Raw genomic sequence first — 55574 nt, forward strand, 5'->3', positions numbered from 1 at the left:
GCCGGGAGTGGTCTCCGCCGCCTGATCGAGGCGGAAGGCTTCGTTCCCCAGGCCGATACGGGCGTGCACCTCGGGGCGCTCGCGGCGCAGCACCACTCCGTAGAGCAGCCCGATCACGACGGCGGCGCCGATGATGCCGGGCAGGACCCAGCTGAGCGCGGAGCCCTTCTCGGCGCCGACCAGGACGTCGAAGTCCTTGACGGTGTAGGCGGCGATGCCGAGGAGGGCCAGGCCCGCGGCGCCGGCGGCGACGAGCCGCCAGACCTGGGCCGCGGCGGTGCCGCGGCGGACGAAGAAGGCGATGACCGCGAAGGAGGCGGCGGCCATGAGGAGGGTCACACCGAGCGCCCCGACGTTGCCCATCCAGGTGAACAGGTGCAGGACGGGGGTGGTCGGGTCGGGCAGCTGCACCGGCAGGCTGGGGTCGGCGGGCGCCTCGTCGCCGGTGACGGCGAAGGCGATCACGACGAGGGCGGCGATGACGGTCTGGAGGAGGGAGCCCGTGGCGGGGGCGCCGGTGCCGGGGTTGGTGCGGCCGAAGGCGGCCGGGAGCAGGCCCTCGCGGCCCATGGCGAAGGCGTACCGGGCGACCACGTTGTGGAAGCTGAGCATGGCCGCGAACATGCCGGTCACGAAGAGGACGTGCAGGACGTCGGTGAAGGTGGCGCCGAGGCGGGTCTCGGTGAGCTGGAAGAGCAGGCCGGGGCCGGCCTCCCCGGCGGTCTTGACGACCTCGGCGGGGCCGGTGGCGACGGTGAGGGCCCAGGCGCTGAAGGCGAAGAAGAGGGCGACGAAGCCGACGCCGAGGAACATCACGCGGGAGACGACGATGTGCGGCTTGCTGGTCTCCTCGGCGTACACCGGGGACTGCTCGAAGCCGACGAAGGCGGCGATGCAGAAGCACAGGGCGGTGCCGAGGCCCGCTCCGCTGAGCGTTTCGGGGTTGAAGGCGTGGAGCGAGAGACCTTCGGGGCCGGGCTCGGTGAGGGCGGCGACGTCGAAGACCACGACGAGGGCGCACTCGATGAGGAGGAGGACGCCGAGCACCTTGGCGTTGAGGTCGATCTTGAGCCAGCCGAGCCCTCCGGTGACTGCGACCGCGAGCAGGGCCGGTATCCACCAGGCGAGCTCGACCTCCAGATAGGTGGCGAAGAGGCTGGAGATCTCGAAGCCGAGGATGCCGTACACGCCGACCTGCATGGCGCTGTACGCGATGAGGGCGACGAGGGAGGCGGCCGCGCCGGCGGTGGGTCCGAGGCCGCGCGCGATGTACGCGTAGAAGGCGCCGGCGTTGTGGACGTGCCGGCTCATCTCGGCGTAGCCGATGCTGAACAGCGCGAGGACGACGCCGAGGATGACGAACAGCAGCGGCTGGCCGACGATGCCCATGACCCCGAAGGTCGTGGGCATGACACCGGCGACCACCATCAGCGGCGCACTGGCGGCGAGCACGGAGAGCAGCAGGCCCGCGGTGCCGAGCCGGTCGGCGCGCAGGGCCCGGTCCTGGCCCTTGTAGGTACGGATCTCGGCCGGGTCTTGGAGCGTGGTGGATCTGCCCGTCGGCATGGCGCCGTCCTTTCGGGGGTGGGGTCCTTCGGGGGCTCCGGGGAGCCTGGGGGTCGTCCGGTGCCGCGGAGGAGGGGGTCAGGCGGTGCCGAGCGCGACCCTCCGCGCGGCGAGGAAGGCCTTGTGCGGGTCCCGGTCCGGATAGGACCAGGGGGCCCGGGTGGCGTGGCTGCCGATGCGGTGGAAGAGGGCGGCGGCCTCGGCGGGGCGGCCCTCGCAGAGTTTGGCGTGGGCCAGGAAGTTGAGGTCGACCCGGTTGCGGGGGTGGTCCTCGCGCTCCCACTCCAGCCACCAGTCGAAGGCGGAGCGCAGGACCTGGCGGGCGCGGCGGCCCGCCCAGTGGGCGGCGGCCGCCTCGGGGTCGTGGCCGTACGTGGCGGCGAGCACCCGGTAGCGCTCGGCGTGGGCGACGACGGGGAGCACGGCGAGCGGGGAGTCGGCGGGGGACTCCTCGGCGGCCCAGGACGCGAAGTCGTAGACCTCGTGGAGCGGGTCGTGGCCGGAGGTGAGGGCCCGCTCGGCGAGCCGGGCGACCATCAGGTGGTGGGCGTGGTGGTGCTCGCGGTGGCGGGCCCGGACCTGGTCGAAGTGGCGGCTGAACTCCTCCTCGGTCCCGAAGGTCCGGGAGAGGAGGAGCAGTCCGAGCCAGGGCGTGGGGTCGGCGGGCAGCAGGGCGGCGGCCCGGCGGCAGGCTTCCTCGGCGTCGGCCGGCGCGCCCTGCTGGCGCAGGGCGTCGAAGACGGCGGCGCAGGCGAGCAGGGCGGCGGCGTCGGCGCTCTCCGGTTCGGCGAGCAGCCATTCCCGGGCCCAGGCGGTGGCCGCCCGGGTCTGGGCGAGCACGACGACGCGGTGGCCCCGGCGGTCCCAGTCGTCGCCGGTGCCGACGAGGAGGGAGCGGGCACTGGCCCAGCGTCCCTGGTTGAACTGGCTCCGCACGTCGACGAGTTCGGCGTCGCACAGGGCAGGGTCGAACAGCTGGGCGTCCCGCTTGCGGGCGCGGCCGAGGGGCGGAGGCGGGGACATCCGCGGGTATCCCTCCAGGACGCGGGCGGCCGGTGATCACGCACAGCAAAGCGGTACGCACAGCTCCACGTCAAGGTCCAGTCCACTGCCTGGCGGGTTTCAACTGGTCTGGAGGTCGTGTGAGTTGTGTCGGTTGCGCCGCTTCGGGGCCTTCGCCCGCGCGCCGTAGAGTGGGCCGCATGACGGCACCCGACGCCCTCCCCCCGTACCTGCTGGGGTTCCCCGGCCCGTTGCGCGACCGGTTGGTCGCGGCCGCGCTGAGCGGGGCGAAGACCAGTACCACCGGCCTCCTCGCGGAGTACGAGGCCGAGGGCGAGGCCCTGCCGGAGCCCGGCGCCCGCAGCCTGCTGGTGGACTCCGGGGAGCGCGGGGTGGCGGTGGTGGAGGTGACGGCCGTGGAGGTGCTGCGGCTCGGGGACGTCGGGCTGCGGCACGCGCTCGACGAGGGCGAGGGGTACGCGTCGGTGGCCGAATGGCGTAGGGCGCACGAGGAGTTCTGGCACAGCGAGCCGATGCGCGCGGCGCTCGGTGACCCGCGGTTCACGGTCGACGACGACACGCTGGTCGTCGCGGAGCGGTTCCGGGTCACCGAGCGGCTGTCCGCCTGACGGTCGGGCGGCGGCACGGGCGGTCAGGCGGCGGCACGGGCGACGGTCAGGCGACCGCGTCGGCGGCGGCGCGGCCCGCCGCCCGGCCCGAGAAGATGCACCCGCCGAGGAAGGTGCCCTCCAGGGCCCGGTAGCCGTGGACCCCGCCGCCGCCGAATCCCGCCGCCTCGCCCGCCGCGTAGACGCCGGGCAGCGGTTCGCCGTCGGTGGTCAGGACGCGCGAGGAGAGGTCGGTTTCCAGGCCGCCCAGGGACTTGCGGGTCAGGATCGAGAGCCGTACCGCGATCAGCGGGCCGGCCGCGGGGTCCAGGATCCTGTGCGGGGCGGCCGTGCGGATCAGTTTGTCGCCGAGGTACCTGCGGGCGCCGTGGATGGCCGTCACCTGGAGGTCCTTGGTGAAGGGGTTGGCGATCTCCCGGTCGCGGGCGACGATCTCGCGCCGGACGGCGGCCTCGTCGAGGAGGTCCTCCTTGGTCACCGCGTTCATGCCGCGCACCAGGGCGGACAGGTCCCGTTCGACGACGAAGTCGGCGCCGTTGTCCATGAAGGCCTTGACCGGGGCGGGCACGGCCTGACGGGCGCGGGAGATGACATCGCGGATAGACCTGCCGGTGAGGTCGGGGTTCTGCTCGGAGCCGGAGAGGGCGAACTCCTTGCCGATGATGCGCTGGTTGAGCACGAACCACGTGTGGTCGTGGCCGGTCTTCATGATGTGGTCGAGCGTGCCGAGGGTGTCGAAGCCCGGGAAGAGCGGCACGGGCAGCCGCTTGCCGGTCGCGTCCAGCCACAGCGGGGACGGGCCGGGCAGGATGCGGATGCCGTGCCTTGCCCAGATCGGGTTCCAGTTCTCGATGCCCTCCGTGTAGTGCCACATCCGGTCCTTGTTGATGTGGCTGGCGCCCGCGGCCTCCGCGACGCCGAGCATCAGGCCGTCCACGTGGGCCGGGACCCCGGAGAGCATCCGCTGGGGCGGGGTGCCGAGCCGGGCGGGCCACTGCGCGCGCACCAGATCGTGGTTGCCGCCGATGCCGCCGCTGGTCACGATGACGGCCTGGGCCCGCAGGGAGAAGGCCCCGGTGCTCTCCCGGCTGCTCGCGGTGCCCCGTACGGCGGCGGAGGGCTCCAGTATCTCGCCCGTCACGGTGTCCACGGCGCCGGCCGTCGCGCCGAGGCCGGTGACCCGGTGGCGGAACCTCAGCTGGACCAGGCCGCGGGCCACCCCGGCCCGCACGCGCCGCTCGAAGGGTTCCACCAGGCCGGGGCCGGTGCCCCAGGTGATGTGGAAGCGGGGGACGGAGTTCCCGTGGCCGTTGGCGTCGTAGCCCCCGCGCTCCGCCCAGCCGACGACGGGGAAGAAGCGGACGCCCTGCGCGTGCAGCCAGGGGCGCTTCTCCCCGGCCGCGAAGTCGACGTAGGCCTCGGCCCAGCGGCGCGGCCAGGCGTCCTCGGCGCGGTCGAATCCGGCCGTGCCCAGCCAGTCCTGGAGGGCGAGGTCGTGACTGTCCTTGATCCGCATCCGGCGCTGTTCGGGCGAGTTCACGAAGAACAGGCCGCCGAAGGACCAGTGCGCCTGCCCGCCGATCGACTGCTCCGGCTCCTGGTCGAGCAGGATGACCTTGCGGCCCGCGTCGACGAGCTCGGCGGTGGCCACGAGGCCCGCGAGCCCGGCTCCGATCACGATCACGTCTGCGTCGTACGTCATGCGGTTACCCGTCCTCCGTCGATGGTGGGGCAGATCCTTGGCTACGGAGCGGTAACCAGTCAACAGCGGTGATTGGATGACCTGTGTGAGTGCCGCTGATGAAGTACTGGACGTGGTGGACCGGGACGACCGGGTGGTCGGGCAGGCCCCGCGCGGCGAGGTGTACGCCCGTGGGCTGATCCACCGCTGTGTGTTCGTGCAGGCGACGGACGCGCGGGGCCGGGTCTTCGTGCACCGGCGGACCGCCTCGAAGCTCGTCTTCCCCTCGCACTACGACATGTTCGTGGGCGGGGTGGTGGGCGCCGGCGAGAGCTACGCGCGGGCCGCGCTGCGGGAGGCCGAGGAGGAGCTGGGCGTCTCGGGGCTGCCGCAGCCCGTCCCGCTGTTCAAGTTCCTGTACGAGGGCCCGGGCGGGGCCTGGTGGTCCTACGTGCACGAGGTGCGGTGCGAGCCGGCGGTGGCTCCGCAGGCCTCGGAGGTCGCCTGGCACGCGTACCTCTCGCGGGAGGAGCTGGACCGGCGGGTCGGGGACGGGCAGTGGCCCTGGGTGCCGGACGGGCTGGAGGCGTACCGGCGGCTGCGGGAGTTCCGGGGGCTCCACCAGTAGATTGGGCGGGTGATCGACTTCGTCAAGGACGCGCGCCTCTGGTTCGCACCGTCGCGGCTGAAGGACGAGGGCGAGACCCCCGACTACCGCTTCTCGCTGGCCAACGAGCGGACCTTCCTGGCCTGGATCCGGACCGCGCTGGCCCTGGTGGGCGGCGGTTTCGCCGTCGACCAGTTCCTGCCCGACCTGCGGTGGGGGGTGCGGGTCGGGATGGCCTTCGCGCTGCTCGGGGTGGGCGCGGGCTGTGCGCTGCGCGCCGTGAACCACTGGGTGCGGTGCGAGCGGGCGATGCGGCGGGGTGAGGACCTGCCGGTGTCGCGGTTCCCCGTGGTGCTGAGTCTGGGCGTGGGGCTGGTCGCGGTGACGATGGTGGTGGTCGTGCTGCTGGGCTGGACGAGGGGCCGGTGAGGCCTCCCGGCGGGGGCGGCGGGGGCCCGGCCGGTGAGCTGCGCGATGCCGGGTTGCAGCCGGAGCGGACCCGGCTCGCCTGGCGGCGGACGACGCTGGCCTCGTCGGTGGTGTTGGTGCTGGCGCTGCGGCAGACGTTGCGCGGGTCAGGCGCTGCGCCGGAGCTGGTGGGGGCAGCGGTGATCGCGCTGTCCTGGCTGGCGTTCCTGGGGGTGGCGCACCGGCGGATCCGGGCCCTGGCGGCGGGCCGGCCGACGGCTCTGGCGCCGCGGGCGGCCCTGGCGGCGGCGGCGTGCACGGTGGCCCTGGCGGTGTGCGCGATGGCGGTGATCGTCTGACCCGTAGGTCCGATGATCAGGGTTCTTCACGCCACCAGGAGAGCCACTCGGAGTGCCATTCGGAGCACACTCGGAGCGCCACTCGGACACAACGGGCGATATCCGGCGATCGGCACTAACGTCGGCGCCATGACGACCATGCACCACGAACATCCCACGCACCAGCACACGCACGGCGCGGACTGCGGGCACCGGGCGGTGCCGCACGGCGATCACACCGACTACGCGCACGACGGGCATCTGCACCGGGAGCACTCCGGGCACTGGGACGAGTGCGAGCCCTCGGGGCACACCGCGCACGAGGGCCACGCGCACGCGCACGGCGCGGACTGCGGGCACGACACGGTCCAGCACGGTGATCACGTCGACTATCTGCACGACGGGCACCGGCACGCGGCCCACGACGGGCACTACGACGACCACTGACTGAAGGATCAGTCTGTACAGGGGATCAGTCGGCACAGGGGATCAGTCAGTACAGGGCACCCCCTCTCCCCCGGCGCCGCGACGGCTGGCAGGATGCTGACCGCCCGTCAAGCGATGTGGGGAGAGCCCGGATGCCCGTCGATGAGCCGTATCTCGTCCAGCCCGCGCCGGGCGTGTACGCCTATGTCCAGCCGGACGGCGGCTGGTGCCTGAACAACGCCGGTTTCGTGAGCGACGGCGGGCGCACCCTGCTCGTCGACACCGCCGCCACCGAACGCCGGGCCCGGGCGCTGCGCGACGCGGTCGTGGCGGCCGGGGTGCCGCTCCCCCGCACCGTGGTGAACACCCACCACCACGGCGACCACACCTACGGCAACGGCGTGTTCGCCCCCGAGGCGCTGATCCTCGGGCACGACAACGCACGGTCCGAGCAGCTCGCCGCGGGGCACCAGCTGGAGATGATCTGGCCCGCCACCGACTTCGGCGCGATAGAGATCACCCCGCCCGATCTCACCTACAGCGACCGGGCGACCCTGCACGTCGGCGCGACGGAGGTGCAGGTCGTGCACCCGGGCGTGGCCCACACCACCGGCGACTCGGTCGTGTGGCTCCCCCGGCAGCGGGTGGTCTTCACCGGGGACCTGGTCTTCGCCGGCGGGACGCCGTTCCTGGCGATGGGCTCCCTCGCCGGCTCCCTGCGGGCACTGGAGCTGCTGCGCTCGCTGGACGCGGAGACGGTCGTACCCGGGCACGGGCCGCTGACCGATCCGTCAGCCTACGAGGCCACCGAGCGCTATCTGCGGTACGTGGCCGAGCTCGCCCGGGAGGGACGGGCGAAGGGGCTGACCCCGCTGGAGGTGGCGCGCCAGGCCGATCTCGGCGAGTTCTCCGCCTGGCGGGACAGCGAGCGGCTGGTGGCGAACGTGCACCGGGCGTACGCGGAACTGGCCGGGGAGCCGGAGGGCGCGCCCCTGGACATCCTGGCGGTCCTGAAGGACATGACGGTGATGAACGGCGGAACGCCGATCCTCTGCCACGCCTGATCCCCGAGGATCCCGTACCCGCGCGGCCGGAGGTGTTCCTCCGGCCCGCGCTCTGGACGGCATACCGACTGGTCGGCATGATGTCTCACGAACACCCGTCGTCCACCCCGCACGGAGGTGCACCCCATGAGCCCAGCCTCAGCCTCGGCAGCGGCCGGCCCGCCGGGCCTCGACCTGGAGCGGCTGCGCGGCCATCTCGACCGGGCCCGGCCGGGACTCGTGGCCGGGTCCCTTCGCGGCCGGCTGATCGAGGGCGGCCGGTCGAACCTCACCTACGAGATCACCGACGGGACCGCCCGCTGGGTGGTGCGCCGGCCGCCGCTGGGCCACGTCCTGGCCACCGCCCACGACATGCGCCGCGAGCACCGGGTCATCGCCGCGCTGCACGGCACGGCCGTGCCGGTGCCCGAGCCGGTCCTGCTGTGCGAGGACGAGGCCGTGCTCGGGGCGCCGTTCTACGTCATGCAGTACGTGGACGGGGTGCCGTACCGCACGGCCGGCGAGCTCGCCGCGCTCGGCCCGGAGCGCACCCGCCGGGCGGTGCTGGGACTGGTGGACACCCTGGTCGAGCTGCACGCGGTGGACCCGCAGGCGGTGGGTCTGGGCGACTTCGGCCGGCCCGAGGGCTTCCTGGACCGGCAGTTGCGCCGCTGGGGCAAGCAGCTCGCGGCCTCGCGGGGGCGGGAGCTCGCCGGGATCGACGCACTGCACGCCGCGCTGGGCCGGGCGGTGCCCGCGTCCCCCGCCCCGACCGTGGTCCACGGGGACTTCCGGCTCGACAACGTTCTGATCGGCGGCCCGGAGGACACGATCCGGGCGGTGCTGGACTGGGAGATGTCCACGCTGGGCGATCCACTGACCGACCTCGGGCTGCTGGTCATGTACAGCTCGGACCTGGGCCTGACCGAATCTCCCGTCAGCACGACGAGCGGGGCGCCGGGCCACCCGGCCCCCGCCGAGCTCGTCGAACGGTACGCCGCCCGCTCCGGCCGGGACACGGACGCCATCGCCTGGTACACGGCCTTCGCCTGGTTCAAGCTCGCCGTGATCCTCGAAGGCATCCACCACCGCTACACCCTCGGGCAGACCGTGGGTGCGGGCTTCGACCGGATCGGCGAGCTGGTCCCGGTCTTCATCGAGCACGGACTGACCACCCTCCAGGAAGGCTGAGGCACGCACCCATGGACTTCGCATTCGACGCCCGGACCGAGGAACTCCGCGAACGGCTCCTCGCGTTCATGGAGGAGTACGTCTACCCGGCGGAGCCCGTCGCCGCCGAGCAGCGCGCACGGCTGGCCTCGCCCTGGGACACCCCGGCCGTCTTCGGTGAACTGAAGGCCGAAGCACGCCGCCAGGGATTGTGGAACCTCTTCTACGTCAACCGGCACGGCCACACCGAGGACGGGCACGGAGCCGGTCTGACCAACCTGCAGTACGCCCCGCTCGCCGAGATCACCGGCCGCAGCCCGCACCTGGCGCCCATGGCGACGAACTGCGCTGCCCCGGACACCGGCAACATGGAGCTGCTCGCGCACTTCGGCAGCGAGGAGCACAAGAAGCAGTGGCTCGAACCCCTGCTGGCCGGGGAGATCCGCTCCGCCTTCGCGATGACCGAGCCCGAGGTGGCCTCCTCGGACGCGACGAACGTCGAGACCCGCATCGAGCGCGACGGGGACGAGTACGTGGTCACCGGGCGCAAGTGGTACATCTCCGGGGCCATGAACCCGGACTGCAAGATCTTCATCGTGATGGGCAAGACCGACCCGCAGGGCGCCGATCCGCGCCGCCAGCAGTCGATGATCCTGGTCCCGCGCGACACCCCGGGGGTGGAGGTGCGCCGGGCGATGACGGTGTATGGCTACGCGGACCACGACCACGGCGGCCACGCCGAGGTGGTCTTCCACGGGGCGCGGGTCCCGGCGGCGAACCTGATCGGTGAGGAGGGCGGCGGCTTCGCCATCGCCCAGGCCCGGCTCGGCCCGGGCCGCATCCACCACTGCATGCGGCTGATCGGCATGGCGGAGCGGGCCATCGAGCTGATGTGCCGGCGCGCGGTGGACCGTACCGCCTTCGGCAAGCCGCTGGCGGCGCAGGGCGTCGTACAGAACTGGATCGCCGACGCCCGGGTCACGGTGGAGCAGTTGCGGCTGCTCGTGCTGAAGACGGCGTGGCTGATGGACACGGTCGGGAACCGGGGCGCGCACACCGAGATCCAGGCCATCAAGATCGCGACCCCGCGGGCGGTGGTGGGGATCCTGGACCAGGCGGTGCAGCTGCACGGCGCGGGCGGGGTGAGCCAGGACTTCCCGCTGGCCGAGCTGTGGGCGGCGGCGCGGACCCTGCGGCTGGCCGACGGCCCGGACGAGGTGCACCAGCGGTCGCTGGCGCGACGGGAGCTGAAGCGCCACCAGTAGCCGGTCTCCCGGCCGGCGGCGCCCGCTGCGGACGCCGCCGGACGCCGCCCGCGGTCGCCCGTTACGGACGCAGCGCGCGCAGCAGCAGGTCGGCGAGGTGGTCGGCCACCTGCTGCGGCGTGAGCGGACCGTCCGCCCGGTACCAGGTGGACAGGTGGTGGACGGACCCGAAGTGGTAGTCCACCACCAGGTCCGCGGGGGTGGCGGTGGAGAACACACCCGTGCGCTGGCCCTCCTCGACCAGGGCCCGGAAGCGCTCGTGGTAGCGCCGGCGCTCCGCCCGCACCTGCTTGAACTTCTCGGGGCTGAGCTGGTGCATCGAGCGGAAGAAGATCATCGCGTCGTCGAGGTTCTCGATCGTGGTGACGACCACGTCGGCGGCGGCCGCCCGCAGCCGTTCCTCGACGGGGGCGTCGGATCCGGCCACCGCGTCGAGCCGCTGCTGCTGGAGGCGCAGCATCCGCGCGTACACCTCGTGCAGCAGATCGTCCTTGGACCCGAAGTAGTGGTAGAGCGCGCCCTTGGTGACGCCGGCCGCCTCGACGATCTCCTGGACCGAGGTGCGGTCGTAGCCGCGCTCGGCGAACAGCCTGGTGGCGACGGCCAGCAGCCGCTGCGGTACCGGGGCTTCGTGGGTGCCTTCGGGCTCCGTGCTCTTGGCCGCCATGGTGCTGGCCTTCCCTTCCTCGTTCCTGCCTGGCCGTCGCGACCAGCTGTACGACCATCCGACTGTATTCAGCCGCGCTCGCGCAGTTCCCGTCGCAGGATCTTGCCACTGGTCGTCTTCGGAAGGACAGGCAGGATCTCCACCTGGCGCGGGTATTTGTACGCGGCGATGCGCTCGGCGCAGTGGGCGGAGAGCTCCTGCGGTGCGGCCGAGGTGCCGGGGCGCAGGCTCACGTACGCCTTGACGCTCTCTCCCCGGTACGGGTCGGGGACTCCGACCACGGCGGCCTCGCGCACGGCGGGGTGGGTGTAGAGGACGTCCTCGACCTCGCGCGGCCAGACCTTGAAGCCGGAGGCGTTGATCATGTCCTTCTTGCGGTCGACGACGTAGAGCCAGCCGTCCGGGTCCATGAAGCCGACGTCGCCGGTGCGCAGTTCGCCGTCCGGGAAGGCCTCGGCGGTCTCGGCGGGCAGCCCCCAGTAGCCGGGCACGACCTGGGGTCCGCGGACGGCTATCTCGCCGGTCTCGCCGAAGGGGACCTCGGCGCCCTGCTCGTCGAGGATGCGCACGACGGTGTCGGCGCCCGGCAGACCCACGGAGAGGGTGCCGGTGGCGGGGTCGACGGGGGCTTCGAGGTGCACGGGCACGGAGGCGCAGGCAGCGGTGGTCTCGGTGAGGCCGTAGCCGTTGCGCAGCGAAAAGCCGAAGGCGGTGCGCAGGCGCGCGACGAGCGCGGGCGGGAGGGGGGCTCCGCCGCAGGAAACGACCTTGAAGGAGGCGAAGTGGTCCGGGGTGACGCCGGGATGGGCGGCGAGGGCGATGAAGGCGGTGGCCGGTCCGACGGTGTAGGCCGGGCGGTGTTCGAGGAAGGCGTCGAGGACGACTCCGGCGTCGAAGCGGTGCGCGAGGGCGAGGGTCCCGGCGTTGACGAAGCAGGCGGCGAGCTCGCACACCATGCCGGTGATGTGGAAGAGGGGCGCCAGGGCGAAGTAGGTGGCGCCCTCGGACAGGGGGTGGCCGGCGACCTGCCGGCCGGCGTTGTGGGTGAGCGCGCCGTGCGGGTTCATCGCACCCTTGGGGGCGCCGCTGGTGCCGGAGGTGTAGCTGATCAGGGCGGTGTCGGCGGCGGTGAGGGCGGGGGCGTCCGGCGCGGGGTGGCCGAGGCGGGCCACGGTGGCGAAGTCGTCGACGGCGGGGGCCGACGGGCCGGCCTCGGGCGCCTCGGGCGCCGGAGTCTGGGCCGCGGGGGCCTCGGGCGCCGGAGTCTGGGGCGCCGGAGCCTCCGGCGCCGGGCTGAAGAGCCGCGGGTCGTGGCGCGTCTGGAAGTCCGCGTCGGAGGCGGTCAGGACCGTCCGTACGGCGCTGCCGTCCACGGCCCCGCGAAGGTACGCGCTCCACGCGCGGCCCTCGCAGACCAGTGCGGCCGCCCCGGCGTCGCGGAGGATGTGCCCGACCTCGCCCGCTTTGTACATGGGATTGAGCGGGACGACCACGGCCCCGGCCTTCCAGGCGGCCAGTACGGCGAGCACGAAGTGCGGGGTGTTCTGGAGCATGACCGCGACCCGGTCCCCGCGGCGGACGCCCCGCGCGGCGAGGTGGCCGGCGACGGAGTCGGAGAGCGCGTCGGCCTCGGCGTATCCGATCCGGCCGTCGAAATAGGCCAGCGCGGTGCGCCCGGGGGCGCGGGCGGCGGCCGCACGGAAGGCGTGCAGCACGGTGGCCGGCGGCGTGTGGGGCGCCCGCTGGGCCGGGCTGAGGAGGGCGAGCCAGGGTTTGGCGGCGTACGAGGAGATCACCTGGTCTCCCATTTCTGCTGGAGGTGGCTCATGTTGCTCAGCCAGCGGTCCGGCTCGGTGGCGCGGGCGGCGTAGTAACCGGCGACCTCGGGGTGCGGCAGGATCAAGAAGCGTCCCTTCTCCATGCCGTCGAACAGCGCATCCGCGACCGCTTCCGGCTCGATCGCGGTCGGCGCGAGGACGAGTTCGCCCGCCGAGCCCGCGGCGGTCAGCATGTCGGTGCGCACCCCCTGCGGGCAGATCGCGTGGACCTGGACGCCGCGGTGGCGGTAGGTCAGCGAAAGCCATTCGGCGAAGGCGAGCGCACCATGCTTGGTGACACTGTACGGGGCCGCTCCGATCATGGTCAGCAGCCCGGCGGCGGAGACGGTGGACACGAACCGGCCGCCGCCCCGCTCCAGCCAGTCCGGCAGCAGCAGGCGGGCGGCGCGCACGTGCGCCATGACGTTGGTGTCCCAGGCCGCCTCCCAGACGGCCTCGTCGGCGAACGCGTCTCCGCCCGAGGCGAGCCCGGCGTTGGCGCAGTAGGTGTCGACCGTGCCGCCGAGCGCCTTGCGGGCCTCGGCCACGATCTCCGACGCGTCCCCGGCGAGCGGGATCGCCCGCGGCCCGATCGCTGCCGCCACGGCGGCGGCCCTGGCCGGGTCGAGGTCGTTGACCACCACCGTGGCGCCCTCGGCCGCGAAGCGGTGGGCGAGGGCGGCGCCGATGCCACCTCCCGCTCCGGTGACGACGACTCGCTGGTCCTGGTACGCGCTCACGGGGATCACCTCTCGTACGGCCGGATGCGGATGCCCGGTGGGGGCGTGCTGGGTCCGGACGTCGAGCAGACTAACCAGTCGGTATGTTCGGGCGGAAGGGGTGTGCCTCGTAGCGTGGCCGGATGACGGTGTCACGACGCGGGGTGCTGGGACTGGCGGGGGCCATGGGCGCGCTGGGGACGGTGGGAGCCGCCGAGCCGGGCGGGACCGCCGGGGCGAGCGGGCCGCGGGGCGGCCGGGTCAGGACCGGTTTCGAGCGTCTGGCCGCGGACGGTTACGGCGTGCTGGCCGGTCAGAAGGTCGGGGTGGTCACCAACCCCACCGGGATCACGGCCGACGCCCGGCACCTGGTCGACGTCCTGCACGCGGACGCCCGGGTGGAGCTGGTCGCGGTGTTCGGGCCCGAGCACGGGTTCCGCGGCACGGCGCAGGCGGGCGACGCCGAGGGGGCGGGGCGCGATCCGGCGACCGGGCTGCCGGTGTACGACACGTACGGCCTGAGCGGGCAGCGGCTCGCGGACGTGTTCACGGCGGCCGGGATCGACACCGTCGTCTTCGACATCCAGGACGTCGGGGCGCGCTTCTACACCTACATCTGGACCCTCTACGACTGCATGCGCGCCGCCGCGCTCGCCGGCAAGGCGGTGGTGGTGCTGGACCGGCCCAATCCGGTGGGCGGCCGACGGGCCGCGGGACCCGTGCTGCGACGGCCGTACGCGAGCTTCGTCGGCCGGGAGCCGATCGCCCTGGCGCACGGGATGACGGCGGCCGAGCTGGCCCTGCTCTTCAACGGCGAGTTCCTGAACGGCGGGTCCTTTCCCCGAGGGCCGGTCAGGCTCCGGACGGTGTCGATGTCCGGGTGGCGGCGGGGGTCGTTCTTCGGGGAGACCGGGCTGCCCTGGGTGCCGCCGAGCCCGAACATGCCGACCGCGGACACGGCTCTGGCGTATGCGGGCACCTGCCTGTTCGAGGGGACGAACCTCTCCGAGGGGCGCGGGACGACCACCCCGTTCGAGGTGCTGGGCGCGCCGGGCGTCGACCGCCGGTGGGCCGAGGCGGCGAACGCACTGGAGCTGCCCGGCGTGTGGTTCCGGGAGGCCTACTTCACACCGACCTTCTCCCAGCACGTGGGGAAGGTGTGCGGCGGTGTGCGGCTGATCGTCCATGACCGGGAGTCCTTCGACCCCGTGCGGGCCGGGATCGGACTGCTGGTCACCGCCCGCCGGGCGTGGAGCGGCTTCGGCTGGCGCGCGGACCACTGGATCGACCGGCTGACCGGCTCGGACCGGGTGCGGACGATGGTGGACGCGGGGGCCGGGGTGGAGGAGATCGTGGGCGACTGGGCGGCGGAGCTGGCGCGGTTCGAGGCGGTGCGCCGGCAGTACCTGCTCTACGCGTGAGCCGACCGTGCCGGGGGGCTGGCCGGACGGGCACGACAGCAGGATGCTGGCCAGTGCTGCGGCTGGAGGCAGGGCGTTGAGGGGGTCGTCATGGCGGGGATCGGTGGCGGGGCCGGGATCGGGGCCGGGATCGGGGCCGGGATCGGGGCCGGGATCGGGGCCGGGATCGGGGCCGGGATCGGGGTCGGGCCGTACGCGGAGCTGACCTTCGACTCCGAAGGGGACGTCGACCGGGCGACGCAGGGGATGGTGGCCCGGATGGAGGCCACGGACGTCCTGGTCTTCGCGCACGGCTGGAACAGCGACCGCTCCACGGCGACCCGGCTCTACGACCGCTTCTTCGCCCCCTTCCCGGGGCTCGTCGGGCCGGGGGTGCGCCTGGGCTACGTGGGCGTCGTATGGCCCGCGATGCGTTTCTCCGACGAGCCGATACCCGACTTCGACGCGCCCGGCGCCGTCGCCGTACCCGCCGTACCCGCCGACGCCGGTACGGCGCTGGACCCCGCCACCCGGGAAGCACTCGACGCGTTCTGGCCGGGGCGGCGGGCGGAGCTGGACAGGGTGGCGCAGCTGCTGGAGGAGCGGCCCGACTCGGCGGTCGCCTTCATCGAGTTCGGCGCCCTCGTCCGGGAGCTGGCGGGGGTGGACGCGGTGGCCACGGCGGCCGCCCCGTCGGTTCCCGCGATCTTCGTGGACGACGTACTGGAGGTCTGCCGGACCCTCACCCTCGCCCTGGTCGAGGCGGGCGCGCCGGCCAGGGGCGCCGACGAGCCGGGCCTCGCGCTCGGCGGCGGGCTGCGCGGCCTGTGGGGAGGCGCCAAGGAACTGCTGCGGCAGGCGACGTACTACAAGATGAAGAAGCGGGCCGGAGTGGTCGGCGAACGCGGGCTCGGCCCGGTCCTGGCAGAGCTCGCGGCCAGCCGTCCGGCGCTGCGCTTCCATCTGATCGGGCACAGTTTCGGGGCGCGGGTGGTGTCGTTCTCGCTGCGCGCGGTGCCGGCCGGAGCCCGTTACGTGAAGTCCGTGACCCTGCTCCAAGGGGCCTTCTCCCATTACGCGTTCGCCGACCGGCTGCCGCACGACGAACGCAACGGCGGCGCCCTGCGCGGCCTCCACGGCAGGGTCGACGGACCGGTGGTGGCCTGCCACTCACCGCACGACTCGGCACTGAGGGTGTTCTACCCGCTCGCCGCCCGGATGGCAGGCGATTCGGCCGGTCTGCTCGGCTTCGACGAGCGCTGGGGCGCGGTCGGGCACGACGGGGTGCGGGCGGTGCCGGGCGCGCCGCGGCTGAGCCTCGACGCGGCCCTGCGCGAGGGGGTGCCCGCGACCGGTTGCGTCAGTGTGGACGCGGGCTCCGTGGTGCGGCGCGGCGGCGCCCCCTCGGGGGCGCACAGCGACATCTGCCACGAGGAACTGGCCCGGCTCGTGGTGGGAGCGGGGCGCATGGGGCGCTGACTTCCGGCCACGTGCCACCCGCACGCCTCGACCGCCCCCGCATGCGCCCACCCCCGGCCGGGCATGTTGGGCACATCGGCGGAGGTGATGGTGTGATGGCGGGATTCCGGAGTCTGGCCTATCAGGTGCGCGACGCGCGCAACGACCGCGCCCTGCGGCGCCATTCGCTGCGCCGCTGCCTGGAGCGGTTCGCGCCGTACGGGCACCGGGCCACCTGGTGGCACCTGTGCGACCGGCACGGGATCGCCCCCGAGGACCGCGGGGCGGATCCGCTGCGGCTGGTCGCCGCGCTGGAGGAGCTGGAGGAGGCGCGGGCGGTGTGGCTGGAGTACGAGCGCCAGTTCGCGGAGCGACGCAGACGGGAGAAGCACCACGGCCTGCGCCGGCCCGAGTGGGCGTGGGGCGGGAGCGGGGACGCGGTGGTGCGGTGCGCGGATCCGGGCGTGCGGCCGGAGGGGGCGCTGGGGGAGGTACTGCGCAGGCTGGTGCGGGCACTGGAGTCGGAGCCGGGCACCGGGTGCCCGGTCTGCGGGGAGCAGGAGCTGCGCTGGCCGCCGGTGACGGCGGCGCCGAGGCGCGTTCCGTCCGGGGCCGACGGGAGCTCCGGGCACGGCCCGTGGGAAGGGGCCTGGGCTTGGGACGGTCCGGTGTGCGCGGGCTGCGGGATCGTGGTGCCGAGGCCGGCGCTGGCGGACACCCCCACGGCGGGGGCGGCGTGAGCCCGGGGCACGGCACAAGTACGGGACATGACGCGAGCCCGGGGCACGGCGTGAGGCCGCGGCACCGCGCGAGCCCGGGAGCCGCGTGAGCCCGCGCCCCGGCGTGGGTCCTGCGCTGCCGGTGTCGCTGAACGGCTCCCGGAGTGCCGCCGACGGGCCGGCCGTGCCGATGTCGCCGGGGGACCTGGCGCAAGCGGCGTGGCGGGCGGTCGCCGCCGGGGCCGGGGAGGTACTGGTGCACCCGCGGACCCCGTGCGGGAGGGAGAGCCTCTCGCCCCGGGTGGTCGGGCCGGCGCTGGAGGCGCTGCGGGGCGCGGGGGTCGGTGTGCCGCTCTCGGTGTGCGCGAGCATCGGGGCAGAGCCCGATCCCGCGGGGCGCCTGGAGCGGGTGCGGTCGTGGTCGGTGCTGCCGGACCGGGCGGTCGTGGACTTCGCGGAGCCCGGGGCCACGGACTTGGCCGAGGTCCTGCTGGCGCGGGGCGTCGCGGTGGACGCGGAGGTCGCGCTGGGCGGAGCGGCCGGGCCGGAGCCGATGCGACGGTTCCTGTCCTGGCCGGTGCGCGAGCCCGCCCGGGTCCGGCTCCTGGCCGAGCTCGCGTCGGCCGATCCCGCCCTGGTGGCCGCGCTGCCCGGCCTGCCGCCGGTGGCGGTGCTGCTGTACGGGCGGGAGGCGGCCGCCTGGCCGGTGCTGCGGCTGGCCGTACGGTGCGGCGCGGGCGCGCGGACCGGCGTAGGAGACGTACTGCACCTGCCGGACGGGCGGCCGGCGCGGTCGAACGCCGAGCTGGTGACGGCGGCGCTGGAGGAGCGCCGGCCTACAGCCGCGAGCCGGTGAGCCGGTCGCCGAAGGCGTCGTCCGGGTTGGACAGGGCGCAGGTTTCCAGGGACAGGCAGCCGCAGCCGATGCAGTCGGTCAAGTGGTCGCGCAGGCGTCCGAGTTGGCTGATCCGCTGGTCGAGCTCGGCGCGCCACGCCTCGGAGAGGCGGGCCCAGTCCTCGCGGTTGGGGGTGCGCTCCTCGGGGAGGCGGGCGAGTGCCTCGCGGATGCTGGCCAGGGGGATGCCCACGCGCTGGGCGGCGCGCACGAAGGCCACCCTGCGCAGTGCGTCGCGGGTGTAGCGGCGCTGGTTGCCGGAGGTGCGGCGGCTGCTGATCAGGCCCTTGGCCTCGTAGAAGTGGAGCGCCGAGACGGCCGCGCCGCTGCGGGCGGACAGCTGGCCGACGGTGAGCTCGTGGATGTTCTCGGGAATCTGCGGCACCCGGCCGAGGGTAGTCGGAGGTCCGTTGACATACCCATACCGTCCCACCATGCTGAGCAAGCGCTTGTTCGCCCGGTCGCACACCAGCGGCAGTCGCCCGCACGTCAGTCGTAGTCGAGAAGACAGGAGCAGGGCATGGCCGAGCCGAGGATCTTCACGTCCGCCGAGGAGCTGCACGCCGGGATCGGCGCGCCGCTCGGCCCCAGCGAGTGGCTGAAGGTGGACCAGAAGCGGATCGACCTCTTCGCGGACGCCACCGGGGACCACCAGTGGATCCACGTGGACCCGGAGCGGGCGGCGTCCGGACCCTTCGGTTCCACCATTGCGCACGGCTACCTGACGCTGTCCCTGCTGCCCAGCCTGGTACCGCAGGTCATGCGGGTCGAGGGCATGCGGATGGGCCTCAACTACGGGGCGAACAAGGTGCGTTTCCCGGCTCCGGTGCCGGTCGGCTCCCGGCTGCGCGCCACGGCCGTGATCACGGAGGTCGCGGAGGCGGGCGGCGGCGTGCAGGTCACGGCCACCGTCACGGTCGAGCGCGAGGGCGGCGACAAGCCGGTGTGCGTGGCCGAAGCGGTGTCCCGCTACTACTTCTGAGGGCGCGGCCGCTACTTCTGAGGGCGCGGCCGCGCGGCCACCATGCGCAGCACGAGGTCGGCGTAGAGCGCGCCGACCTCGTCGGGCGTGCGCTGCCCGGCCACGTTGAACCAGCGGGCCACGTCGATGCACAGCGACAGCACGGCGAGGGTGGTGCCCGGCACGTCGGGCACGTCGAACTCCCCCGCCGCGACCCCCTCCACGAGGATGCGGCGCACGACGGCGTCGCTCTGCCGGCGCAGCGCCACGATCTCGGAGCGGTGCTCGGCAGCGAGGGCGTCGAGCTCGTACTGGACCACGCGCGCGGTGGTGTGGTGCGCCGCGTGCCACAGGACGAACGACCGCACGGCGGCGTCGAGCCGGTCGGCGGCGCAGCCGGGGCCCTCGGCCGCCGCGGTGAGGATCTCCAGCGCCTTGTCGTGGCCGATCCGGCTGATGCGGTGGAGCAGCTCTTCCTTGGTCTTGTAGTGGATGTAGAGCGCGGCCGGGCTCATGCCGGCGCGACTGGCGATGTCACGCGTGGTGGTGGCGTGGTACCCACGCTCGGCGAAGGCCTCGACGGCGGCGACGAGCAGCCGCCGCGCGGCGTCGGGGGTGACCTCCGACCACGGCTGGTAGCCGCCGGTCTCCACCGCGCTGTCCATCTCTCGCTCACCCTCTTCGCCTTGCAGGAATGAACACCTTACCGGAGGGTGAGCAAGCGCTTAGCGGAGATCGGCCCTCCGATGGAGGCGAAGGACGGCCGGGGGGGCTCAGAAGGCGGACACTCCCGTGCGGGCGCGGCCGATGAGCAGCTTCTGGATCTGGCTGGTGCCCTCGTACAGGGTCATCACGCGGGCGTCGCGCAGCAGCTTGCCCGCCGGGTACTCGTCGATGTAACCGTAACCGCCGTGCACCTGGAGGGCGTTGCTCGCGGCGCGCACGGCGGCCTCGGAGGCGAAGAGCTTGGCGGTGGAGGACTCGACGGCGAAGGGCTGGCCGCGGTCGATGAGGTCCGCGACCCGCCAGGTCAGCAGCCGGGCCGCGTCCACGTCGACGGAGATGTCGGCGATGAGCTCCTGGACCAGCTGGTGGTGGGCTATCGGCTTTCCGAACTGCTCGCGCTGGGCGGCGTACGAAACGGCCGCGTCCAGCGCCGCCTGGGCGATGCCCACGCAGCCGGCGGCGACCGACATCCGGCCCTTGGCCAGGGCGGACATGGCGACCGAGAAGCCCTTGCCCTCGGGGCCGAGCAGCGCGGAGGCGGGCACGCGCACGCCGTCGAGGGTGATCTCGGCGGTGGCCTGGCCGCGCAGGCCGAGTTTGCCGTGGATCTCGCGGCGGCTCAGACCCGGGGTGTCCGTGGGGACGAGGAAGGCGCTGACCCCGCGGTGGCCGGGCTCCTCGCCGGTGCGGGCGAAGAGGAGCACCACGTCGGCCCAGGTGCCGTTCGTGATGAACATCTTGCTGCCGTCGAGGACGTACGAGTCCCCCTCCCGCACGGCGCGGGTGGTGAGGGCGCCCGCGTCGGAGCCCGTGCCGGGTTCGGTCAGGCCGAAGCAGCCGAGCGCGTCGCCGGAGCACAGCCGGGGCAGCCAGGCGCGCTTCTGCTCCTCGGTCCCCCAGGCCGCGATGGTCTTGGCGACGAGGCCGAGGGAGACCGAGACGATCCCGCGCACGGCGGAGTCGCCGCGCCCGAGCTCCTCGGTGACCAGGACGTAGGCGAGGTGGTCGCCGCCGGAGCCGCCGTACTCCTCGGGGACGGTCATCCCGAGGAAGCCCAGGGCCCCGAGCTTCTTCACGACGGCCCGGTCCACGCTCTCGGCACGGTCCCAGGCGGCGGCGTACGGGGCCACCTCGCGCTCGGTGAACTCGCGGGCGAGCCGGCGTACGGCGGCCTGCTCCTCGCTCAGCTCCATGTTCACCGGGCACCTCCGGGCACCTCGTCCGGGCTTTTAACTAGCGCCGGTAGTTTATGGCGGGCAGGGCCTACTATGTGGCGCATGGCCAGACCGCGCAAGCCCCTCCTCAGCAGAGCCCGGATCGTCGAGGCGGCGGGTGCGCTGGTGGACGCGGAAGGGCTGGAGGCGGTGTCGACGCGTCGGCTGGCGGCCGCGCTCGGGGTCAGCGGACCCTCCCTGTACAACCACTTCCGGACCAAGGACGAGATCCTGGAGGCGGTGGCGGACGCGGTGAGCGCGCGGGTCGACTTGTCGATGTTCGAAGGGGCCTGCCAGGACTGGCGCGGGGCCCTGCACGCGTGGGCGCACTCCTACCGGGACGCCCTGTCGGACCATCCGCACATCGTCCCGGTGCTGGCGCGCGGGCCGGGCCGCCGCCCGGCCGGACTACGGGTGGCGGACGCGGTGTTCGGCGCGATGACGGCGGCGGGCTGGCCGCCGGCGCAGGCGACCCGGATCGGCGCGCTGATGCGCTACTTCATCCTGGGCTCGGCGGTCGCCTCGTTCGCCCGGGGGTTCGTGGACGACCGCACGGCATACGACCCGGCGGACTACCCCCACCTGGGCCAGGCCCACCTGCTGGCCGAGCGGCAGCGCGAGGTGGACGAGGGCGCCTTCGAGACGGGCCTGGCGGCGCTGCTGGACGGGCTGGCGCTCCAGTACGCGGCTCTGAAGGACGCCCGGCTGGACGCCCCACCGGAGCGTCCAGCCGGGTGAAGAGCTGAGAACGGGCTAGAAGACGACCAGCGAGCGGCCGCCCTTGCCCGCGAGCATCGCGTCGAAGGCCGCCGGGATGCCGTCGAGGGTGATGCGGTCGGTGACCAGCGCGCCGAGATCGAGGCGGCCCGCGCGGACGTGCTCGGCGATCACCGGGAGGTCCACGGCGGGGTCGCTGTTGCCGTAGACGCAGCCCGTGAGGGTGCGGGCGAAGTGGAAGATCTCCAGGGCGTGGAAGGTGATCTGCTGCTCCTTGCCCCCGATGCCGACGACCGTGGTGCGGCCGCCGCGACGGGTGGACTCCCAGGCCGCGCGGATGCTCTGCGCCCGGCCCGCGCACTCCACGGCGACGTCCGCGCCGTGCCCGCCGGTGAGCGCGCGGATCTGCTTGGCGGTGGTGTCGGAGGCGAGCACGAAGTCGGTGGCCCCGGCGGCGCGGGCAAGCTCCTCCTTCGCCGGGGACACGTCGACGGCGATGACGGGGCCCGCCTGGGCGACCCGGGCGGACTGGAGGGCGGACAGACCGACTCCGCCGACGCCGAAGACGGCCACCGATTCGCCGGGGCGGACCTGGGCGCTGTGATGGACGGCCCCGTAGCCGGTGAGGACGGCGCAGCCGAGCAGGGCGGCCTCGGCGAGCGGGATGCCGGCGGGCGCGGGCAGCACGCAGTTGGCCGCGACGACGGTCTCCTCGGCGAAGGCGGCCACGTTCAGTCCGGGGTGCAGCTCCACCCCCTCCGCGTCGTGGGCGTAGACGGCGCCGACGCCGGAGAGCGCCGAGGCGCACAGCCAGACCTCGCCGAGGACGCAGTGGTGGCACCGGCCGCAGGACGGGGCCCAGTTGAGCACCACGCCGTCGCCGGGGGCGACGTGGCTGACGCCCTCCCCGACGGCGAGGACCGTACCCGCGCCCTCGTGGCCGAGGACGGCGGGCACGGGGACCCGCATGGTGCCGGTGGTGAGGGAGAGGTCGGAGTGGCAGACCCCGGCTGCGGTGAGCCGCACCCGGACCTGCCCGGGGCCGGGATCGGGCAGCACGATCTCCCGTATCTCCAGCGGAGCTCCGACGGCGGGCAGGATGGCGGCGCGGACCATGGTCGTCGTCTCGTCTTTCCGGTGCGATGAGGGCGGAGGTGCGGTGTGGTGCGGTGTGGATGGGGCCGAGCGTGCGGGGAGACCGGGCGGCCCTCGGGATCAGAACTGCAGGGACTTGGTCTGGAGGTACTCCGCCAGGCCGTGCGGGCCCAGCTCGCGGCCGACACCCGACTGCTTGTAGCCGCCGAAGGGCGCGAGCACGTTGAAGCGACCGCCGTTGATGTCCACCTGCCCGGTGTCCATGCGGCGCGCGAAGGCCTCGGCCGTCGCCTCGTCCTCGGCCCATACGGCGCCGCCCAGGCCGTAGACGGTGCCGTTGGCGATGCGCAGGGCCTCCTCTTCGTCCTCGTACGGGAGGATCGACAGCACCGGGCCGAAGATCTCCTCCTGGGCGATGGTCATGTCGGGGGTGACATCGGCGAACACGGTCGGGGCGACGAAGTACCCCTGCTCGCGCGGTGCGTCCGGGCCGCCCGCGACGAGGCGTGCGCCCTCCTCCACGCCCTTCGCGATGTAGCCGCGGACACGCTCGTGCTGCTTGGCGTTGACGACCGGGCCGACGCGGGTGCCCGGCTCGCGCGGGTCGCCGGTGGGGAACTCGGCGACGGCGGCGGCCGCGAGCGAGACGGCCTCCTCGTACCGGTCGCGGTGGACGAGCATGCGGGTGAGCGCGTTGCAGCTCTGGCCGGTGTTGTTCATGACGTGGCCCACGCCTGCCGCGACGGCCTTGGCCAGGTCGGCGCCGGGCAGGATGACATTGGCCGATTTGCCGCCCAGTTCGAGGGCGACCCGCTTGACGGCGGCGCCGGCGGTGGCGCCGATCTGCTTGCCGACGGCGGTCGAGCCGGTGAAGGAGACGAGGTCGACTCCCTCGTGCGCGGCCAGGGCCTGCCCGGCGACCGGGCCGGTACCGGTCACCAGGTTGAAGACTCCCGCCGGGATGCCCGCCTCGTGCACGGCTTCGGCGAAGAGCTGTGCGGTCAGCGGGGTGTCCTCGGCGGGCTTGAGGACGATGGTGCAGCCGGCGGCGAGAGCGGGCGCCACCTTTGCAACGACCTGGTGCAGCGGATAGTTCCACGGTGTGATGGCTCCGACGACGCCGACCGGCTCCATCAGCACGGTGGAGTTCCCGATCCGCTCCTCGAAGGCGTACGAGGACGCGAGCTCCGCGTAGGAGGAGGCCACCGCGATCGGCGAGCCGACATGGACCGCCGTCGAGAAGCCGATCGGCGAGCCGAGTTCGGCGGTGATGGTGTCGGCGATCTCGGCCTTACGGGCCTGCAGCACGTCGCGGAGCGCGCGGATCAGGGCGCCCCGCTCGGCCGCAGGCGTGGCCGCCCAGCTGGGGAAGGCCGCGCGGGCCGCGCGTACGGCCGCGTCCACGTCCTCGCCGGTCCCGGCCGGGACCTCGGCGATGACCTGCTCGTCGGCAGGATTCACGACCTCGATCCGGTCGCGTCCGACGGCAGGCCGCCACTCGCCGTCTATGTACATCCCGTCGTGGGCCTTCATGGCATTCCTCCCGAGCACGCACGAGCGCGTAGGTCCGACCTCGCGAACACCTTACAAACTAGCGTCGGTAGTTTTTGGTGGCCAGGGCCGGCGCGGATCAGATGATGCCGAAAAGCATCCCTGCCGCGAGGACGACGAGAGAGGTCAGAGCAGCCCATTTCACGGTGAAACGGGTGTGGTCGCCGAACTCGACCTTGGCCATCCCGACGAGGACGTAGACGGCCGGAACCAGTGGGCTCGACATGTGCAGCGCCTGGCCGACCAGGGAGGCGCGCGCGATCTCGAGCGAGGAGACTCCGTGGGCGGCGCCGGCCTCCGCGAGGACGGGCAGCACACCGAAGTAGAAGCCGTCGTTGGACATGAAGTAGGTGAGCGGGAGGCTCAGCAGACCGGTGACGAGCGCCATGTGCGGGCCCATGCCCTCGGGGATGGCGCCGACGAGCCAGTCGGCCATGTGCTTGACCATGCCGGTGCCGGTGAGGACGCCCGTGAAGACGGCGGCGGCGAAGACCATGCCGGCGACGTTCAGGACGTTGTCGGCGTGGGCGGCGAGGCGGGCCTTCTGGTCCGGCATGTGGGGGAAGTTCACGGTGAGTGCGAGGGCGGCGCCGAGCAGGAAGAGCACCGGGATGGGCAGCAGCTCCATGATCATCGCGGTGAGGAGCGCGACGGTGAGGCCGGCGTTGAACCAGTAGAGGCGCGGTCGCAGGGTGGCGCGGTGGGGGTCGAGGCCCTGGAAACCGTCCTCGGGCGTCGACGCGGCGGCGCCCGCCCGCGGGACGGGATCCGAGCCGGTGGCTGCGGTGGTGGAGGAGGTGGCGGCGGTGGAGGAGGGCCCGGTGGCTTCGGCATCCGCCTCGGCGTCGGCCGCGGTCGAGCGGGGGGCGGCCGGGACGAGGGAGGTTTCCGCAGTCCCGGGTTCCGCCTGGCCGGGCAGGACCAGCATGCCGACGCGGCGCCGCTCCTTGACGCCGAGGACGTACGCCAGGACGAACACGAAGAGCAGGCCCACCGCGAGGGCCGGGATCATCGGGACGAAGATGTCGGCGGCGTCGAGCTTGAGTGCGGTGGCGGCGCGTGCCGTGGGACCGCCCCAGGGCAGGGTGTTCATGACGCCGTTGGCCGTGGCCGCGACCCCCGTCATGACCACGAGGCTCAGGCCGAGCCGCTTGTACAGCGGATACATGGCCGACACGGTGATCATGAAGGTGGTCGACCCGTCGCCGTCGAGCGAGACGATCGCGGCGAGGACGGCCGTGCCGACCACCACCCGCATCGGGTCCGCCTTGCAGAAGCGCAGGATGCCGCGCACGATCGGGTCGAAGAGGCCGACGTCGATCATCACCCCGAAGTAGACGATGGCGAACATCAGCATGGCGGCGGTCGGTGCGAGCTTGCCGACGCCTTCGATGACGTAGTCGCCGAGGTGCGCGCCCTTGCCTGCGAACACGCAGAAGAGTGCGGGGATGAGGACGAGCGCCGCGATGGGCGACATTTTCTTCATCATGATCAGGACCAGGAAGGTCGCGATCATGGCGAAGCCGAGGAAGGTCAGCATGTGGGGAAGGTAGGTGCCGCTTCCCCGGGCCAACAAGACGTCCACGTGTGAGCAATACGAGCAAAACCCCAGCTCAGGGCAGGGGTGTCAGTTCGACGGGGAACCCGTTGAGCACCGCGGTGCCGGACAGCCGGTCGAGCCGGGTGCCGTCGAGCAGCTGGTTGACGTTCACGCCGGGCACGGCGGAAGCCACCGAGAGCCGGGTCCCGGGACGGTCGTGGCCCCAGCCGTGCGGAAGGCTCACCACACCGGCGCGGACGGCTTCGGTGACCTCGACGGGCACCTCCAGGCTCCCGCCGTCCGCGGTGACCCGGGCCCGTCCCCCGTCGGTGAGACCCAGCCGGCCGGCGTCCCGCGGGTGGACTTGGAGGGTGCAGCGGTTGGAACCTCCGGTGAGGGCCGGGACGTTGTGAGACCAGCTGTTGTTGGACCGCAGATGGCGGCGGCCCACGAGCACCAGGGTGGCGGGGTGGTGGGCGAGGGACTCCCGCAGCCTGGGCAGCTCGGCCGCGATCGGTTCCGGGAGCAGCTCGATCCTGCCGCTGCGGGTCGTCAGCCCGCCCGGGAGCCGGGGCCGCAACGGACCCAGGTCGATGCCGTGCGGGTGCGCGAGGAGTCGCTCCAGGCTGAGCGAGCCTTCGGCATCCGCGCCGAACCGGTCTCCGTACGGCCCGAGTCGCAGCATCAGGTCGAGGCGGCGCTCGGGACCGCTGTCCCCGGTGAGCAGGCCGGCGAGGTCCGCCGGATCCCGCCCGTGCAGCGGGGAGCGGGGATCGGCGGTCTCCTTGGCCAGGGCACCCTGGACGGCCATCTCGTCGACGGCCTCCGGGCCCACCGCACCGGGCATGCCGGAGACGGCGAGGACGAGGCGCGCGTGGATGTCGCACTCGTCGAGACGGCCCGCCTCAAGGGGGACGGCTGAGCGGGTGTAGCGCACCTGGTTGCGGATGGCGAAGCCGTTGAAGGCGAAGTCGTGGTGGGCACTTTGCGAGGGCGGCGGCGGGGGCAGCACCACGTGGGCGTGGCGTGAGGTCTCGTTCAGGTACGGGTCGACCGAGACCATGAAGTCGAGCCCGGCCAGCGCCCGGTCGAGCCGGTCGCCGTCGGGTGCGGACAGGACCGGATTGGCGGCGATGCAGATGAGCGCGCGGAGCTGCCCCTCCCCCGGGGTCTCGATCTCCTCGGCCAGGGCGGCGGTGGGCAGTTCGCTCTTGGCTTCGGGGTGCCCGCTGACCCTGCTGTGCCAGCGACCGAGGCTGAAGCCCTTGCCGGGTCCGGCGGGCCGGGGCCGGGGGCCGGCGGCCGGCAGGGGGAAGAGGACTCCGCCCGGCCGGTCGAGATTGCCGGTGAGGATGTTGAGTACGTCGACCAGCCAGCTGGTCAGGGTGCCGTACTCGACGGTGCAGCTGCCGACCCGCCCGTAGACGGCGGCGGTGGGCGCGGCCGCGAGCTCGCGGGCGAGGGTGCGGATCTCGTCGGCCGGAAGGTCGCAGGCGGGGGCTACGGCCTCAGGAGTGAAACTCCCGAGCGCGTCGGCGAGTTCCCCGAGGCCCTCGGTGTGTTCCTCCAGTTCGCCGGGGGTGGCGAGCTTCTCGGCGAGCAGGGTGTGTGCGAGGGCGGCGAGCAGCAGGGCGTCGCTGCCGGGGCGCGGCGCGAGGTGGCGGTCGGCGAGCGCGGCGGTGCGCGTGCGGCGCGGGTCGACGACGACCAGGGTGCCGCCGCGGCTGCGCAGGGCCTTGAGCCGGCCCGGGAAGTCGGGGGCGGTGCACAGGGAGCCGTTCGACTCGAGCGGGTTGGCGCCCAGGAGCAGCAGGAAGTCGGTCCTGTCGAGATCGGGAACCGCGATGGCGAAGGGGTCGCCGAAGAGCAGCCCGCTGGAGACGTGCTTGGGCATCTGGTCGAGGGTGCTCGCGGTGAACACGTTGCGGGTGCCGAGGGCCTTGAGGAGCAGCGGGGGGTAGAGCGCGCCGGCCATGGTGTGGGAGTTCGGATTGCCGAGGACCACGCCGACCGACAGGGCACCGTGCTCCCGGACGAGCTCGGGGACGGCGGCCGCGATGGCGTCGTAGGCCTCCTCCCAGGTGGCCTCCTGGAGTCGGCCGTCGCGGCGGACCAGGGGGGCCCGCAGCCGGTCGGGGTCCGCGTCGAGCTGGCCGAAGGCGGCGCCCTTGGGGCAGATGAAGCCCTTGCTGAAGACGTCCTCGCGGTCACCTCGGGCCCCGGTGACCGCGGTGCCCTCGATGGTGAGGGTCAGGCCGCAGGTGGCTTCGCAGAGGGGACAGATGCGCAGGGCGGTGCGGGGCATGGGCCCTCCCAGGGCGGCAGGCTGCGGCGCGGATACGCGGGCCCTTCGAGCATACCGACCGGTAGGCACGGAGGGGAGGGTCGTGCGGGAGCAAGTACGGGGGGTGGGCGAGGCGGGCCGGAGAGGGGGGCCGGGGACGGGGGCGTCAGGGTCCGGGGAGGCCGCAGCGGCTCAGTCCAGTACGCGGGCCAGGTAGGCGTGCATCATCGCGCGGGTCTCGGCAACGATGTCCGGATCCCCGGCCGGGTCGGTCCGGAAGGCCAGTTGGATCAGGGCGTCGGTGGCCTCGACGGCGACCAGGACGGCGCGTTCCAGGACGGCGTCGGGCGTCAGGCCGAGGTGCGCGGAGAGCAGTTCGGTCAGACGGGCGGCGACCTGGCGGTTGGGGTCGACGTCCGGACCCTCGGCCGGCGGCGCGGGCACGCCGAAGTCGATGAGCGCGAAGCCGGGGACGCTGCGTTTCATCGCCAGGTACTCGTCCAGTACCGCGTCCACGACGGGCCGCCAGTGGGTGGCCGGGAGCTCGGCGAGCCGCTCCGCGATGCCGTCGGCGTAGCGGTCCAGATTGCGGTGGGCGAGGGCGACGGCCATGGCCCGCTTGTTGCCGAAGAAACGGTAGACGGAACCGATCGGCACGCCGGCGCGCTGCGCGACGGCACGGGTGCTGAGGTTTTCGTACCCGGTCTCGTCCAGCACTTCGGCGCAGGCGTCGAGGATCCGGGCGAGCCGGTCGGCGCTGCGCTGCTGGATCGGCGCGCGGCGCAGGGAGGGGGCGGGAGGCACGGGGTCCATCATGCCGTTCCTCGCTTTCGGGTTCGCCGGGGGCCTCGGTTCAGCCCTCAGTCAGCCCTCAGTTCAGCAGCAGGCTGAGCCCGCCGACGGTGTACGTGATCATCAGCGCGAGCAGCGGCAGTTGGCCGGCCACGGCTTTCGCGGGCGGGAAGAGGCGTACCGAGCGGTCGTGGGCCGCGACGACGCCGAGCACGTGACCGGTGACGACGGCGATGACCTGGAGGGCGGCGAGGGCCCCGGGACCCAGGGGTGGGGCGGCTTCGGAGGCGTTGTCAGTGCCGAGTGCCATGCTTACTGTGCGTGGTCCTTCGACTACAAGAAGGGAGAAGTAGTGGGCGATGAGATAGCCGAGTGCGATCGGCACGAGTGAGTGCGCGAAGGCGGTCAGCGGGCTGGGGTGCGGGCCGCTGACGAGGCGGGTGGCCGCCGCGCAGAGGCAGTACAGGGTGGCGACGAGGGCGATGGCACCGAGCAGTCCGAGGGTGGCCGCGGGGGTGCGGCCGAGGGGGGAGGTCTGTAGGGCGTTGATCCACGAGGGGTTGTCGGAGAAGCCGTCGTAGGCGGTGGAGCCGAGCAGGACGCAGACGGTGGCGACGAGTCCGGGCCGCTCGGGTGTCGCGTCGAGTCCGTGGAAGGGATTACGGAGGACGAGGCGGCCGTCGCTGCGACGGCCGAGGGGGGAAAGCCGGGCCAGGAGGGCGGAGTACGCCTCGAAGGCGTCTCCGTCGTCGAACCAGCGCTCGCCGAAGCGGGCGGCCAGCGCGAGTTGGACGGTGGCGTAGGAGGCGAGGGCGATCAGGAGGGTGGTGGTGGATGCGGGATCAGGAGCGACGAGTTCGAGCCATGTGAAGCCGAACAGCCCGGCGGCGGCCGGCCATTGCCCCAGTCGGGCGGGGAGGGGGCGGCCGGGGCCGCGGCGACGCAGGGCCCGGGAGAGCAGGCGGTACAGGGTGCGGAGCGGGTTGAGCAGGCGCCAAACGGGGCCGAGGAGGAGGGAGGCGGGGACGAGTCCGACCCAGAGGAGGACGTAGACGGCGCCGGGAGCGGGGTTGCGTGCGGGGTCGTCGGGACCGAGGAGGAGGTGGAGCAGAACGGCGAGTGCGGCAGCGAGTCCCAGTCCGCGCAGGGCGGTGCGGGTGGCCGACGCGTCGGCCACCCGCTGAAGGGCGGAGGGCAGGGCGAGCCCCGAGCGGTTTCCGCGGAAGCGGGAGGTGGACCAGAGCAGGCCGAGCGCGAGAAAGGAGACGAACAGAGCGGCGAAGGCACCGGCGAACGCGTAGAAGGGAGAGATGGGCAGATCGTGCTGGGAGCCGATCCCGTGCGCGAGCGCGGTGAGCGGATCGGCCGGGTGAAGGACCACGCCCTGGCCGTGACCGCCAGCGCCGCCGCCCGCGACCGGGCCCGCGCCACCGCCCGCGACCGGGAGGAGACCCGGCCCGACCGGGCTCACCACCGGCCCGCCAACGATGGTGTCCTGCGGTCGTCTTCACCCGGCGGCTCGGGCTCGGGCCCGCGTCCGAGCCGCCGACCCGACGCGGTCGCCGGGATCACGGCGCTGAGCGCGGGGCGGGGCAGGGGCGGGGGTGAAGGCGCGGGCGCGCCCGCTGCATGCGCGGCCGCGGGGGCAGGTGCGGGGCCAGCCTCGTGGCTGGCCGCGGGGGCAGGTGCCGGGGCAGCCGAGGGGCCGTCCGCGGGGACAGGCGCGGCCCCAGCCTCGCGGCCGGCCGCCGGGACGGGTACGGGGCCGGCCTCGCGGGCGGCTGCGGGGGCAGGTGCCGGGTCGGCCGTGGGGGCCGGTGCGGGTGCGGGAGGGGGCGGGGTCATCGGACGAGGAGTTGGGTCAGGACGAGATCGGACTCGTGGGTCTCGACCTCGAAGAGGCCCGTGTGGTCGGCCGTCAGGACCAGGGTGGCCTCCTGGCCTGCGGGCAGGGCGAGTTCCTTGTCGTAGCCGTGGACGTGCAAGGTGTCCGCTTGGTCACTGGTGACGCGCAGGGCGACCCTCTCCCCGCGCCGTAGCTCGGTGCGGGCGGGGGCGGGGCTGACCTTGCCTTCCCGGACGGTGATGGTGACGGTCCGGTCGGCTTCGGGCACCGCCGGGGGCTGTGCCGGGGGTGGCGGCGTGCCGCCGTGGCTGTGGCCGCCGGGTGCGGCCTGGGCGGTGGCGGTGAGCGGGGTCGTGCCCTCGACCGGTTTGCCGGATACCGCCCAGGCGGTGTGGTCGTCCGCGTAGAGGCGGACGGTCAGGGTGTGCGTTCCTTCGGGGACCTGGGCGGCGGGCAGGTGGAACCAGAGGCCGTACAGCCGGGCCAGCTTGCGGCCGTCGAGCTCCAGGTGCGCGTGGCCCGCGCCCGGGAGGGCCGCGCCGCCGGTGCTGTCGGGGGTGAAGCGGAAGTTCCTCACCGTCAGCTGGAGGTTCCAGCCGTCCTCGGAGTCGGGCCGGGCGGTGAGCTGGACCTCCGGCGCGCCCTCGGCCGGGACCTCGCGCAGCCGGTGGCCGGTGCCGTCGGCGGCGGTGAGCAAGGTGCCCACGCTTCCGGTGGCCTGCTCGTGGCTGGTGCCGGGCTTGTGGTGGGTGGTGGCCCGCCCGCCGCAGCCCGTCGCCGCACCGCCCGCGAGGAGCAGCACGAGCGTAAGCAGGGCCGTGGCGCGGGCCGCCCGGCGGGCTGGGCGCGGCCGGCTCGGTGGCCCTGCGCAGGCGTCGCACAGGGCCGGGTCGTCGGTACGGGCCCCGCCGGCACCGCTCATCGCGGGCCTCCCCCGGAGCGCCGGGGCCGCCGGGCGGCCGGCCGAGGCGGTACGGCAGCCGACGCGGGCGGTACGTCGGCCGACGCGAGCGGTACGGCAGCCGACGCGGGCGGTACGTCGGCCGGTCGACGTGCCAGGGTGCGGGTCATGCCGTGCCCTCCGGGGTGGTGGGGGTGGTCGAGGGCTGGGTGGTCGAGGGGTGCGTGGTCGGCGTGCCGAGGGCCGGGGCCGGGGCGGTGGCGGCCGGGGTGCGGTCGTCGCCCGGGGCGTCGGCGGGGTGGGCCGGGGTGGCGGGGCGGGCTGAGGCGATGACGGTCCAGAGGATCCAGATCACGGCGACCAGGGCCCGGAGCCAGGCGGGGCTCAGCGGGGTCCAGGGGATCATCAGGACGGCCTTGTCGAAGGCGTCCAGCAGCGTGAGCCCGCCCAGGAGCAGGGTCAGGCGGGCCAGCCAGGGGCGGGTGGGGCGCAGTGCCACACCCACGCCCGTCCACCACAGGCCGAGGAGGAGGAGAGCGAGCGCGGGGACGGAGGTGGCGGTCAGGGGCATGGTGGAGCCGGCCACGTCCAGGCCCAGGCCCGCCAGGCCCAGGAGCGAGGCCGCCGTGCCCAGGCGCGAACCGCGCAGTCGGCGCCACCACAGCGCCCCGCCGACCAGCAGCAGGACCGCTGCCACGGCCAGCGCGAGCTGGGTCTCCACCCGCTCCAGACCGCGCGCGCCGTACCAGTCGCAGCCCGCGGGGAGTTTGCGCGCCTGGACGTTGTAGTCCGCGCAGACGAAGAGCTGGACCAGCTTGACCGGTTCGCCGACCAGCCGGGCCGAGGCCCCGGAGACGGCGCCGCGGCGCTCACCGCACTGCGGGACCGTGCCCGGGGAGGAGCCGTCGGGGCCGTCCTGCCAGCAGTTGCCGCGCCCCTGGCCGTCCCACCACACGTCCATGCCGTTGGGGCGGGCGGCGCCGGACTTGTCCTTGCCCATGGTGTTCGCGGCGTACCGGTTGTGGTGGGAGGTGTCCGTCTGCTTCGACCACTTCTCCTCACCGCGCATGAAGGCCGGGACCGCGCTGAGGAAGAAGCCCGCGCGCCGGTTCCCGTACACCCAGTTGTTCTCGTAGAGGTTCCAGTTGCCGCCCGCGGTGATGATGCCGGTGCCCGGCGGCATGGAGATCTGCGGGCAGACGACACCGCGTTCGTAGCCGCGCTCGATCGGCGGCTTGGCGCAGGTGCCGTCGGCGACGTGGCGGTAGTAGTCCTGGTTGTTGTCGTGGATCAGGTTCCGCTCGAACTTGGCGTGGTTCTGCGGGAGTCCGGGATGGCCGGGGAAGGCGCTGTCCATCGAGGCGCCGCCCATGTTCTGGTCGAACTCGTTGTCGTGCACCCAGACCGAGTCGCCCGCGGTACCGGAGTAGCCGACCATGTTGTGGTGGCTGCGGCAGCCGGTGATCTCGATGGAGTAGCGGGGGACGTCGTAGCCGCGGCCGTCGTTGATGTCGGAGGCGCTGCCGGGGTAGATGCCGGAGTCGCCGTTCCCGTACGACTCGCAGTTCCTGTAGAGCCCGTGGTCGCTGGCGAAGGTCAGGAAGCCGTACTCGTCGTTCCAGCGGGTCAGGACGTCGTCGATGACGAAGCCGTCGCCCGCCAGCACGTACAGCGAGTTGAAGGTGGTGCGCTGGGCGGTGAAGTTGCGGAAGTAGACGCCGTTGGACCGGTCGGCACGGATGGCGTTCAGCTTCTGGTACTTGGCGTCGATGACGACGTCCGTGCGTGCGGCGCCGGTGCCTTCGATCTGCAGGTTCGTCTTGCCGAGGATCGCGACGAGGTTCTGGTTGTGGCGGCAGGCGACCTGCTGCTCGTAGCTGAGGATCTGGTAGCCGAGGGAGGAGTTCGGGGCCTTCAGTGCGGCGCACTCCTCCGCCGGGGCCCCGAGCGAGGGCTCCTCCTCGTACAGGCCGGGGAGGATCGCGATGCTCATCCCCGGCCGGTCGACGGCGTCGACGGCCTGCTGGAGGTGGCGGTAGCCGCTCTTCTCGCACCGGTCGTACAGGGCGAGGTTGCGCTGCCTGAGCTCCTCCGGGAAGGCGGATATCCGGCGTTCGAAGGCGGGCCGGTCGGTCTTGCAGACGATCAGGTCCGGCTCCGCCCTGCGGTACTCGGGCACGGATCCCGAGCCGTCGGGGAGGGTGACCGGGCGCTCCTCGTGCGCACGGGCGGCGGGCGCGGCGGCGAGGAGGGACACAAGGGCGAGGAGGGCGGCGAGGAGCGCCGCCGGCACGGCAGGAAACCTGCGGGTCCACGACATGCGCGTGAGAGTAGAGCATTGTTCATCTTTTCGGATCCCCCTGCGCACGGGCGAATCGGGAACCGCGTGAACCGGCCACCCGCGGCAGGACACCGTTGACGCGCGGGCCGCGGAATCCTACTGTCGACCATAGGATTCCTTTCGACGGAGCGGGAGCAGCACATGAGCGAGCAGGCCGGCGGCAGCGAGCAGGCCAGGAAGACGGCAGAGGCCCTGGAATACCTCACCGGCTTCGGGAACGAGCACAGCTCCGAGGCCGTCCCCGGCGCCTTGCCGCTCGGCCGGAACTCGCCGCAGCGCGCCCCCCTCGGCCTGTACGCCGAGCAGCTCAGCGGCAGCGCCTTCACCGAGCCCCGCAGCCACAACCGCCGCTCCTGGCTGTACCGGATCCGCCCGTCGGCCGCCCACCCGCCCTTCACCCGGATCGACAACGGGGCCCTGCGCACCGGCCCCTTCACCGAGGCCCCGGCGGACCCGAACCGGCTGCGCTGGAACCCGCTGCCCGACCCGGCCCCCGGCACCGACTTCCTGGCCGGCCTGTGGACCCTCGGCGGCAACGGTGACGCGACCCAGCGCACGGGCATGGCCATCCACCTCTACGCCGCGAACGCGCCCATGACCGACCGGGTGTTCAGCGACTCCGACGGCGAGCTGCTGATCGTCCCCGAGCGCGGCGGGCTGCTGCTGCGCACCGAGCTCGGTCTGCTGGCCGCCCGCCCGGGCGACGTGGCCCTCATCCCGCGCGGCGTCCGCTTCCGCGTGGAGCTGCTGGACTCCGACGCCCGCGGCTACGTCTGCGAGAACTACGGCCAGCCCTTCCAGCTGCCCGACCTCGGCCCGATCGGCGCCAACGGCCTCGCGGCCGCACGGGACTTCCAGGCCCCGGTGGCGGCGTACGAGGCGCCCGAACTGCTCGACCGCCCGACCGAGGTGGTCAACAAGTTCTGCGGCAACCTGTGGTCCGCGACCTACGACCACTCCCCGCTCGACGTGGTGGCCTGGCACGGCAGCCACGTCCCGTACGTCTACGACCTGCGACGTTTCAACGTCCTGGGCTCGATCAGCTACGACCACCCCGATCCGTCGATCTTCACGGTCCTGACCTCGCCCTCCGACACGCCGGGCCTGGCGGGCGTGGACTTCGTCGTCTTCGCCCCGCGCTGGCTGGTCGGTGAGGACACCTTCCGGCCGCCGTACTTCCACCGCAACGTGATGAGCGAGTACATGGGCCTGATCGAGGGCGCCTACGACGCCAAGGCCGAGGGCTTCGTCCCCGGTGGCGGCTCGCTGCACAACATGATGTCCGCGCACGGCCCCGACCACGAGACCTTCGAGCGGGCGAGCGCTGCCGAGCTGAAGCCGCAGAAGATCGACGACGGCCTGGCGTTCATGTTCGAGACCCGCTGGCCGATCACCGCCACCGCCCAGGCGGCCGGCGCGGATCACCTCCAGCGCGGCTATGACGACGTGTGGCAGGGTCTGCAGCGCCACTTCCGCGCCTGACCGGCACTGCATACGCTGCATGCGCCGCCGTCACCCCTGTCCAGCCGTTCGGAGATCCACCCGTGACCGCCTTCGCCCCCGACTCGCTGGTGCTGAACCGGAAGCTGCCCCTCTGGTATCAGGTGTCGCAGTCACTGCGCGCCTCGATACTCGGGCGCACTCCGGACGCCTCGCTGCGCCTGCCCACCGAGGAGCGGCTCGCCGAGCACTACGGGGTGAGCGTGCTGACCATGCGGCAGGCGCTCAAGGAGCTGGAGGGCGAGGGACTGATCAGCCGGCACCGGCGGCGCGGCACGTTCATCGAGCCCGGGGCGCTGCGCAGCACCCCGGTGCGGCTGCTGGGCTCGGTCGACGCGATCGTGGCCCAGCAGTCGGGTGACCGTACGAAGATTCTCGGCCACGGGCGCACGGCTGTGTCCGGGGAGCTGCTGGAGCACTTCCCGGACACGGCGGAGGTGGTCGCCTACCGCCGGCTGCGGTACGACCGCGAGAGCGGCGAGCCGACCAACTGGGTGGAGAACGCGGTGCTCCCGCAGCTCGCGGAGGCGGTGGACCTGGCCGATCTCGAACGCTGGCCGATGACCAAGGTGCTGCGGGACGTCGTGGGCGTGCGCATCAGCCGGATCACGGACACGGTGGAGGCGCGGCTCGCCGACCCGGAGACGGCCGAGCTGCTCCAGGTCCCGCTGCTCAGCCCGATCCTGCACTACACGGGCGTGACGTACGACGAGGACGGCCGGGTGGTGGACGTTGCGCGGATCCGCTACCGCGGCGACCGGTTCTCCTTCACCGTGACGGTCGACGCGCACTGACCGGAGAAGAAAACGGCGTCACTTCTTCTGCTCGTCCTCCTTGGTGCGCTCACCCTCCGCCTGGGACGGCGTGGTCCGCATCGTCTGGGGGTGGCGCTCCTTGCGCTGCTTGTCGTCCATGTCCTCGTCGAGGCGCTCGCCCTCGGCCTGCGACGGGGTCGAGTATTCGTCGTACTGGCTCATGACCCACTCCTCGGTCGGACCGCGTGGATGCGTACATGTGAGTACATGTGCGTACATAAGGAGCCTAGCGCTTCGGCCTGGACGCGGCCCGGCCGTCGGGTGCCGTCGCTACCATCGGCGGCGTGAGCGACGACGTACCGCTGCTGGACGATCTGATGCCCTGGTCCGTGGGCGGCCTGCGCCTGGGCCGGGACTGGGTGGCCGCGCCCGATCCGGCCGCCCTGCGCGCCCGCTGGGCCGCTCTGACCGGCTCCGAAGGAGCCGAGCGGGAACGCCTGTTCCGCCCCAGCCGTAGGCGCACGCCCGCCGCCGGGGCGGCCGCGCTGCCGGGCCAGCGCTCGGCGTCCACGGCCCGTTTCGCCGACGCGCCCGGGCCCTGCCCCGAGCCCGTGCGGGTGCTCCGCGAGCCCTTCGACGAGCAGTGGCTCCTGCCGGACCAGCGGCTCATCGACACGGCCCGCCCGGAGCTCTGGCGGGTCCGCGACGAGCACCAGCTGTTCACCGTCGAGACCCCGGAGCTGCTGGTCACCGCCCACCTCCCGGCCGGCCGGCTCGGCCGAATCAGGCCGCTGCACCGGCGCCCCGGCGGCGCGGAGCCGAATCTCGCCCCCGGTCTGCTGGACCTGCTGGGCGAGCGCTACGGCGGCTGGGCCACCCCCGAGGAGCTCCTGTGCTGGATCCTCGCGGCCGGCCGCCCGGGGCCGCGCGGGTACGAGGTCCCGCTCGCGGCCGACCCCGAGCGCTGGCGGGCCGGGCTGCGGCTCGGGCACCGGCTGCTCGCCGTCCAGCTGCGCGGGGCCCGCGGTGAGCCGCCGCGGCTGCCCGGCGGGCGCCGCCCGTACGTCCGCTCGACGGTCGGGGCCTGGCCGGACGGGCTCGCGTACGACGCGGACAGCGAGACCCTGCGCCTCGGGAGCGGGACGGTGTCGCCCGTGCCGCAGGGGGCCTGGGAGTACGAGGCGCAGGGCGTACGGGTGCTGGAGGCCTGGTTCGCCGCGCGCACCGCGCACCGCGGCCCTGACGCCGACGGGCTGGAGGCGCTGGGTCCCGCCGAGTGGCCGCAGAGCTGGACCTCGGAACTGCTCGCCCTGGTGACCACCCTGGCCCTGCTGGCCGATCTGGCCCCGGAGCGGGCCGCGTTCGAGCCCGGCCCGGGCCTGGCTGCCGGGGAGCTGCGCGCGGCCGGGGTGCTGCCGCCACCGGCCCGGGCCCGGCGCCCGGCCTCGGTGCTGGACCACCAGGAGGAGGGGCCGGGCGGGCAGTTCGCCCTGCTCTGAGCGGCGCTAGGCCCTGTCGTCAAAGTCCCGCCTGGCCCCACTTTGACGACAGGACCTAGGAGGTCGGGTCCGAAGCCGGTCCCGAAGCCGGATCCGACCCCGCGCCGGCGCCCGCCCCCGGATCCCACGCCCCCAGCAGCCGCGTCAGCGTGCGGTCGAACACCGCGGCCATGTCCAGCCCGGCGCCCGGGACCGGGCCGCCGCCCGTGAGGGCCGCCGCCAGCCGCGGGTACTGCCCGGTGGCCAGGCAGGAGCCGAGCCAGGCCGTCCGTACGGCCTGCTCCTGCTCCTCGCTCCAGGGCAGCGACCGGGCGCGCTCGGCCAGCGCGAGCTCGCCCGTCACATAGGTCGCGACGGTGCCGTTGACGGCGGCCACGAGTTCCAGCTTCTCGGCGTCCGGGACCTCCAGCGGCGTCAGGCAGTCCAGACTGTGCTCCAGGTAGCGCAGGGCGTTGGGGCTGAAGCCGTAGAGGGGGCTCAGCAGGCCCGGCAGCCAGGGGTGGCGGTGCATCAGCGCGCGCGTCTGGCGTGCCAGTGCCAGCATGTCGGCCCGCCAGTCGCCGCTCGGCCGGGCGAAGTCGTACTCCCCGCTGACGGCGTCGACCATCAGCTCGTACAGGTCCTCCTTGCGCGGCACGTAGTTGTAGAGGGACATCGTCCCGGCGCCGATCCCGGACGCCACCCGGCGCATGGAGACGGCCTCGATCCCCAGGGCGTCGGCGACCCGCACCGCCTCGGCGGCGATCGACTCGCGGCTGTGCGCGGGCCTGGGTCCGCGCCCGGTCCGCTGGGGGCGGGACCAGATCACTTCGGGTTCAGCGGGTCGACCGCCGGCTGTCATCGCTCAGATCACCTCGTCGTCTCGCCCCCATCTTAGTTACGTACACCGTACGTAATGCGGTAAGGTCCCACGCATGACCACTACGTACGCTGTACTTAGTGAGGGTCTGGAGAAGAACTACGGGGAGGTCCACGCCCTGCGCGGCCTCGACCTCGCCGTCCCCGAGGGCACGGTCTGCGGCCTCCTCGGCCCCAACGGCGCGGGCAAGACCACCGCCGTCCGGATCCTCACCACCCTCACCGCTCCCACCGGCGGCCGCGCCCTCGTCGCCGGCCACGACATCACCCGCGACCCCGGCGCCGTCCGCCGCGCCATCGGGGTCACCGGCCAGTACGCCTCCGTCGACGGGGAGCTGACGGGCCGCGAGAACCTCAGGCTGTTCGCCCGGCTCGCCGGACTGCGCGGCTCCGCGGGCCGGGCCCGCGCCGACGGGCTGCTGGAGCGCTTCGGCCTCGGCGAGGCCGCCGACCGGGTGGCCGGCACCTGGTCCGGCGGGATGAAGCGGCGCCTGGACCTGGCGGCGGGGCTGATCACCCGGCCCCGGGTGCTGTTCCTCGACGAGCCCACCACCGGCCTGGATCCCGCGGCGCGCGAGCAGATCTGGACGGCGGTACGGGCGCTGGCCGACGAGGGCACCACCGTCCTGCTCACCACCCAGTACCTGGAGGAGGCCGACCGGCTCGCCGGCGACATCGTGGTCGTCGACCGCGGCCGCGCCGCCGCCACCGGCACCCCGGCCGAGCTGAAGGCCCTGATCGGCGCCTACGCGGAGGTCGCCGTCACGGCCCGCGAGGCCCTCGCGGGCGCCGCCGGGGTCCTGGACCAGCTGACCGGCGGGCGCCCGGTGCTCGACGAGGAGCGGCTGACGGTCGGGGTCAGCGTCCTCGACTCCGGGCTCACGCTGCCCCGGATCATCCGGGAACTCGACACCGCCGGGGTCCCCGTCACGGACGCGAGCCTGCGCCCGCCCACCCTCGACGAGGTCTTCCTGCGCCTCACCCAGCCTGCCGGGCGGGCCGGGGACACCGGGCGGACCGGGGACACCGGGCAGGCCGGGCACCACGAGGAGTACGCCGCATGAGCACCCTGCTGTACGACGGCGGAGCCGTCCTCGTCCGCCAGCTGCACAAGGCCCGGCACGCCCCGGCCTTGCTGATCCTCACGCAGACCATGCCGATCACCATGCTGCTGTTCTTCGGCTACGTGTTCGGCAGCGCGCTGGCCATGCCGGGCGCCGAGTACCGCGAGTTCCTGGTTCCCGGGCTGCTCGCCGCCACGGCCGCCAACGGGCTGATGGCGGGCATGTTCACGGCTGCGCAGGACGCCCACCGCGGGGTGACGGACCGCTTCCGGACGCTGCCCATGAGCCGCACCGCCGTCCCGCTCGGGCAGACGGCGGCCGACCTGCTCACCACGGGTCTGTCGATGGTGCCGCTGATGCTGGTGGGGCTCGCGATGGGCTGGCGGTGCGAGAACGGACTCCCGGGCGCGGTCGGGGCGTGGGGCGTGCTGCTGCTGTTCCGCTTCGCCACCGCGTGGGCGGGCACCTACCTGGGCCTGCTGAGCAGGAGCGAGGAGGCGGCGGGCCAGCTCGGCGGCGCCACCTTCGTCCTGCCGATGCTGTCCAGCGCCTACCTGCCGACCGCCGGGCTGCCCGGGGGCCTGCGCGCGGTCGCCGAGTGGAACCCGATCAGCGCGGTCGCCACGGCGGTGCGCGCCCTGTGCGGCAACGCCGGCGGCGAGGCGGTGGCGGGCGGGGCGTGGCCCGTCGCCCACCCGGTGGCCGGGGCGCTGCTCTGGTCGCTCGCCCTGCTGGCGGTCTTCGTGCCGCTGGCCACGCGCCGGTTCGCACGCGGCCGGGACTGAGGGAACGCCCCCGCCGGGGGGTGCGGCCGGCGCCCGTCGTCACGGGCGGGGTGACAGGACCCCGCCCGACCGGGTAGGCAGGGGCCCATGGCTACCGAACCGCTCCCCCTGGACGGCATCACCGTCGTCGCCGTCGAACAGGCCGTCTCGGCCCCCTTCGCCACCCGCCAGCTCGCCGACCTCGGCGCCCGGGTGATCAAGGTCGAGCGCCCCGACGGCGGCGACTTCGCGCGCGCCTACGACACCGCCGCGCGCGGCCTCGCCTCCCACTTCGTCTGGGCCAACCGCGGCAAGGAGTCGATCGCGCTCGACCTGAAGGACCCGCGCGGCCGGGAGGTCCTGCACCAACTGCTGGCGGGCGCCGACGTCTTCGTGCAGAACCTCGCGCAGGGAGCCGCCGCCCGGCTCGGACTCGACTCGGCCGCGCTGTGCGCGCGTTACCCGCGGCTGGTCGCCGTGGACGTCTCGGGCTACGGCGCCGAGGGCCCGTACGCCCACAAGCGGGCCTACGACATGCTCGTGCAGTGCGAGGCGGGGCTGGTCTCGGTGACCGGCACTCCGGAGCAGCCGGTGAAGGCGGGCATTCCGGCGGCGGACATCGCGGCGGCCATGTACGCCTTCTCCGGGGTGCTCGCCGCCCTGCTGCGCCGCGGGGTGACCGGCCGCGGGGGCAGGGTGGAGGTGTCCATGCTGGACGCGCTCGCCGAGTGGATGGGGCATCCCCTGCACCACACGATGCACGGCGGGGAGCAGCCGGTGCGCACCGGCCTCGCGCACGCGGTGATCGCGCCCTACGACGCCTATCCGACGGCCGACGGGGACCGCGTGCTGCTGTCGGTGCAGAACGACCGCGAGTGGCGGCGGCTCGCCGGACAGGTGCTGGAACGGCCCGAGTTGGCCGAGGATCCGGACTACGCGACGAACACGGCGCGCACCCGCAACCGGGAGAAGACGGACGCGGTGGTGGCGCAGGCACTGGGCCGGCTGGGCGCCGACGAGGCGGTGGCGCGACTGGAGGCGGCGGGCATCGCCTGCGCGCGCCTGAACTCCGTCGCCCAACTGGCCGGGCATCCGCAGCTGGCGGCCCGGGACCGCTGGCGGGAGGTGGGATCACCGGCCGGTCCGCTGCGGGCCCTGCTGCCGCCGATCGGGCTGCCGGGCGGCGCGGCACCGCACATGGGTGCGGTGCCCGCGCTGGGTGAGCACACCGATTCCCTCCTGCGCGCCCTGGGGATGGCGGGCGCGCAGATCTCGGAACTGCGCCGGGACGGTGTGATCGCTTAGGGCCGGGAAGCCGCGGCCCGGGGGCCGACGGCTACGGTGCGGGGAAGGTTACGAACGGCGGCTGCCGAAGAGCGTGCGACGCAGGCGGCGCAGCGGCGCGAAGAGCGAGACGCGCGCGCTCCTGCTCCGCAGGCGGTGCGTGTGGTCGCGGGAGGTGAGCTCGCGCATCAGCAGCGTCGCCTCGGCGGTCTCCCGGTGCGGGACGGCGGGTCCGCCCAGCACGGCGAGATGGCGGTCGAGGCGCGAGCTGGTCGCACTGCTGCCGCAGGTGATGGCAGGCACGCGGGGCGGCCTGCTGCGCATTGCTATCTGTTCCATGTTCTCTCCCCACCCGTACGAGGGCACCCGGCCCGGGCAGGTTAACCCTATCGTCCCCGGATCGCCCTCGGGTATCCCGGTGGTGTGAATTACCCCTGCGGCTACGGGGAGTTGACGGTTACTCAGCGGAGTCGGCAGTCACTCTCCGCACGGATGTCACGCTGCGGAGGGCCCCGCCGCGCGTCCCGTCACGACAGGAGCCACACGCCGCACACTGCGCTAACTTGGAGTGACCGCGCGATGACGCATCGGCGCACAGCAGCACTCGGGGGGCTCGCGTGAGTGAGGAATCGAACTCCGGTCGTGTCATCGCGGGCCGGTACCGGCTGCTGGAAGCGATCGGCCGTGGCGGGATGGGCGTCGTGTGGCGGGCCCGGGACGAGGTGCTGGCCCGCGACGTCGCCGTCAAGGAGGTGCGGGCGCCCGCCGGACTGGACCCCGCGGAACTGCAGCGGATGTACCGGCGGCTGGAGCGGGAGGCGTGGGCGGCGGCCCGCATCGCGCATCGCGGGGTGGTCACGGTCTACGACGTGGCCTCCGAGGGCGGGCGGCCCTGGATCGTCATGGAGCTGGTGCACGGACTCTCCCTGGCCGACGTACTGGAGGCCGAGGGGCCGATGACCCCGCAGCGCGCCGCGCACATCGGGGAACAGGTACTGGCGGCGCTGCGCTCCGCTCACGACGCGGGGGTGCTGCACCGGGACGTGAAGCCGGGCAACGTGCTGCTCGCCAACGACGGCCGGGTGGTGCTCAGCGACTTCGGGATCGCGAGCCTGGAGGGCTCCTCGGCGATCACCATGCCCGGCGAGGTGGTCGGCTCCCCCGAATTCCTCGCTCCCGAGCGGGCGTTGGGGCGCGATCCGGGGCCCGAGTCGGACCTGTGGTCCCTGGGGGTGATGCTCTACGCCGCCGTCGAGGGCGTCTCGCCGTTCCGGCAGGCCACCGCGCTGGACACCCTGCGCGCCGTGGTGGACGAGGAGTTGCCCCGGCCGCGCCGGGCCGGGCCGCTGGTCCCCGTACTGGAGGGGCTGCTGCGGAAGGATCCGGCCGAGCGGCTGCCCGCTGCCGAGGCGGCCCGGATGCTACGGATCGTGGGCGCGGGCGGGGCCGTACGGGCGTCCGGCGGGCCGGTGTCGGCGCCGACTGTGGTGGCCGGGCCGGTGGCGGGGAGGGGGCCGGACGCGCCGACCGTCCTCGCGCACGGCCGCCCCCAGGAGCCGGAACCGGCGCGGTACGGGCAGCCCACACCGCCGGTGCCCGGGCCCGGGCCGGGGGCCCGCGAGAGCCGGGCGGGGACGGTGCTGACCGTGGGGATCGTGCTGATGCTGCTCGCGCTGGCCGCGCTGGGGTGGCTGCTGTTGAAGGACCGGGGGAACGGGGGCGGGGACGGCGGCACCCCGTCGGGCTCGGCGACCACCGCGCCCTCCGTCACCACCAGCCCTTCCGCGCCCGCGTCCGCCTCGGCGTCGGCCTCCGTGTCGGCTTCGGTCTCGGCCGGCGCGGGGCAGTACGTCTCGGTGTACGTCGACGCCGTGCGCACCTCCTACACCGGAAGCTGCCCGCCGCCCGCCGAACGGGCGCCCGCTTTCACCGCGATCGTCGAGGTGGAGCGCACTCCCGTGTCGCTGGAGTACCGCTGGGCCACGAGGAGCGGGCGGACCACCGGTCCCGGCTGGCAGTCCGTCACCTACGAGGAGGGCGGGCCGAGGAGCCGGCGGCTGGAGCACACGGAGCTCACGTACGTACCGGACGCGACCTTCGAGGACGCGGTCCGGCTGGAGGTGCGGGGACCGGCGGAGGTGGCCACCCAGTGGGTGCCCACCTCCGTGACGTGCGAGAGGGCGACCCCGACCGGCGGGGCCTCCCCCTCCGGCGCGAGCCCGTCGCCGGCGCCGAGCCCGTCTCCGAGCCCGGCGCCGACCAACGAGGATCAAGCGGTTGAGGCGGATCAGGCGGCGTTCGTGAGGACCGGCAGGTAACCGCCGGAGTGTCCGGCGGCGGTCGGGTGGTACGACTCCGGGACGTTCAGCCAGTTGAGGCTGTGCAGCCACGCGCTGCCGGAGCAGATCTCGTGGCCCGTGAAGGCGCCGACGACCGAGGCGTAGGTGAAGCCGTGGTCGGCGGCGCGCTTGGCGATGGCGGCGTTGAGGTGGTCGGCCGCGCCGTTGATGGCGGAGCGCTCGCCCTCGGTCAGCCCGGCCGTGCAGGTGCCGGCCAGCTTGTAGAAGCGGGGATAGCCGATGACGACGACGTGGGCGGCCGGCGCCCGGCTGTCGATGGCGTTGTAGACCTGGTCGAGCTGGCCGGGGAGGGTGGAGTCCACGTAGGCCTTGGCCTGGTTCACGCGGCTGATGCAGGAGGATTCGGACTGGAGCACACAGGTCGTCATCACGTCGGAGAACCCGGCGTCGTTGCCGCCCACGGTGATGCTGACCAGGTCGGTGCCGGAGTTGAGGGGGGCGAGCTGGTTGGCGAGGACGTCACCCGTACGGGCGCCCGAGCAGGCGGTGAAGGAGAAGGTCTGCGGGGAGTGGGCGGCGGCCCACAGGGCCGGGTAGGCGCGGGCGGTGCGCTTGCAGTCGCCGCTCGCGGTGTCGTAACCGCCGGCGCCGAGGCCGGAGGAGTACGAGTCGCCGAGGGCGACGTAGCCGAAGTCGGCCTGGGCGGCGGCGGACGCCTGGCCGGCGCCGAACAGGGCGGCGCCCGCGGCGAGTAACAGGGAGGACGTCAAGGCGGCGAAGCGCGGCATTCTCTTGCTCATGGGGGTGCGGCTCCTTGTGGGGGTTACTCGGGAGTTACTCCTGAGTCCGTGGTACAAGCAGCCGGGCTTGGCTGGAAGTGTTCATGCCAAGAATGTTCGGGGAAGAGTTGTGGCCCGAATCTTCACTCCCGCATGCGTTTGAAGAGGTGACCCGGGCACCCGATCCGGCGAAACACGGGTGCACGCGGGCACCGCGTGCCGGATCATGGGCGCCATGCCAGCCAACCCGCATGACGCGCTGCCGATCCGGCTCAATGTCGACGACAGCGATTCACCGTCGGATGTCGTGGACGCGCTGTTTCTCGGCCGTTTCGCCTCCGGTGAGCAGCCGTACTCGCACAGCGTGTCCATCGAGCGGGTCAAGGCGGAGGCGACCCTTCTGCCGCCCGGGGCCGCCGTGTTGCGCTCGGCGCGCGACAGCGACCGCAGCGCCACCCTCGCCGAGGGCGAGGGCTGGACCATGCTCGTCTCCCGCTGGAGCCGTGGCGCGGACGTCACGGTGACCGCGGTCAGCGACGAACTCGCGCAGTCGGTGCTCGCCACCGCCACGGAGGGGGCGCAGGACGAGCCCGAACCGCAGCCCGAGAACGTCACGATGGGCTTCTGGTACGTCTCCCCGCGCCGCGGGCCGTACCGGACGACCCGCCAGATCGCGGCCGGCACCTGGGCGGAGGTGCGGCCCAACTACACCGCTCCGGTGGCCGGGGCCATGGACCGGCTGATGAAGCTGACGCCGGACGACATCGCGGGCCGGCTGCTCCTGCTGCACGGTCCGCCGGGCACGGGCAAGACCTCGGCGCTGCGGACGCTGGCCCGGTCGTGGCGGGACTGGTGCCAGGTGGACTGCGTCCTGGACCCGGAGCGGCTGTTCAACGACGTGGGCTACCTGATGGACATCGCGATCGGCGAGGACGAGGGCACGTCGAGGGGTCGTTGGCGGCTCCTGCTGCTGGAGGACTGCGACGAGCTGATCCGCGGCGAGGCCCGCCACACCGCCGGGCAGGCGCTGTCCCGCCTGCTCAACCTGACGGACGGGCTGCTGGGGCAGGGCCGCAACGTCCTGGTCGGCGTGACGACGAACGAGGACCTGGAGCGGCTCCACCCGGCGGTGGTCCGGCCGGGGCGCTGCCTGGCCCGCATCGAGGTCGGCCGGCTGACCCACCCGGAGGCCGTGGAGTGGCTGGGCACGGACGAGGGCGTGTCCCGCGAGGGGGCGAGCCTGGCCGAGCTCTTCGCCCTGCGGCGCGGCACGGGCCCGGCGGCGATCCTCCCGCCGCAGCCGCACAGTTCGGAGGCGGGGCTGTACCTCTAGCCTCCGGCGGCGGACAGGGGGCTTCGGCGGCCCGGTGTCGGCGGCGGGTCCGGGCCTGGCCGCCCGGGCGCGCCCGGACCCCGCGCCTCATACGCCGGCGGTGCTGGAGTGTGGCGGGGTTACTGGGCGTACCGGGCCCGGACGGCGTCGCCGGCCGCGGCCATCGCCTCGGCCTGGGTCAGGCCGAGGCGGTGCACCCGCTCCGCGTAGGCCTGCGCGGCGGAGGCCGCCTCGCGCGACGCCGAGTCCCCCGCCGCGGCGACGAACGTCCCGTTCCGGCCCCGCGTCTCGATCACCCCGTCGGCCTCCAGGGCCCGGTACGCCTTCGCCACGGTGTTGGCGGCCAGCCCCAGCTCCTGCGCCAGGCCCCGTACCGTCGGCAGTTTGTAGCCCGCCGGCAGCCTTCCCGACCGGGCCCGGTCCGCGATCTGCGCGCGCAGCTGTTCGTACGGGGCGGCCGAGCCGGCCGCGGTGTCGAGGGTGATCTTCAGGTTCGTCGAGGTCACGGGGTGATTCTCCCCCATGGCCCCTTAATTGGGAGGCGCCGGGCGCCAGCGCGCCCGTAGCGTCTGCCGCATGACCGTATCGATCCGCGATCTCCGGCCGGACGACCCCTCGGACGCGGAGTCCGTCGTCCGGGTACGGCGCGCAGCCCTGCCCTTCATGATCACCACGGCCGAGGGCGTGGCCTTCGAGCTCGCCGGCGCCCACCCCGCGAAGCACTACCGCCTGCTCGTCGCCGAGACCGGCGCAGGTGCCGTCATCGGCACCGCCCAGGTCGGCATCGCCCACGACAGCCCGCAGCCCGGCCAGTCGTACGTCAACGTCTACGTCGATCCGGCCCACCGCGGCCTCGGCGCCGGCACCCTCCTGCTCCGCGCCGCCGAGGCGCACCTCGCCGCCCGGGGCGCGGTCGACACGTACGCCTGGGTCCTCGACGAGCCCGCCCACCGCGCCTTCGCCGAGCGCCGCGGCTACCGCCCCAGCCGGTCCGCGCACTTCCTGCGCCTGGACCTGGCGACGGCCGCCCTGCCCCCGCTCGCCGAAGTCCTCCCGGCCGGGGTCGAGCTGCGCCCCGCCTCCGCCTTCGCCGCCGACCCCCGTCCGCTCTTCGAAGCCGACGCGGAGACGACGTCCGACGAACCGGGGGACGTGGCCGTCGAGTTCGACGACTACGAGGACTGGCTCGCGCACACCTGGAACAGCCCGGTGCTCGACAAGGAGCTGACCACCGTCGTCCTCGTCGACGGCTCGGTGGCCGCCTTCACCGCCGCCCAGACCGACGGAGCGACCCGCTACGCCACGGCGATGACCGGCACCCTGCGCGCCTTCCGGGGGCGGGGTCTGGCCAAGCTCGCCAAGAACGCGTCGCTGCACCGGGCCCGCGCTGCCGGGTACACCGAGGCCTTCACCGGCAACGACGCCGGCAACGCTCCGATGCTCGCCGTCAACGAGTGGTTCGGATACGAGATCTGCGCGACCGAGACGCGTTACACGAGGAAGCTGGAGACCAGGTGACCGGCCGACCGACCGACCAACCGACCGCCCGGCTGACCGTCGTCCTGACCAAGGCCGGCCGGACCAAGATCCGCTATCCGGCCACGCAGGTCGCCGACGACGGCGACCGGATCTCGGTGCGCGCCCCCTGGGCGGCCGACGGCGTCCGGGACTTCGGTTTCGTGCGGTTCGAGCCGGGCGACGTGTTCGTCGAGCACTTCTGGCGGACGCGCTGGTACGCGGTCAAGGAGGTGTGGACGGGCGACGGCGTCCTCAAGGGCTGGTACTGCGACGTCACCCGCCCGGCGCTGGTGCGCAGCGGGGAGATCCACGTGGAGGACCTGGACCTCGACCTGTGGGTCTCGGCGGACGGGACTCTCGTACTGCGCCTGGACGAGGACGAGTTCGCCGCGAGCGGCCTCGCGACGAGCGACCCGGAGGCGGCCGCCCGGGCCGTACGGGCCCTCGACGCCCTGGACGACCAGGCCCGGACGCCGGCCGGTCTGGGCGCGCTCCTCGCGTAGCGGTGGCGCGTCAGAACACGGGCAGGGCGACCAGTGACGTGCCGTCGAGGAGGAACACGCGGTTCGCGTCGGCCGTGAGCCAGTAGCGGTCGGGGTTCTTGATGAGGGGGAACACCCACGGCGGCCGGTTCTCGGAGGAGAGGTCGATGACGTTGACGCCGCCCTGGGTCTTGTTGACGGCGACCGACCAGAAGCCGTTGCCCTGCACGACGAGGGGGCTGGGCGGGTCGCATTCGAGGAGCCCCGTGTAGGCCCAGTCCGTTCCCTTGCCGGTGCGCAGGTCGACGCGGAGGGGGAACTTCCCGGCCGTCGCGTACACGTGGTCGCCGTGGATGGTCGGCGGTCCCCAGAAGACCGTGGCGGCGCTCGGCTCTTCGCGGTTCTCGGCCGACCAGAGTTCCTTGCCGTCGAGGAGGTCGAAGGCGGCGAGGTTCTTCCCGGTCACGCACAGCGTGCGCGCCGACAGGGCGAGCTTGGCCCGTTCGCCGTCGGACAGCTTGCGGTGGTCCCACGCCGTGCGGCCGTCGGCCGTGTCGAGGGCGACGACGGTCCCGTCCGCCGCCGCGATGACGAGTCGGCCCTCGGCCGCCAGGCCGCGCGACGCGGCCTTCGTACCGAGGTCCGCGTCCACGGCGACGGTCCAGCGGACCTTGGCGTCGGACCGGCCGATGCCGCGCACCCGCCCGTCCTTGGTGATCACGTAGACGGCCTCGTCGTCCGCGGCCAGGAGCGAGGCGGCCTCGGCGGCAGCCGTCCACTTGGGCTCCCCGGTCGAGGCGACGAAGGTCACGAGGGTGCCCTCGCGGTCGGTGGCCGCCACGAGCCGGTCGGAGAGGGACAGGTAGCGGTGGGCGGCCACCGCCTGCGGCGCCGACCACCGCAGGCTGCCGTCGACGACGCTGTGCGCGGCGATGCCGCCCTTCGCCGCTCCGACGATGAGGACGTCCCGTACGGGGAGGGGCGCGGGCGTTTCGTCCGAGAGCGCCGAGGCGACGCTCCACAGCGGCTCGGGGGCCTTGCCGAGGACGTAGTCGCCCTTCTTCGCGTCCAGGACGCGCGCCTGCGGGACCGGTGCGGCCGCCGGGATGTCGAAGGGCCCGCGACGCTCGCCCTTGCCGATCCACCAGGCGGCGCCGCCGCCGGCCGCGAGCACGGCTCCGCCGACCGCGAGGCCGGTCAGCAGGCCGCGACGTGAGAGGGGGCGCCGGGCGTCCGTGACCCCGCCCGGCAGCGTGGTCAGCTGGTGGAGGCTCTGCTCACGGGTCGTGATGTCCTGCGCGATCGGCCCCCTGCGCCAGAGGCGTTCGGCGCCGCGGGGCGGGGCGAAGGCCCCGATGATCTGGTCCGGCAGCGGCCGCGCCGCCGGGTCCTTGGCCAGGCACGGTCCGATCAGCGGCTGGAGCACGGGCGGTACCCGGTCCAGGCGCGGCGTGCCGTGGACGACCTCGTACTGCACGGCGGCTACGTGTGCGCCCTCGTACGCGTGCTGCCCGCTCGCCGCGTACACCAGGACCGCGCCGAGGGAGAAGACGTCGGCCGGCGGACCGACGCGCTGCCCGAGGACCTGCTCGGGCGCGCCGTAGCCGGGGGTGACCGGGACCTGGCCGGTGGCGGTGAGGGTGAGGCCGTGTTCGGGGCGGGCGATGCCGAAGTCGATGACGCGCGGGCCGGTCGCGGTGAGCACGATGTTCGCGGGCTTCAGGTCCCGGTGGACGAGGCCGGCGGCGTGGATCTCGCGCAGCGCGCGGGCGAGCGCCGCCGCCAGGGCCCGTACCGTCGCCTCGTCGAACGGTCCGTGGGAGCGGACGGCGTCGGCGAGGGTCGGTCCGGTCAGGAACTCGGTGGCGATCCACGGGCGCCCGCCCTCCGTCCGGGCGTCCAGGACGCGGGCCACGGACCCGCCGGTGACCGCCCTGGCCATCTGGGCCTCGCGGACGAACCGCCCCGTGAGGTTCTGGTCGTGCGTCAGGTGGGGGTGCAGCACCTTCACGGCGGCGGCGTGCCCCTCGCCGTCCTGGCCGACGTAGACCTTGCCCATGCCTCCTTCGCCGAGCACGGCGAGGATGCGGTACGGACCCAGTCGGATCGGGTCTCCGGATTCCAGGGGCTTCATTGCGTGTGCGGCTTTCTGTGGGCTCAGTCGAGGGGTACGCGCTGTGGGCTCAGTCGAGGGGGTACGCGGCGACGGACTCCTCGCCGAGGGCGATGAGGCGCCGGGCGGAGGTGTGGGCGAAGTACCGTGCCCTGGCGGCCTTGAAGGGACGGGACACGGCGCCGGTCCGCAGGTCCGCGGCCAGCAGTCCGGACGAGGCCGCACTGTAGGCGTACACCTGCGCGATCCCGACCGCGGGCGGGGCGTCGAGGTCCTCGGACCCCGCCCCGCCGCTCTTCTGCGCCCACCGCAGTGCGCCGCCGGCGGCGTCGACCGCGATCAGGCCGCGGCCTTCCTCCACCGCGTACACCACGCCGTCCTTGACGGCCGGAGGGCTGAACCGCGCCTTCGGAGTCTGCCCTTCGAAGCGCCAGGCCGCCTTGCCGTCGGCCAGGCGGAGCGCGAGGAGTTCACCCGCCGACGGGTAGACGTGCCGGCCGTCCACGGCCAGGTGGGCCCGGCTGAACGCGGGCTGCTCGCCGTCGAGCGGCCGGTCCCACAGGGCCTTACCCGTCCGCGCGTGGTGCACGACCAGGCGCGGCCGGCCGTCCGCGGACTGCTGGACGAGGACCAGGTACTCGCCCACGGCCTGGGCGCTCAGGACGTGCAGGCGCTGGGATCCGGCCGGCCGGGCGGGGAGCGGGACCTCCCAGAGCGTGCCGCCCGACCGGGTGTCGACGCCCAGCAGGAACCACGTCTGGTCCTTGCCGAAGCCGTCGCGCACGTCGGGGCCCCGGCCCCCCACCAGGTAGAGGGCGTCGCCCGACGCGCAGAGCGCCTGGGTTCCGTAGAGGATCGCCCTCAGGTCCCCCCGTTCGCTGAACGGAGCCCTGGGCTTTCCGGTGGCCGGGTCGACGGTGGACACCCTGAGGGGACCGTTCTCGTCGAGGGTGTGGTCGACGGCGTAGATCTGCTTGCCGTCCGTGGCGGTGCGGCGGATGAAGGAGACACCGGGATCCGGCCACTTCGCCGCTCCCGTCGCGGGATCCAGGCCCTGTACGGCGCTCTGGCCCACGAGGAGCAGTCCGTCCAGGACGAGGGGCGCGGGGGGAACGAGCGGGTCGACGTAGCTGGTCCCCACCTGCCAGAGCATGTCCCACGCGGGGTCCTTGGAGACGACGGCGGGGCCCTTCGGGCGGGTGGCGCCGTGACGGGCCTGCCAGACCCACGCCCCGGCTCCGACCGCTGCCGCCCCGAGGACGGAGCCGCCCCCGGCCAGGAACCTGCGGCGGGACAGGACGGAGCCGGTGGCCGGGGTGGACGGGCCCGCCGGGCCGGCCGGGGTGGCGCTCGGGAAGGTCTCGGCGAGGCCGTGTTCCGGCGGGGCCGGGAGGCGGTGGGGCCGGGCGTGCCAGACGGCGCCGGCGCGGCGGGCGATCTCCGCGAGCAGGGGCTCGGGCAGATGGCCGGCGAATCCGCCCGGTCCGGGGTTCAGCTGGGCGGCGAGGTCGGTGGTGGTGGGGCGGTCGGCCGGGTTCTTGCTGAGGCAGCGGGTCAGGACCGGGAGCAGGGCCGGGGGGACCCCCGTGAGGTCGGGGTCGGCGTAGCGGACGCGGTAGAGGAGGTCGGCGTGCCGGCCCGCGCCGAAGGGGCCGTGGCCGGTGGCCGCGTAGGTGAGGACGCCCGCGAGCGCGAAGACGTCCCCCGCGCTGGTGTGCTCCTGACCGGTCGCCTGCTCGGGGGACATGAAGGCGGGGGTGCCCGCGGCGGTGCCGGTGCGGGTCAGGTGCTCGTCGCCGAGGGCGCGGGCGATGCCGAAGTCGATGACTTTGGGACCGTCCGCCGTGATCATGATGTTGGAGGGCTTGAGGTCGCGGTGGACGACGTCCGAGGCGTGGAGCTGGGCCAACGCCGCGCACAGCAGGGCGCCCAGCGCGCGCAGCGCGGGCTCGGGGAGCGGTCCCGCGAGGGAGACGGCTTCGTCCAGGGGCGGCCCGAGCACGTACTCGGTGGCCAGCCAGGGGGTTTCGGCGAGCGGGTCGGCGTCGAAGACCCGGGCGCCGTGTACGGGGCCGATGACGCGGGCCGCGTCCACCTCCAGGCGGAAGCGGGTGCGGACGGCGGGGTCGGTGGCGATGCGGGCGTGCATCGTCTTCAGCGCTGCCGTACGGCCCGTGGCCGAGCGGGCGAGGTAGACGGTGCCCATGCCGCCGCTGCCCAGGCGGGCGATGAGGCGGTAGGCGCCGAGCCGGTGCGGGTCGTCGTGGGTGAGCGGGGAGAGCATCAGCCGTCAGTCCAGGGAAGCGGGAGCGGGGAGTTCGGCCGCGAGGACCTGCGCCGACTGGCGCGCGAGCGCGGCCACCAGGGATGCCGGCAGGGGAATCGGGGCGGCCGCGTCCAGGACGGTGGCCGGCGCGCCCGTCACGGGTACGGCCGGCTCCAGGTGGGCCAGGACCTGGTGGGCCTGCGGACGCCTCTCGGGGTCGCGGGTGAGGCATGCGGTGATCGACGCACGCAGACTGGCGGGGAGTTCGTCGCCCTCGGGGACGGTGTGGCCGGTCACCGCGTAGGCGAGTACCGCCCCCAGCGCGTACACGTCACCCAGCGGGCGCGGCCGTCCACCGGCTGCCTGTTCCGGCGCGAGGCTGCCGGAGTCGAGGCCCGGCAGGCCGCCGCGCCGTTCACCGTCCGGCGCCGCGGCCCGTACCGCGCCGAAGCAGCTCAGCCGGGGGCCCTCGGTGGTGAGCAGTACGGCGGCGGGGGACAGACCGGCGTGCGTCACGCCCTGGGCGTGTGCGGTGGCCAGCGTCCGGGCGAGGGCGGCGCCCAGGGCCCGTACGAACGGCTCGGGCAGCGGACCGCCGTGCGCGCGCAGGGCGGCGGGGAGCGGGAGGGCGGGGACGTACGGCGCCGTGCACCAGGGGAGTTCCGCCGTGCCGCCGACCTCCGCGACCGGCAGGAACCCCGGTACCGAGAGCCGACGGGCACCCTCCGCCTCGATCGCCCAGCGGTTCGGGTCGGCGTCGGTGCGCGGGAGGGAGGCGAGGAACGTGCGGTCGCCGTCGGCGCTGCGGGCGATGAACCGGCGGGCGGGCAGGCCCGGTTCGTGGTCCGCGTCGAGTCGGGCCAGGTTGCGGTGGGGCCCGCTCCACTCGGGGTCGTCACGGCGCAGCGGTTCCATGCGCGTCTGTTCTCCCCCGGTGTGTGATGAGCGGGGACCAGCCTACTCAAGCGCCGGTGCGCGGCCGGAGGCAGGTGCGCGAGGCGGGCGGGGAAGGCGGCCCCCGGCCCGCTTCCTGAGGCCCTTCTTACCTCGGCCTTAAGCCGACCCTAAGGATCTCCTGCGGCGGCCCGGATCCGGCGGAAGCCCTGGTCCGGGGGGCTAGCTTGGGCCGGGCCAGGACAGGAAGGGCCCGACGTGGCGCCGCCGGGGGGCGGCGCCGCGGAGCCCGATCCCGATGCCGCCGGCGCTCCCCCGCCTCGTGCCCGAAGGAGATCCACCCATGCCCGCACGCCGCACCGTGACCCGTACCGCCGGCAGCGCCGTCGTCGCCGCACTGGCCCCGCTCGCGCTCGCCGCGTACGCCGCCGCTCCCGCGGCCGCCCACGGCTCGATGACCGACCCGGTCAGCCGGGTGGCCGCGTGCTACGCGGAGGGCCCGGAGGCCCCGCGGTCGGCGGCGTGCAAGGCGGCGGTCGCTGCGAGCGGGGCGCAGGCCTTCTACGACTGGAACGCGGTGAACATCGCCAACGCGGCCGGGAACCACCGGGCTTTGATCCCGAACGGCCAGCTGTGCTCCGCGGGCAACGACAAGTACCAGGGGCTGGACCTGGCCCGGGCCGACTGGCCCGCCAGTGCGATGACCGCCGGCGCGCACACCTTCCGCTACAAGGGCACGGCCCCGCACAAGGGCTCCTTCGAGCTGTACGTGACGAAGGACGGGTACGACCCGACGCAGCCCCTGAGGTGGGCCGATCTGGAGCCGGCCCCCTTCGCGAAGGTGACCGACCCCGGCATGCAGAACGGCGACTACGTCTTCCAGGGCACCGTCCCGGACAAGTCCGGCCGCCACGTGATCTACAGCATCTGGCAGCGCTCCGACAGCCCGGAGGCCTTCTACACCTGCTCGGACGTGGTCTTCGGCAAGGACAACGGGGGCAACGGCGGCAAGGGCGGCAGCGGCGCCAACGGCGGCACGCAGACCGGCAAGCCCGGCACCAAGCCCACCGCGAAGCCCCAGCCGAGCTCCGCCCCCTCGGCGCCCACGGACCAGCAGATCGCCGAGGGCGCGGACAAGTCCACGGTGGAGCACAACGGGCACGGCGACAACGACCCGAAGACGAACGGCAGTACGGCCGCGGCGACGGCCGTCGAGACCACCGCCGCCGCGGCCCCGCAGAACGACAACCTCGCCCAGACCGGCGGCAGCGGCGCCACCCCGTCGATCGCGATCGCCGGGGCCGGCGCCCTGTCCGTCGGCGCGGCCGTGCTGTTCGCCCTGGCTCGCCGCCGCGCGACGGCCGGTGGCTCCTCCCGCCGGTAGCCGGAGGAGGAAGCCGGCGCCCCTAGTCGAAGACCGAGGCGCAGGTGGTCTGTTCGGCGTGCGCCGGGTCGAGGGCGTTGAGCGCCTCGTGCCAGGCGATCCGGTCGGTGATCGCGATGCCGGCGTGTTCCGAGAAGTCCAGGACGCACAGGTCCTGGAGCACGACGTTGCGTACGTTCGGGCCGTCGAGGAACTGGGTCCGGTACGGGGTCACCACCTCGTCGTACTTGGTCGCGATCACCGTGTACTTCACCCCCGGGACCGTGTCGCCGCCCTCGTTCAGCTTCTTCTGGAAGGGGGATCCGGCGATCTGGTCGGCCAGGCCCGGGGTCGCGGTGCTGATCAGGTCCTCGGCCCCGGGGAAGTACGGGAGGAGCTTGGTGAAGCCGAGCAGGGTGGTGCCGTGGTTGCTGGGCGCGAGGCCGACCAGGTTGTTCACCTTCTCGGCGCCGCCGAGGAACTTCAGGTAGTAGCGCGGCATCATGCCGCCCTGCGAGTGGCCGATGACGTCGGTCTCGGCGGAGCCGGTGGCGGCGAGCACCTTGTCGACGAAGACGTCGAGCTGCTCGGCGGACTTGTCGATGGGGCCGAGCCCGTTGAAGAAGGGCACGCCGGGCAGTTGCCCGTAGTCGAGCGAGTAGACGCAGTACCCCCGGTGCACGAGGTACGGCGCGAGGCCGAGCCAGTTGTCGACGGAGTTGCCGAAGGTGCCGTGCACGAGCACGACGGGGCGGGGGTGCGCGGCGGACGGCTTGCAGGACCAGTTGTTCCAGCCGCTGCTGGGTGCGGTCGTGGCCTGCGCCGCGCCGGTGGGGGCGACGAGCGCGGCGGCGGTCAGGGTGAGGACGGCCAGCGGGCGGAGCAGGCGTCTCCAGGGCAGCATCGTGTGATCTCCTTGCGGATCGACTCAAGGGGAGGGGCGTGGGGGTTCGTCCCGTGATCCGGATCACAGAGGGGCGCTGCTGCCGCCAAATTACGGGTGAGTAGCAACACAGGGAAGTTA

General features: G+C 73.7%; 51 protein-coding genes (1 of these 51 cut by a window edge). 25 read left to right on the forward strand and 26 right to left on the reverse strand.

Features of this window, described 5'->3' with window-relative positions:
• Nucleotides 1–1566, reverse strand: the 5' portion of a protein-coding gene (locus AC07DU_RS15480) for an APC family permease (RefSeq protein WP_479111755.1). The gene continues 6 nt to the left of window position 1, outside the view; only the first 1566 of its 1572 coding nucleotides appear in the window; it begins with the start codon at nt 1564–1566; its stop codon lies off the left edge, out of view.
• 78 nt (nt 1567–1644) lie between these two features.
• Complete coding sequence (locus AC07DU_RS15485) at nt 1645–2589, reverse strand: hypothetical protein (RefSeq protein ID WP_360887698.1); 945 nt, start codon at nt 2587–2589, stop codon at nt 1645–1647.
• A gap of 179 nt (nt 2590–2768) precedes the next feature.
• Between AC07DU_RS15485 and AC07DU_RS15490 the strand changes: the two genes are divergently transcribed.
• The gene (locus AC07DU_RS15490) at nt 2769–3197 is read left to right on the forward strand and encodes an ASCH domain-containing protein (protein WP_479111758.1); all 429 of its coding nucleotides are present in this window, start codon (nt 2769–2771) and stop codon (nt 3195–3197) included.
• Nucleotides 3198–3243: 46 nt separating this feature from the next.
• Here AC07DU_RS15490 and AC07DU_RS15495 read toward each other — a convergent pair whose 3' ends face one another.
• Complete coding sequence (locus AC07DU_RS15495) at nt 3244–4899, reverse strand: FAD-binding dehydrogenase (RefSeq protein WP_479111760.1); 1656 nt, start codon at nt 4897–4899, stop codon at nt 3244–3246.
• 76 nt (nt 4900–4975) lie between these two features.
• Between AC07DU_RS15495 and AC07DU_RS15500 the strand changes: the two genes are divergently transcribed.
• The 7 genes from AC07DU_RS15500 (at nt 4976) to AC07DU_RS15530 (ending at nt 10135) form a co-directional block, all read left to right on the forward strand.
• Entirely contained in the window at nt 4976–5506 is a 531-nt protein-coding gene (locus AC07DU_RS15500; RefSeq protein WP_479031678.1) for an NUDIX hydrolase, read from the forward strand.
• A gap of 9 nt (nt 5507–5515) precedes the next feature.
• Entirely contained in the window at nt 5516–5914 is a 399-nt protein-coding gene (locus tag AC07DU_RS15505) for a YidH family protein (RefSeq protein WP_479031681.1), read from the forward strand.
• The gene (locus AC07DU_RS15510) at nt 5911–6252 is read left to right on the forward strand and encodes a DUF202 domain-containing protein (protein ID WP_479031684.1); all 342 of its coding nucleotides are present in this window, start codon (nt 5911–5913) and stop codon (nt 6250–6252) included. Before AC07DU_RS15505 ends, AC07DU_RS15510 begins: the two co-directional genes overlap by 4 nt.
• A 129-nt stretch (nt 6253–6381) precedes the next feature.
• Nucleotides 6382–6678 (forward strand): hypothetical protein, encoded by a 297-nt coding sequence (locus tag AC07DU_RS15515; protein WP_360887716.1) that lies wholly within the window; start codon nt 6382–6384, stop codon nt 6676–6678.
• Between the two features lie 131 nt (nt 6679–6809).
• Entirely contained in the window at nt 6810–7721 is a 912-nt protein-coding gene (locus tag AC07DU_RS15520) for an MBL fold metallo-hydrolase (RefSeq protein WP_479111762.1), read from the forward strand.
• 126 nt (nt 7722–7847) lie between these two features.
• The gene (locus AC07DU_RS15525; protein WP_479111764.1) at nt 7848–8891 is read left to right on the forward strand and encodes a phosphotransferase family protein; all 1044 of its coding nucleotides are present in this window, start codon (nt 7848–7850) and stop codon (nt 8889–8891) included.
• 11 nt (nt 8892–8902) lie between these two features.
• Entirely contained in the window at nt 8903–10135 is a 1233-nt protein-coding gene (locus tag AC07DU_RS15530; RefSeq protein WP_479031692.1) for an acyl-CoA dehydrogenase family protein, read from the forward strand.
• A gap of 61 nt (nt 10136–10196) precedes the next feature.
• On the opposite strand, the gene AC07DU_RS15535 is transcribed toward AC07DU_RS15530, so the two are convergent.
• The 3 genes from AC07DU_RS15535 to AC07DU_RS15545 form a co-directional block, all read right to left on the reverse strand.
• Nucleotides 10197–10802 carry a TetR/AcrR family transcriptional regulator gene (locus AC07DU_RS15535; RefSeq protein ID WP_361950306.1) on the reverse strand — a complete coding sequence of 202 codons (606 nt, stop codon included), beginning with the start codon at nt 10800–10802 and terminating at the stop codon, nt 10197–10199.
• A gap of 68 nt (nt 10803–10870) precedes the next feature.
• Nucleotides 10871–12610, reverse strand: a complete 1740-nt coding sequence (locus AC07DU_RS15540) for a class I adenylate-forming enzyme family protein (protein ID WP_479111766.1) — start codon at nt 12608–12610, stop codon at nt 10871–10873.
• Complete coding sequence (locus AC07DU_RS15545; RefSeq protein ID WP_479111768.1) at nt 12595–13368, reverse strand: SDR family oxidoreductase; 774 nt, start codon at nt 13366–13368, stop codon at nt 12595–12597. Before AC07DU_RS15545 ends, AC07DU_RS15540 begins: the two co-directional genes overlap by 16 nt.
• Nucleotides 13369–13481: 113 nt before the next feature.
• Between AC07DU_RS15545 and AC07DU_RS15550 the strand changes: the two genes are divergently transcribed.
• From AC07DU_RS15550 to AC07DU_RS15565, 4 genes are all read left to right on the forward strand, one after another.
• Complete coding sequence (locus tag AC07DU_RS15550; RefSeq protein ID WP_479111770.1) at nt 13482–14759, forward strand: exo-beta-N-acetylmuramidase NamZ family protein; 1278 nt, start codon at nt 13482–13484, stop codon at nt 14757–14759.
• A 90-nt stretch (nt 14760–14849) separates the two neighbouring features.
• Nucleotides 14850–16217 (forward strand): serine-threonine protein kinase, encoded by a 1368-nt coding sequence (locus AC07DU_RS15555; protein ID WP_479111772.1) that lies wholly within the window; start codon nt 14850–14852, stop codon nt 16215–16217.
• 95 nt (nt 16218–16312) lie between these two features.
• Entirely contained in the window at nt 16313–16936 is a 624-nt protein-coding gene (locus AC07DU_RS15560) for a hypothetical protein (protein ID WP_479111774.1), read from the forward strand.
• 85 nt (nt 16937–17021) lie between these two features.
• Nucleotides 17022–17771 carry a 3-keto-5-aminohexanoate cleavage protein gene (locus tag AC07DU_RS15565; protein ID WP_479111776.1) on the forward strand — a complete coding sequence of 250 codons (750 nt, stop codon included), beginning with the start codon at nt 17022–17024 and terminating at the stop codon, nt 17769–17771.
• Here the strand turns inward: AC07DU_RS15565 and soxR are convergent.
• Nucleotides 17752–18195: a redox-sensitive transcriptional activator SoxR gene (gene soxR / locus AC07DU_RS15570; RefSeq protein ID WP_360887749.1), complete on the reverse strand. Its 444-nt coding sequence runs from the start codon at nt 18193–18195 to the stop codon at nt 17752–17754. The two genes, AC07DU_RS15565 and soxR, sit on opposite strands and share 20 nt — an antisense overlap.
• A gap of 135 nt (nt 18196–18330) precedes the next feature.
• Between soxR and AC07DU_RS15575 the strand changes: the two genes are divergently transcribed.
• Complete coding sequence (locus AC07DU_RS15575) at nt 18331–18792, forward strand: MaoC family dehydratase (protein WP_479111778.1); 462 nt, start codon at nt 18331–18333, stop codon at nt 18790–18792.
• An 11-nt stretch (nt 18793–18803) separates the two neighbouring features.
• On the opposite strand, the gene AC07DU_RS15580 is transcribed toward AC07DU_RS15575, so the two are convergent.
• Together AC07DU_RS15580 and AC07DU_RS15585 are read right to left on the reverse strand one after the other, a co-directional pair.
• Nucleotides 18804–19436, reverse strand: coding sequence for a TetR/AcrR family transcriptional regulator (locus AC07DU_RS15580; RefSeq protein ID WP_479111780.1), 633 nt, complete (start codon nt 19434–19436; stop codon nt 18804–18806).
• 108 nt (nt 19437–19544) lie between these two features.
• The gene (locus tag AC07DU_RS15585) at nt 19545–20696 is read right to left on the reverse strand and encodes an acyl-CoA dehydrogenase family protein (protein ID WP_360887757.1); all 1152 of its coding nucleotides are present in this window, start codon (nt 20694–20696) and stop codon (nt 19545–19547) included.
• Nucleotides 20697–20774: 78 nt separating this feature from the next.
• On the opposite strand from AC07DU_RS15585, the gene AC07DU_RS15590 reads away from it, so the two are divergent.
• Nucleotides 20775–21449 (forward strand): TetR/AcrR family transcriptional regulator, encoded by a 675-nt coding sequence (locus AC07DU_RS15590; RefSeq protein WP_479111783.1) that lies wholly within the window; start codon nt 20775–20777, stop codon nt 21447–21449.
• Between the two features lie 15 nt (nt 21450–21464).
• On the opposite strand, the gene AC07DU_RS15595 is transcribed toward AC07DU_RS15590, so the two are convergent.
• The 8 genes from AC07DU_RS15595 to AC07DU_RS15630 form a co-directional block, all read right to left on the reverse strand.
• The gene (locus tag AC07DU_RS15595) at nt 21465–22544 is read right to left on the reverse strand and encodes a Zn-dependent alcohol dehydrogenase (protein WP_479111785.1); all 1080 of its coding nucleotides are present in this window, start codon (nt 22542–22544) and stop codon (nt 21465–21467) included.
• Nucleotides 22545–22643: 99 nt separating this feature from the next.
• Nucleotides 22644–24056, reverse strand: coding sequence for an aldehyde dehydrogenase family protein (locus tag AC07DU_RS15600; RefSeq protein ID WP_479111787.1), 1413 nt, complete (start codon nt 24054–24056; stop codon nt 22644–22646).
• Nucleotides 24057–24153: 97 nt separating this feature from the next.
• Entirely contained in the window at nt 24154–25614 is a 1461-nt protein-coding gene (locus tag AC07DU_RS15605; protein ID WP_479031721.1) for a CitMHS family transporter, read from the reverse strand.
• Between the two features lie 73 nt (nt 25615–25687).
• Entirely contained in the window at nt 25688–27919 is a 2232-nt protein-coding gene (locus AC07DU_RS15610; protein WP_479111789.1) for a molybdopterin oxidoreductase family protein, read from the reverse strand.
• A gap of 171 nt (nt 27920–28090) precedes the next feature.
• Nucleotides 28091–28711, reverse strand: coding sequence for a TetR/AcrR family transcriptional regulator (locus AC07DU_RS15615; RefSeq protein ID WP_360887995.1), 621 nt, complete (start codon nt 28709–28711; stop codon nt 28091–28093).
• A gap of 58 nt (nt 28712–28769) precedes the next feature.
• Complete coding sequence (locus tag AC07DU_RS15620; protein ID WP_479111880.1) at nt 28770–30071, reverse strand: hypothetical protein; 1302 nt, start codon at nt 30069–30071, stop codon at nt 28770–28772.
• A 460-nt stretch (nt 30072–30531) separates the two neighbouring features.
• Nucleotides 30532–31458: a cupredoxin domain-containing protein gene (locus tag AC07DU_RS15625; RefSeq protein ID WP_479111791.1), complete on the reverse strand. Its 927-nt coding sequence runs from the start codon at nt 31456–31458 to the stop codon at nt 30532–30534.
• Nucleotides 31459–31603: 145 nt separating this feature from the next.
• A complete protein-coding gene (locus AC07DU_RS15630) occupies nt 31604–33757 on the reverse strand; it encodes a right-handed parallel beta-helix repeat-containing protein (protein WP_479111793.1) in 2154 nt (717 codons plus the stop codon).
• 162 nt (nt 33758–33919) lie between these two features.
• Here AC07DU_RS15630 and hmgA point away from each other — a divergent pair, with 162 nt between their 5' ends.
• Together hmgA and AC07DU_RS15640 are read left to right on the forward strand one after the other, a co-directional pair.
• Nucleotides 33920–35260 (forward strand): homogentisate 1,2-dioxygenase, encoded by a 1341-nt coding sequence (gene hmgA, locus AC07DU_RS15635; RefSeq protein WP_360887784.1) that lies wholly within the window; start codon nt 33920–33922, stop codon nt 35258–35260.
• Nucleotides 35261–35322: 62 nt separating this feature from the next.
• Nucleotides 35323–36072 (forward strand): GntR family transcriptional regulator, encoded by a 750-nt coding sequence (locus AC07DU_RS15640; protein WP_360887787.1) that lies wholly within the window; start codon nt 35323–35325, stop codon nt 36070–36072.
• 18 nt (nt 36073–36090) lie between these two features.
• Here the strand turns inward: AC07DU_RS15640 and AC07DU_RS15645 are convergent, their stop codons facing one another.
• Entirely contained in the window at nt 36091–36255 is a 165-nt protein-coding gene (locus AC07DU_RS15645) for a hypothetical protein (protein WP_360887790.1), read from the reverse strand.
• Nucleotides 36256–36410: 155 nt separating this feature from the next.
• Here AC07DU_RS15645 and AC07DU_RS15650 point away from each other — a divergent pair, with 155 nt between their 5' ends.
• The gene (locus tag AC07DU_RS15650) at nt 36411–37532 is read left to right on the forward strand and encodes a type ISP restriction/modification enzyme (protein ID WP_479031908.1); all 1122 of its coding nucleotides are present in this window, start codon (nt 36411–36413) and stop codon (nt 37530–37532) included.
• A 55-nt stretch (nt 37533–37587) separates the two neighbouring features.
• On the opposite strand, the gene AC07DU_RS15655 is transcribed toward AC07DU_RS15650, so the two are convergent.
• Nucleotides 37588–38373: a TetR/AcrR family transcriptional regulator gene (locus AC07DU_RS15655; protein ID WP_479111795.1), complete on the reverse strand. Its 786-nt coding sequence runs from the start codon at nt 38371–38373 to the stop codon at nt 37588–37590.
• Between the two features lie 73 nt (nt 38374–38446).
• Here AC07DU_RS15655 and AC07DU_RS15660 point away from each other — a divergent pair, with 73 nt between their 5' ends.
• From AC07DU_RS15660 to AC07DU_RS15670, 3 genes are all read left to right on the forward strand, one after another.
• Nucleotides 38447–39454: an ATP-binding cassette domain-containing protein gene (locus tag AC07DU_RS15660; RefSeq protein WP_479111797.1), complete on the forward strand. Its 1008-nt coding sequence runs from the start codon at nt 38447–38449 to the stop codon at nt 39452–39454.
• Nucleotides 39451–40239, forward strand: a complete 789-nt coding sequence (locus AC07DU_RS15665) for an ABC transporter permease (protein ID WP_479031745.1) — start codon at nt 39451–39453, stop codon at nt 40237–40239. Before AC07DU_RS15660 ends, AC07DU_RS15665 begins: the two co-directional genes overlap by 4 nt.
• An 87-nt stretch (nt 40240–40326) precedes the next feature.
• A complete protein-coding gene (locus tag AC07DU_RS15670; RefSeq protein WP_479031748.1) occupies nt 40327–41523 on the forward strand; it encodes a CaiB/BaiF CoA transferase family protein in 1197 nt (398 codons plus the stop codon).
• Nucleotides 41524–41571: 48 nt separating this feature from the next.
• Here AC07DU_RS15670 and AC07DU_RS15675 read toward each other — a convergent pair whose 3' ends face one another.
• Nucleotides 41572–41841, reverse strand: a complete 270-nt coding sequence (locus tag AC07DU_RS15675; RefSeq protein ID WP_076046471.1) for a hypothetical protein — start codon at nt 41839–41841, stop codon at nt 41572–41574.
• 278 nt (nt 41842–42119) lie between these two features.
• Between AC07DU_RS15675 and AC07DU_RS15680 the strand changes: the two genes are divergently transcribed.
• Entirely contained in the window at nt 42120–43820 is a 1701-nt protein-coding gene (locus AC07DU_RS15680) for a serine/threonine-protein kinase (protein WP_479111799.1), read from the forward strand.
• Here the strand turns inward: AC07DU_RS15680 and AC07DU_RS15685 are convergent.
• Nucleotides 43790–44602 carry an SGNH/GDSL hydrolase family protein gene (locus AC07DU_RS15685; RefSeq protein WP_479111801.1) on the reverse strand — a complete coding sequence of 271 codons (813 nt, stop codon included), beginning with the start codon at nt 44600–44602 and terminating at the stop codon, nt 43790–43792. The two genes, AC07DU_RS15680 and AC07DU_RS15685, sit on opposite strands and share 31 nt — an antisense overlap.
• A 178-nt stretch (nt 44603–44780) precedes the next feature.
• Between AC07DU_RS15685 and AC07DU_RS15690 the strand changes: the two genes are divergently transcribed.
• Nucleotides 44781–45914, forward strand: coding sequence for a DUF5925 domain-containing protein (locus AC07DU_RS15690; RefSeq protein WP_479031757.1), 1134 nt, complete (start codon nt 44781–44783; stop codon nt 45912–45914).
• Nucleotides 45915–46033: 119 nt separating this feature from the next.
• On the opposite strand, the gene AC07DU_RS15695 is transcribed toward AC07DU_RS15690, so the two are convergent.
• Nucleotides 46034–46438, reverse strand: a complete 405-nt coding sequence (locus AC07DU_RS15695; RefSeq protein ID WP_453288062.1) for a GntR family transcriptional regulator — start codon at nt 46436–46438, stop codon at nt 46034–46036.
• A gap of 52 nt (nt 46439–46490) precedes the next feature.
• On the opposite strand from AC07DU_RS15695, the gene AC07DU_RS15700 reads away from it, so the two are divergent.
• Both AC07DU_RS15700 and AC07DU_RS15705 read left to right on the forward strand, forming a co-directional pair.
• Nucleotides 46491–47432 carry a GNAT family N-acetyltransferase gene (locus tag AC07DU_RS15700; protein ID WP_360887814.1) on the forward strand — a complete coding sequence of 314 codons (942 nt, stop codon included), beginning with the start codon at nt 46491–46493 and terminating at the stop codon, nt 47430–47432.
• Nucleotides 47429–47935, forward strand: a complete 507-nt coding sequence (locus tag AC07DU_RS15705) for a ribonuclease FAU-1 family protein (protein ID WP_360887817.1) — start codon at nt 47429–47431, stop codon at nt 47933–47935. Before AC07DU_RS15700 ends, AC07DU_RS15705 begins: the two co-directional genes overlap by 4 nt.
• A 10-nt stretch (nt 47936–47945) precedes the next feature.
• On the opposite strand, the gene AC07DU_RS15710 is transcribed toward AC07DU_RS15705, so the two are convergent.
• Genes AC07DU_RS15710 through AC07DU_RS15720 form a run of 3 tightly spaced genes read right to left on the reverse strand, consistent with a single transcriptional unit; the run spans nt 47946 to nt 53208 of the window.
• A complete protein-coding gene (locus tag AC07DU_RS15710; RefSeq protein ID WP_479111804.1) occupies nt 47946–50048 on the reverse strand; it encodes a protein kinase domain-containing protein in 2103 nt (700 codons plus the stop codon).
• Nucleotides 50049–50097: 49 nt separating this feature from the next.
• Complete coding sequence (locus AC07DU_RS15715) at nt 50098–52311, reverse strand: protein kinase domain-containing protein (RefSeq protein WP_479111805.1); 2214 nt, start codon at nt 52309–52311, stop codon at nt 50098–50100.
• A 6-nt stretch (nt 52312–52317) separates the two neighbouring features.
• Complete coding sequence (locus tag AC07DU_RS15720; RefSeq protein WP_479031769.1) at nt 52318–53208, reverse strand: protein kinase family protein; 891 nt, start codon at nt 53206–53208, stop codon at nt 52318–52320.
• Nucleotides 53209–53530: 322 nt separating this feature from the next.
• Between AC07DU_RS15720 and AC07DU_RS15725 the strand changes: the two genes are divergently transcribed.
• Nucleotides 53531–54571: a lytic polysaccharide monooxygenase auxiliary activity family 9 protein gene (locus AC07DU_RS15725; RefSeq protein WP_479111807.1), complete on the forward strand. Its 1041-nt coding sequence runs from the start codon at nt 53531–53533 to the stop codon at nt 54569–54571.
• Nucleotides 54572–54593: 22 nt separating this feature from the next.
• On the opposite strand, the gene AC07DU_RS15730 is transcribed toward AC07DU_RS15725, so the two are convergent.
• Nucleotides 54594–55454, reverse strand: coding sequence for an esterase/lipase family protein (locus tag AC07DU_RS15730; RefSeq protein ID WP_479031775.1), 861 nt, complete (start codon nt 55452–55454; stop codon nt 54594–54596).
• Nucleotides 55455–55574: the final 120 nt, after the last annotated feature.

This window comes from Streptomyces sp. NPDC045695, assembly GCF_056432025.1.

Bases quoted from the DNA above. Each gene is read 5' to 3' on its own strand.
- AC07DU_RS15485 (WP_360887698.1), bottom strand. From the start codon at position 2,589: ATGTCCCCGCCTCCGCCCCTCGGCCGCGCCCGCAAGCGGGACGCCCAG.
- AC07DU_RS15490 (WP_479111758.1), top strand. From the start codon at position 2,769: ATGACGGCACCCGACGCCCTCCCCCCGTACCTGCTGGGGTTCCCCGGC.
- AC07DU_RS15495 (WP_479111760.1), bottom strand. From the start codon at position 4,899: ATGACGTACGACGCAGACGTGATCGTGATCGGAGCCGGGCTCGCGGGC.
- AC07DU_RS15500 (WP_479031678.1), top strand. From the start codon at position 4,976: ATGACCTGTGTGAGTGCCGCTGATGAAGTACTGGACGTGGTGGACCGG.
- AC07DU_RS15515 (WP_360887716.1), top strand. From the start codon at position 6,382: ATGACGACCATGCACCACGAACATCCCACGCACCAGCACACGCACGGC.
- AC07DU_RS15520 (WP_479111762.1), top strand. From the start codon at position 6,810: ATGCCCGTCGATGAGCCGTATCTCGTCCAGCCCGCGCCGGGCGTGTAC.
- AC07DU_RS15525 (WP_479111764.1), top strand. From the start codon at position 7,848: ATGAGCCCAGCCTCAGCCTCGGCAGCGGCCGGCCCGCCGGGCCTCGAC.
- AC07DU_RS15530 (WP_479031692.1), top strand. From the start codon at position 8,903: ATGGACTTCGCATTCGACGCCCGGACCGAGGAACTCCGCGAACGGCTC.
- AC07DU_RS15535 (WP_361950306.1), bottom strand. From the start codon at position 10,802: ATGGCGGCCAAGAGCACGGAGCCCGAAGGCACCCACGAAGCCCCGGTA.
- AC07DU_RS15540 (WP_479111766.1), bottom strand. From the start codon at position 12,610: ATGGGAGACCAGGTGATCTCCTCGTACGCCGCCAAACCCTGGCTCGCC.
- AC07DU_RS15550 (WP_479111770.1), top strand. From the start codon at position 13,482: ATGACGGTGTCACGACGCGGGGTGCTGGGACTGGCGGGGGCCATGGGC.
- AC07DU_RS15555 (WP_479111772.1), top strand. From the start codon at position 14,850: ATGGCGGGGATCGGTGGCGGGGCCGGGATCGGGGCCGGGATCGGGGCC.
- AC07DU_RS15560 (WP_479111774.1), top strand. From the start codon at position 16,313: ATGGCGGGATTCCGGAGTCTGGCCTATCAGGTGCGCGACGCGCGCAAC.
- AC07DU_RS15575 (WP_479111778.1), top strand. From the start codon at position 18,331: ATGGCCGAGCCGAGGATCTTCACGTCCGCCGAGGAGCTGCACGCCGGG.
- AC07DU_RS15580 (WP_479111780.1), bottom strand. From the start codon at position 19,436: ATGGACAGCGCGGTGGAGACCGGCGGCTACCAGCCGTGGTCGGAGGTC.
- AC07DU_RS15590 (WP_479111783.1), top strand. From the start codon at position 20,775: ATGGCCAGACCGCGCAAGCCCCTCCTCAGCAGAGCCCGGATCGTCGAG.
- AC07DU_RS15595 (WP_479111785.1), bottom strand. From the start codon at position 22,544: ATGGTCCGCGCCGCCATCCTGCCCGCCGTCGGAGCTCCGCTGGAGATA.
- AC07DU_RS15600 (WP_479111787.1), bottom strand. From the start codon at position 24,056: ATGAAGGCCCACGACGGGATGTACATAGACGGCGAGTGGCGGCCTGCC.
- AC07DU_RS15605 (WP_479031721.1), bottom strand. From the start codon at position 25,614: ATGCTGACCTTCCTCGGCTTCGCCATGATCGCGACCTTCCTGGTCCTG.
- AC07DU_RS15610 (WP_479111789.1), bottom strand. From the start codon at position 27,919: ATGCCCCGCACCGCCCTGCGCATCTGTCCCCTCTGCGAAGCCACCTGC.
- AC07DU_RS15615 (WP_360887995.1), bottom strand. From the start codon at position 28,711: ATGGACCCCGTGCCTCCCGCCCCCTCCCTGCGCCGCGCGCCGATCCAG.
- AC07DU_RS15625 (WP_479111791.1), bottom strand. From the start codon at position 31,458: ATGAGCGGTGCCGGCGGGGCCCGTACCGACGACCCGGCCCTGTGCGAC.
- AC07DU_RS15630 (WP_479111793.1), bottom strand. From the start codon at position 33,757: ATGTCGTGGACCCGCAGGTTTCCTGCCGTGCCGGCGGCGCTCCTCGCC.
- hmgA (WP_360887784.1), top strand. From the start codon at position 33,920: ATGAGCGAGCAGGCCGGCGGCAGCGAGCAGGCCAGGAAGACGGCAGAG.
- AC07DU_RS15645 (WP_360887790.1), bottom strand. From the start codon at position 36,255: ATGAGCCAGTACGACGAATACTCGACCCCGTCGCAGGCCGAGGGCGAG.
- AC07DU_RS15650 (WP_479031908.1), top strand. From the start codon at position 36,411: ATGCCCTGGTCCGTGGGCGGCCTGCGCCTGGGCCGGGACTGGGTGGCC.
- AC07DU_RS15655 (WP_479111795.1), bottom strand. From the start codon at position 38,373: ATGACAGCCGGCGGTCGACCCGCTGAACCCGAAGTGATCTGGTCCCGC.
- AC07DU_RS15660 (WP_479111797.1), top strand. From the start codon at position 38,447: ATGACCACTACGTACGCTGTACTTAGTGAGGGTCTGGAGAAGAACTAC.
- AC07DU_RS15665 (WP_479031745.1), top strand. From the start codon at position 39,451: ATGAGCACCCTGCTGTACGACGGCGGAGCCGTCCTCGTCCGCCAGCTG.
- AC07DU_RS15670 (WP_479031748.1), top strand. From the start codon at position 40,327: ATGGCTACCGAACCGCTCCCCCTGGACGGCATCACCGTCGTCGCCGTC.
- AC07DU_RS15675 (WP_076046471.1), bottom strand. From the start codon at position 41,841: ATGGAACAGATAGCAATGCGCAGCAGGCCGCCCCGCGTGCCTGCCATC.
- AC07DU_RS15685 (WP_479111801.1), bottom strand. From the start codon at position 44,602: ATGAGCAAGAGAATGCCGCGCTTCGCCGCCTTGACGTCCTCCCTGTTA.
- AC07DU_RS15695 (WP_453288062.1), bottom strand. From the start codon at position 46,438: ATGGGGGAGAATCACCCCGTGACCTCGACGAACCTGAAGATCACCCTC.
- AC07DU_RS15700 (WP_360887814.1), top strand. From the start codon at position 46,491: ATGACCGTATCGATCCGCGATCTCCGGCCGGACGACCCCTCGGACGCG.
- AC07DU_RS15710 (WP_479111804.1), bottom strand. From the start codon at position 50,048: ATGAAGCCCCTGGAATCCGGAGACCCGATCCGACTGGGTCCGTACCGC.
- AC07DU_RS15715 (WP_479111805.1), bottom strand. From the start codon at position 52,311: ATGCTCTCCCCGCTCACCCACGACGACCCGCACCGGCTCGGCGCCTAC.
- AC07DU_RS15720 (WP_479031769.1), bottom strand. From the start codon at position 53,208: ATGGAACCGCTGCGCCGTGACGACCCCGAGTGGAGCGGGCCCCACCGC.
- AC07DU_RS15725 (WP_479111807.1), top strand. From the start codon at position 53,531: ATGCCCGCACGCCGCACCGTGACCCGTACCGCCGGCAGCGCCGTCGTC.
- AC07DU_RS15730 (WP_479031775.1), bottom strand. From the start codon at position 55,454: ATGCTGCCCTGGAGACGCCTGCTCCGCCCGCTGGCCGTCCTCACCCTG.